42 protein-coding genes and 4 tRNA genes (1 of these 46 cut by a window edge) are annotated in these 47,913 nt (G+C 72.2%); 10 read left to right on the top strand and 36 right to left on the bottom strand.

Going from position 1 to position 47,913, the window contains the following annotated elements:
• Nucleotides 1–431 precede the first annotated feature (431 nt).
• Entirely contained in the window at nucleotides 432–794 is a 363-nt protein-coding gene (locus ACGFRB_RS12845; protein ID WP_393242496.1) for a cytidine deaminase, read from the bottom strand.
• Between the two features lie 99 nt (nucleotides 795–893).
• Between ACGFRB_RS12845 and ACGFRB_RS12840 the strand changes: the two genes are divergently transcribed.
• Nucleotides 894–967, top strand: a tRNA-Pro gene (locus ACGFRB_RS12840).
• Between the two features lie 65 nt (nucleotides 968–1,032).
• On the opposite strand, the gene ACGFRB_RS12835 is transcribed toward ACGFRB_RS12840, so the two are convergent.
• The gene (locus ACGFRB_RS12835; protein ID WP_393242493.1) at nucleotides 1,033–1,773 is read right to left on the bottom strand and encodes a hypothetical protein; all 741 of its coding nucleotides are present in this window, start codon (nucleotides 1,771–1,773) and stop codon (nucleotides 1,033–1,035) included.
• 142 nt (nucleotides 1,774–1,915) lie between these two features.
• Nucleotides 1,916–2,800: a helix-turn-helix transcriptional regulator gene (locus ACGFRB_RS12830; RefSeq protein WP_393242490.1), complete on the bottom strand. Its 885-nt coding sequence runs from the start codon at nucleotides 2,798–2,800 to the stop codon at nucleotides 1,916–1,918.
• Nucleotides 2,801–2,990: 190 nt separating this feature from the next.
• On the opposite strand from ACGFRB_RS12830, the gene ACGFRB_RS12825 reads away from it, so the two are divergent.
• On the top strand, nucleotides 2,991–4,532 hold the full coding sequence (locus ACGFRB_RS12825) for an MFS transporter (RefSeq protein WP_393242487.1): 1,542 nt from the start codon (nucleotides 2,991–2,993) through the stop codon (nucleotides 4,530–4,532).
• Nucleotides 4,533–4,586: 54 nt separating this feature from the next.
• On the opposite strand, the gene ACGFRB_RS12820 is transcribed toward ACGFRB_RS12825, so the two are convergent.
• From ACGFRB_RS12820 to ACGFRB_RS12800, 5 genes are all read right to left on the bottom strand, one after another.
• Entirely contained in the window at nucleotides 4,587–4,940 is a 354-nt protein-coding gene (locus ACGFRB_RS12820; RefSeq protein WP_363006393.1) for an MmcQ/YjbR family DNA-binding protein, read from the bottom strand.
• A complete protein-coding gene (locus tag ACGFRB_RS12815; RefSeq protein WP_393242485.1) occupies nucleotides 4,937–6,397 on the bottom strand; it encodes a hemolysin family protein in 1,461 nt (486 codons plus the stop codon). Before ACGFRB_RS12815 ends, ACGFRB_RS12820 begins: the two co-directional genes overlap by 4 nt.
• Before the next feature lie 25 nt (nucleotides 6,398–6,422).
• Complete coding sequence (ybeY, locus tag ACGFRB_RS12810; protein WP_361230362.1) at nucleotides 6,423–6,926, bottom strand: rRNA maturation RNase YbeY; 504 nt, start codon at nucleotides 6,924–6,926, stop codon at nucleotides 6,423–6,425.
• A gap of 12 nt (nucleotides 6,927–6,938) precedes the next feature.
• Nucleotides 6,939–8,012 carry a PhoH family protein gene (locus ACGFRB_RS12805; protein WP_363006397.1) on the bottom strand — a complete coding sequence of 358 codons (1,074 nt, stop codon included), beginning with the start codon at nucleotides 8,010–8,012 and terminating at the stop codon, nucleotides 6,939–6,941.
• 181 nt (nucleotides 8,013–8,193) lie between these two features.
• Nucleotides 8,194–9,387 carry a carbohydrate kinase family protein gene (locus tag ACGFRB_RS12800; protein WP_393242481.1) on the bottom strand — a complete coding sequence of 398 codons (1,194 nt, stop codon included), beginning with the start codon at nucleotides 9,385–9,387 and terminating at the stop codon, nucleotides 8,194–8,196.
• Between the two features lie 403 nt (nucleotides 9,388–9,790).
• On the opposite strand from ACGFRB_RS12800, the gene ACGFRB_RS12795 reads away from it, so the two are divergent.
• The gene (locus ACGFRB_RS12795) at nucleotides 9,791–11,176 is read left to right on the top strand and encodes an MFS transporter (protein ID WP_393242478.1); all 1,386 of its coding nucleotides are present in this window, start codon (nucleotides 9,791–9,793) and stop codon (nucleotides 11,174–11,176) included.
• A gap of 9 nt (nucleotides 11,177–11,185) precedes the next feature.
• On the opposite strand, the gene ACGFRB_RS12790 is transcribed toward ACGFRB_RS12795, so the two are convergent.
• Nucleotides 11,186–11,743: a hypothetical protein gene (locus ACGFRB_RS12790; protein WP_393242475.1), complete on the bottom strand. Its 558-nt coding sequence runs from the start codon at nucleotides 11,741–11,743 to the stop codon at nucleotides 11,186–11,188.
• Nucleotides 11,744–11,968: 225 nt separating this feature from the next.
• Between ACGFRB_RS12790 and ACGFRB_RS12785 the strand changes: the two genes are divergently transcribed.
• Nucleotides 11,969–12,160, top strand: coding sequence for a hypothetical protein (locus ACGFRB_RS12785; protein WP_393242472.1), 192 nt, complete (start codon nucleotides 11,969–11,971; stop codon nucleotides 12,158–12,160).
• Nucleotides 12,161–12,209: 49 nt separating this feature from the next.
• On the opposite strand, the gene ACGFRB_RS12780 is transcribed toward ACGFRB_RS12785, so the two are convergent.
• The 7 genes from ACGFRB_RS12780 to hrcA all read right to left on the bottom strand — a co-directional run bounded on the left by ACGFRB_RS12780 (nucleotide 12,210) and on the right by hrcA (nucleotide 19,094).
• The gene (locus tag ACGFRB_RS12780) at nucleotides 12,210–13,208 is read right to left on the bottom strand and encodes an adenosine deaminase (RefSeq protein WP_393242469.1); all 999 of its coding nucleotides are present in this window, start codon (nucleotides 13,206–13,208) and stop codon (nucleotides 12,210–12,212) included.
• Nucleotides 13,209–13,314: 106 nt separating this feature from the next.
• A complete protein-coding gene (locus tag ACGFRB_RS12775) occupies nucleotides 13,315–14,217 on the bottom strand; it encodes a ribonuclease Z (protein WP_393242466.1) in 903 nt (300 codons plus the stop codon).
• A 15-nt stretch (nucleotides 14,218–14,232) separates the two neighbouring features.
• On the bottom strand, nucleotides 14,233–14,592 hold the full coding sequence (locus ACGFRB_RS12770; RefSeq protein WP_363006610.1) for a histidine triad nucleotide-binding protein: 360 nt from the start codon (nucleotides 14,590–14,592) through the stop codon (nucleotides 14,233–14,235).
• 170 nt (nucleotides 14,593–14,762) lie between these two features.
• On the bottom strand, nucleotides 14,763–15,506 hold the full coding sequence (locus ACGFRB_RS12765) for a 16S rRNA (uracil(1498)-N(3))-methyltransferase (protein WP_393242463.1): 744 nt from the start codon (nucleotides 15,504–15,506) through the stop codon (nucleotides 14,763–14,765).
• Nucleotides 15,503–16,687: a nitronate monooxygenase gene (locus ACGFRB_RS12760; RefSeq protein WP_393242460.1), complete on the bottom strand. Its 1,185-nt coding sequence runs from the start codon at nucleotides 16,685–16,687 to the stop codon at nucleotides 15,503–15,505. The genes ACGFRB_RS12765 and ACGFRB_RS12760 overlap by 4 nt, the downstream gene beginning before the upstream one ends.
• Before the next feature lie 247 nt (nucleotides 16,688–16,934).
• A complete protein-coding gene (dnaJ, locus tag ACGFRB_RS12755) occupies nucleotides 16,935–18,074 on the bottom strand; it encodes a molecular chaperone DnaJ (RefSeq protein WP_363006413.1) in 1,140 nt (379 codons plus the stop codon).
• Nucleotides 18,075–19,094 carry a heat-inducible transcriptional repressor HrcA gene (gene hrcA, locus ACGFRB_RS12750; RefSeq protein ID WP_393242457.1) on the bottom strand — a complete coding sequence of 340 codons (1,020 nt, stop codon included), beginning with the start codon at nucleotides 19,092–19,094 and terminating at the stop codon, nucleotides 18,075–18,077. It abuts the gene before it with no gap.
• Nucleotides 19,095–19,250: 156 nt separating this feature from the next.
• Between hrcA and ACGFRB_RS12745 the strand changes: the two genes are divergently transcribed.
• Together ACGFRB_RS12745 and ACGFRB_RS12740 are read left to right on the top strand one after the other, a co-directional pair.
• Complete coding sequence (locus ACGFRB_RS12745; RefSeq protein WP_393242454.1) at nucleotides 19,251–19,973, top strand: MBL fold metallo-hydrolase; 723 nt, start codon at nucleotides 19,251–19,253, stop codon at nucleotides 19,971–19,973.
• A 10-nt stretch (nucleotides 19,974–19,983) separates the two neighbouring features.
• Nucleotides 19,984–20,787: a DUF3097 domain-containing protein gene (locus tag ACGFRB_RS12740; protein WP_363006419.1), complete on the top strand. Its 804-nt coding sequence runs from the start codon at nucleotides 19,984–19,986 to the stop codon at nucleotides 20,785–20,787.
• 422 nt (nucleotides 20,788–21,209) lie between these two features.
• Here ACGFRB_RS12740 and hemW read toward each other — a convergent pair whose 3' ends face one another.
• From hemW to lepA, 3 genes are all read right to left on the bottom strand, one after another.
• Complete coding sequence (hemW, locus tag ACGFRB_RS12735; RefSeq protein ID WP_361230400.1) at nucleotides 21,210–22,442, bottom strand: radical SAM family heme chaperone HemW; 1,233 nt, start codon at nucleotides 22,440–22,442, stop codon at nucleotides 21,210–21,212.
• A gap of 178 nt (nucleotides 22,443–22,620) precedes the next feature.
• Nucleotides 22,621–24,498 carry an AMP-dependent synthetase/ligase gene (locus ACGFRB_RS12730; RefSeq protein WP_393242449.1) on the bottom strand — a complete coding sequence of 626 codons (1,878 nt, stop codon included), beginning with the start codon at nucleotides 24,496–24,498 and terminating at the stop codon, nucleotides 22,621–22,623.
• Between the two features lie 244 nt (nucleotides 24,499–24,742).
• Entirely contained in the window at nucleotides 24,743–26,614 is a 1,872-nt protein-coding gene (gene lepA, locus ACGFRB_RS12725) for a translation elongation factor 4 (protein WP_363006425.1), read from the bottom strand.
• A 184-nt stretch (nucleotides 26,615–26,798) separates the two neighbouring features.
• Here lepA and rpsT point away from each other — a divergent pair, with 184 nt between their 5' ends.
• The gene (rpsT, locus tag ACGFRB_RS12720) at nucleotides 26,799–27,065 is read left to right on the top strand and encodes a 30S ribosomal protein S20 (protein ID WP_030760878.1); all 267 of its coding nucleotides are present in this window, start codon (nucleotides 26,799–26,801) and stop codon (nucleotides 27,063–27,065) included.
• A gap of 368 nt (nucleotides 27,066–27,433) precedes the next feature.
• On the opposite strand, the gene holA is transcribed toward rpsT, so the two are convergent.
• A complete protein-coding gene (gene holA, locus ACGFRB_RS12715; protein WP_393242444.1) occupies nucleotides 27,434–28,423 on the bottom strand; it encodes a DNA polymerase III subunit delta in 990 nt (329 codons plus the stop codon).
• 72 nt (nucleotides 28,424–28,495) lie between these two features.
• Here holA and ACGFRB_RS12710 point away from each other — a divergent pair, with 72 nt between their 5' ends.
• Entirely contained in the window at nucleotides 28,496–28,741 is a 246-nt protein-coding gene (locus tag ACGFRB_RS12710; RefSeq protein ID WP_361230411.1) for a hypothetical protein, read from the top strand.
• Between the two features lie 25 nt (nucleotides 28,742–28,766).
• On the opposite strand, the gene ACGFRB_RS12705 is transcribed toward ACGFRB_RS12710, so the two are convergent.
• The 9 genes from ACGFRB_RS12705 to ACGFRB_RS12665 form a co-directional block, all read right to left on the bottom strand.
• Nucleotides 28,767–30,086 (bottom strand): MFS transporter, encoded by a 1,320-nt coding sequence (locus tag ACGFRB_RS12705; RefSeq protein ID WP_393242441.1) that lies wholly within the window; start codon nucleotides 30,084–30,086, stop codon nucleotides 28,767–28,769.
• A gap of 3 nt (nucleotides 30,087–30,089) precedes the next feature.
• Nucleotides 30,090–30,710, bottom strand: a complete 621-nt coding sequence (locus tag ACGFRB_RS12700) for a winged helix-turn-helix domain-containing protein (protein WP_393242438.1) — start codon at nucleotides 30,708–30,710, stop codon at nucleotides 30,090–30,092.
• A gap of 41 nt (nucleotides 30,711–30,751) precedes the next feature.
• Nucleotides 30,752–33,229, bottom strand: coding sequence for a ComEC/Rec2 family competence protein (locus ACGFRB_RS12695; RefSeq protein ID WP_393242435.1), 2,478 nt, complete (start codon nucleotides 33,227–33,229; stop codon nucleotides 30,752–30,754).
• Nucleotides 33,226–34,005 carry a helix-hairpin-helix domain-containing protein gene (locus ACGFRB_RS12690; RefSeq protein WP_393242432.1) on the bottom strand — a complete coding sequence of 260 codons (780 nt, stop codon included), beginning with the start codon at nucleotides 34,003–34,005 and terminating at the stop codon, nucleotides 33,226–33,228. Before ACGFRB_RS12690 ends, ACGFRB_RS12695 begins: the two co-directional genes overlap by 4 nt.
• Nucleotides 34,006–34,573: 568 nt before the next feature.
• On the bottom strand, nucleotides 34,574–35,419 hold the full coding sequence (locus tag ACGFRB_RS12685) for a DegV family protein (RefSeq protein WP_393242430.1): 846 nt from the start codon (nucleotides 35,417–35,419) through the stop codon (nucleotides 34,574–34,576).
• A 107-nt stretch (nucleotides 35,420–35,526) separates the two neighbouring features.
• Nucleotides 35,527–36,282, bottom strand: a complete 756-nt coding sequence (locus ACGFRB_RS12680; protein ID WP_393242427.1) for a hypothetical protein — start codon at nucleotides 36,280–36,282, stop codon at nucleotides 35,527–35,529.
• Nucleotides 36,283–36,465: 183 nt separating this feature from the next.
• On the bottom strand, nucleotides 36,466–39,330 hold the full coding sequence (leuS, locus tag ACGFRB_RS12675) for a leucine--tRNA ligase (protein ID WP_393242424.1): 2,865 nt from the start codon (nucleotides 39,328–39,330) through the stop codon (nucleotides 36,466–36,468).
• 393 nt (nucleotides 39,331–39,723) lie between these two features.
• A tRNA-Ala gene (locus ACGFRB_RS12670) sits at nucleotides 39,724–39,796 on the bottom strand.
• 71 nt (nucleotides 39,797–39,867) lie between these two features.
• Nucleotides 39,868–39,940 (bottom strand) — tRNA-Ala (locus ACGFRB_RS12665).
• Between the two features lie 121 nt (nucleotides 39,941–40,061).
• On the opposite strand from ACGFRB_RS12665, the gene ACGFRB_RS12660 reads away from it, so the two are divergent.
• Entirely contained in the window at nucleotides 40,062–41,429 is a 1,368-nt protein-coding gene (locus ACGFRB_RS12660) for a glycosyltransferase 87 family protein (RefSeq protein WP_393242421.1), read from the top strand.
• On the opposite strand, the gene ACGFRB_RS12655 is transcribed toward ACGFRB_RS12660, so the two are convergent.
• Complete coding sequence (locus ACGFRB_RS12655) at nucleotides 41,408–41,641, bottom strand: hypothetical protein (protein ID WP_265862737.1); 234 nt, start codon at nucleotides 41,639–41,641, stop codon at nucleotides 41,408–41,410. The two genes, ACGFRB_RS12660 and ACGFRB_RS12655, sit on opposite strands and share 22 nt — an antisense overlap.
• A 165-nt stretch (nucleotides 41,642–41,806) precedes the next feature.
• Nucleotides 41,807–43,303 (bottom strand): MFS transporter, encoded by a 1,497-nt coding sequence (locus tag ACGFRB_RS12650; RefSeq protein WP_393242417.1) that lies wholly within the window; start codon nucleotides 43,301–43,303, stop codon nucleotides 41,807–41,809.
• 113 nt (nucleotides 43,304–43,416) lie between these two features.
• Here ACGFRB_RS12650 and ACGFRB_RS12645 point away from each other — a divergent pair, with 113 nt between their 5' ends.
• On the top strand, nucleotides 43,417–44,271 hold the full coding sequence (locus ACGFRB_RS12645; protein WP_393242414.1) for a helix-turn-helix transcriptional regulator: 855 nt from the start codon (nucleotides 43,417–43,419) through the stop codon (nucleotides 44,269–44,271).
• Nucleotides 44,272–44,362: 91 nt separating this feature from the next.
• Here the strand turns inward: ACGFRB_RS12645 and ACGFRB_RS12640 are convergent.
• The 5 genes from ACGFRB_RS12640 to nadD all read right to left on the bottom strand — a co-directional run.
• Nucleotides 44,363–44,435 (bottom strand) — tRNA-Ala (locus ACGFRB_RS12640).
• A gap of 119 nt (nucleotides 44,436–44,554) precedes the next feature.
• Entirely contained in the window at nucleotides 44,555–45,208 is a 654-nt protein-coding gene (locus tag ACGFRB_RS12635; RefSeq protein WP_393242556.1) for a histidine phosphatase family protein, read from the bottom strand.
• Nucleotides 45,205–45,672, bottom strand: coding sequence for a ribosome silencing factor (rsfS, locus tag ACGFRB_RS12630; RefSeq protein WP_363006447.1), 468 nt, complete (start codon nucleotides 45,670–45,672; stop codon nucleotides 45,205–45,207). The genes ACGFRB_RS12635 and rsfS overlap by 4 nt, the downstream gene beginning before the upstream one ends.
• Before the next feature lie 50 nt (nucleotides 45,673–45,722).
• The gene (locus ACGFRB_RS12625; protein WP_393242411.1) at nucleotides 45,723–47,594 is read right to left on the bottom strand and encodes an LCP family protein; all 1,872 of its coding nucleotides are present in this window, start codon (nucleotides 47,592–47,594) and stop codon (nucleotides 45,723–45,725) included.
• Between the two features lie 31 nt (nucleotides 47,595–47,625).
• Nucleotides 47,626–47,913 carry the end of a nicotinate-nucleotide adenylyltransferase gene (gene nadD / locus ACGFRB_RS12620; RefSeq protein ID WP_363006451.1) on the bottom strand. 333 nt of this gene lie beyond the right edge of the window, so only the last 288 of its 621 coding nucleotides appear in the window; the start codon falls outside the window, past its right edge — the gene reads right to left on this strand; the stop codon is at nucleotides 47,626–47,628.

The following is a 47,913-nucleotide window of genomic DNA, read 5'->3' as shown; positions in this document are numbered from 1 at the left end:
GGCCCGCGAGGAACGAGTGGGCCGAGCACGATCGGTGCTGTGAGTCCGACTCCAGCACCCCGGAGGCGAACCGAGGCACAAAAAAGGCCAACGCGGCGCAAACAACATGCGCCCACCCGTAGCCGCCTCGCGCACGTGCGGGCCAGGCCCCAGCCGCCGCGCGCCCGTGCGGGCCAGGCACCAGCGCCGCGCCCGCCCACAGCCTCAGCCGCAACCGCCTCGCTTACGTGCGGGCCGCACACCAGCCGCCGCGCGCCCGTGCGGGCCCGCCCCAGCCATCTCGCTTACGTACAAGCCCAGCCGCGCGGGTCTCGCGCTCGTGCGGGCCGGGTCCCCGCCGCCTCACTTACGTGCGGGCCCAGCCCCAGCCGCCTCACTTACGTACAGCCCCAGCCCCGCCCCCGCGAACCAGCGCGCCCCCGCCCCCTATCTCAGCCCGCCGTGACCGCCGCGCGCAGGCGGCCGTCGGGGCCCGCGAGGAGGACCGGGGTGTCCGCGCCGCCCAGGTCGCGTACCGCGGCGCGGTCTTCGTCGGAGGCGGCCTCGGCGGCGGAGACGACCGCCGCTGCCTCCAGCGACTGGGCGCCGCTGGCCACGGCCATGGCGACCGCAGTCTGGAGCGCGCTCAGCTTCAGCGACTCCAGCGTGACGGTGCCGGCGACGTACGTCCGCCCGGTCTCGTCGCGTACCGCCGCGCCCTCCGGCACCCCGTTGCGGGCGCGGGCGCTGCGCGCCAGCGTGATGATCTTGAGGTCTTCGGCGCCGAGGTCGTCGTGCTCGCGGTTGAGTTTCATGATCCGAGGATAGGCCGCCCGGTGGGCCGCGCCCGGGCGGCCCCGCCCCGGAAAACAGGAGGCGGAGCGATGCCCCGGAGCGTACGGTCCTCACGGGACGGGGCTCGTAGCGCAGTGGTCGTCGTGCCCCCACGGCATGTGGGAAGACGCCGGTTCGAATCCGGCCGGCCCCGTCCCTTCGACGCGAACGGCCCCGGACCGATGGTCCGGGGCCGTCTTCGTCACCGCTCGCCGGGGATCAGCCCTGCGCGGCCTTCACGAACTTGTCGGTGGCCGTCTTGGCCAGCGCGTCGAAGTCCTTCTTGCCGGCGGCGTCGTCCGCGAGGTGCATGAGACGGAAGATGTCCGCGCCCTGACGGACGACGAGCATGGTCGGCTCGAGCTTGAAGCCGGGCGCGAGCTCCATGGAGAAGGTGAAGGCGATGGCCTCCTCCGCGCCCTGCGGGGCGGTGACCTTCTTCGCTCCGGCCTTCACCTTCTGGCCCTCGGTCTCGACGGAGAAGTCCGCGCACGCGTCCACGGCGGCGGCGAGCTTCTTGGTGAAGTCGGCCGCGCCCGTACCGGAGAAGGTCATCAGCTGCTGGCTCAGCTCGGACGTGTTCTTGCCGATGAAGAACTCGGCGCCCGGGCCCTTGGTGGAACCGGTGAAGGAGGCGTTCATCGCCTCGGCGACCGGCTGGCACACGGCCTTGTCCGCCTCGTAGACGGACTTGCCCGCGTCCGCCTTCCTCGCCTTCCAGCCTCCGGACGGCAGGTCCTTCAGCTCCAGGACCGCGGCCTTCGTCTGGGCGTCCGTCATCGGCTTCGCCGGAGCGGCGGCCTCGGGGGCGGCGGAGGCGGAGGCCGAGACGGCGGGCTTGTCCGCGCCCTCCTTCTTGGCGTCGTCCTTCTTGTCGTCACCACCGCACGCGGCGGCGGACAGAGCGAGGGAAGAAACGACGAGAGCGGCGGAAAGGCCACGGGTGAATCGCGTGCGCATTACGGTGAATTACCTCGGGGAAGAGAAACGGAGATGAGAGAGAACTCCACCGCGGGCGGCGCGGCGAAGTACCCGAGGACCATATCCCCGGCCACGGACAGTCCCGCCACCGGATTACGCCGTGACCCCAACTCAGAAGCCTTCAGCTCGCGACCTCGTACATCGCACCGCGCCGCCCCTCCGGCGACACCAGCCATTCCAGCTTCGCCGCAGTGTCGGCTTCCGGCAGCGGTGTGTGGAGCGAGAGGACCAGGTCCGGGCGCGCGGGAACCCGGAGTTGCGTCGACTCCACGACGAGCGCGCCCACCACCGGATGCTCCAGTTCCTTGCGGTTCTGACCTCCCGGCAAAATGTCCTGACGGCCCCACAATTCGGCGAACACCGCACTCGCCGCCGCCACTTCCTCGACCAGCGCCATGAATCCGTCGTCCCCCGGATTGTCCGAGCAGGCCGCCCGGAACTGGGCCACGACCCTCGGCGCCGTCTCTTCCCAACTCGCTATCCGTGACTGGTAGATCGGGTCCGTGAAAAAGGAGACGAGGCAGTTGCCCGGCGCCTCCGGGCGCAGGCCGAAGACAATCGACGCCGCGTCGTTGTAAAGGACCGCGTTCCAGTACACGTCCATGACGACAGCCGGGAACGGCATCCAGGTGTCGATCAGCCGGCGCAGCCCGGCGTACATGTCCAGATCCGCCGGGGCGGTCTCGGGCGCGGGCGGGTTGAGCCCCGCGAGTACGTACAGGTGACGCCGCTCCACCGGGCTGAGCCGCAGCACGCGCGCCACCGAGTCGAGCACGTGCGGCGAGACGCTGATGTCCCGCCCTTGCTCCAACCACTGGTACCACGAGGCCCCCACCCCGGCGAGGACGGCGACCTCTTCGCGGCGCAGTCCGGGTGTACGGCGCCGGGCACCGCCCTCCGGGAGACCCGCCTCGGCCGGGCTGACCCGGGCCCGGCGGTTCATCAGGAACGCGCGGAGTTCCGCCCGTCGGGCCGCCCTGCTGTCCGTGCTCTCCAGCGTGACCATGTGCGCTCCTCCCCCGGGGCCCGAGGCCCGACGGCGCCCTGCTCGCTTCGGCCGCCACGGCCACCCCGACCGCCACGGCCGCTCAGCCGCCCAGGTGGCCCTAACTGCCCTGCCCTGTCTGCCTGGTGGTGCGACCAACAGGATAAGTTCCGGCTCCCCGGAGTTGTTCCCGTACGCCGAGGGTGGACGCATGCCCACCGAAGCCCCGGCCTTCCCCGCCACGGCGAAGACCTCGCCCCCGTCCCCCGCCCCGTCCGCATCCGCGTCCCGACCCTCGCCCTCTTCACCGGCCCCCGGCCCCGGCACCGCCCCCGCCCCCGGCCCCGGCACCGCCCCGCCGCCCTCCGGTGCGATCACCGGCCGCGCCCGGCTCGTCCTCCTCGTCCTGTGCGCCGCCCAGTTCATGGTGGCGCTGGACTTCTCCGTCCTGAACGTCGCCCTGCCCGTGCTCGGCACGGACCTCGGCCTCAGCCCCGCCGCCCTCCAGTGGACGGTCACCGCCTTCGCCCTGCCCTCCGGCGGCTTCCTGCTGCTCTCCGGCCGGCTCGGCGACCTGTACGGGCGCCGGAAACTGTTCCTCGCGGGCCTCGCGCTCTTCGGCACGGCCTCGCTGCTCGCCACCCTCGCCTGGAACCCGGCCGTCTTCCTCACCGGCCGTGCTCTCCAGGGCGTCGGCGCGGCGGCCATCGTGCCCACCGGCATGTCGCTGCTGACCACCATGTTCCCCGAGGGCCCGCGGCGCGCCCGGGCTCTCGGGATCTCCGGCACCCTGCTGTCCCTCGGCTACACCATCGGCATGGTGATCGGCGGCGTCCTGACCGACACCCTCGGCTGGCGCTCCACGATGGGTCTGCTCACCCTGTTCAGCGCGGTCGTGCTGCCGCTCGCCCCGCGTCTGCTGCCCGAGTCCCAGGCCCCCGAGCGGCCCCGGCTCGACATCCCGGGCGCGGTGACCGTCACCGGTGGACTGCTCGCGCTGATCTACGCCCTGTCGACGGCCGCCCAGCACGGCTTCGGCGGCGCGGACGTCCTGGTCACCCTGGTCGCGGGCGTCGCGCTGCTGGTGGTGTTCGGGATCGTCGAGTCCCGGCATCCCGCCCCGCTGGTGTCGCTGCCGATGCTGCGCCGCCGTACGGTCGCCTTCGGCAATCTGGCCGGGCTCGTCACCTTCTCGATGATGTCGTGCGTCGTCTTCTCGCTGACGCTCTACCTTCAGGAGACCCTCGGCCTGTCCAGCTTCCGCACCGGTCTGGTCTTCGGCGTCCAGGGCATCGTCTCGGTCCTCGCGGGGTCCCTCGCCTCCCGGGTCATCGACCGGATCGGCGCCCGCCGCACCGTGGTCCTCGCCCTCGTCGGCCAGGGTCTGTTCACCGCCGCGCTGCTCGGCATCGGCACCGGTTCGGGTGCGATCCTCGCGACCGCGGGCGTCTCGCTGGCCTCGATGTGCCATCTGGGGGTGATCATCGCGTACGGCGTGACCGCGACCTCCGGCGTCCCGCACAAGGAGCAGGGCCTGGCCACCGGCCTGGTCACCACCACCCAGCAGGTCGGCATCACCGTCGGCATCCCGCTGGTCGGGGTGCTCGCCACCACCGGCGACACGGTGTACGGGGGTGTGCGGACGGTGCTCGGCCTCACCGCGCTGATCGTTCTGACGGCCGCCGCCGTGGTCGCGACCGGCCTGCGACGTACCGCCACCGCCACCACCACGGACACCGCCACTACCCGCTGAGGACGGGCCCGGCGCGCCCCGGAGAGGCCCCGGGCGCCCCGGACGGCGTCGGCGCTACGCCCGGTCGAGCCGGAGCCGGACCGCCTTCGGCAGACCCGCGACGACCAGGTCGTACGAGTCCTCGATCAGCTCCCGGACCATGCGGTCCGGGAGCTGTCCCACGGTCACCGTGTTCCAGTGCCGCTTGTTCATGTGATAGCCGGGGACGATCGCCGGGTACTCCTCGCGGAGCCGTACGGCGTCCTCCGGATCGCACTTGAGGTTGATCCAAAGCGGCCGGGCGTCCAGCGACGTGAGGGCGAACATCTTCCCGGCGACCTTGAAGACCGAGGTCTCCGGGCCGAACGGGAACTCCTCGCTCGCGTCCTCGAACTCCAGGCAGAAGGCCTTCAGCCGCTCCGGCGTCATCGTCCCGCTTCCTCCTCGCCACCGCCGGCACCGGCCGCACCGGCCGCACCGGCTGCCCTGGCCGCACGGGCCGCGCCGCCCGCACCACCGGTGCCGTCCGCACCGTGCGCACCGTTCGTACCATCCGCACCGTTCGTACCGTCCATGCGGTCCGCACGGTCCACACCATCCGCCCAGCCCTCGCCGAGCGGTTCGACGAGCACGGTGACGATCTTGTTGCGGCGGCCGGCCGGGGCTTCGGCGGTCAGCCGCAGCTCCCGTCCGTCCGGCAGTTCCACGACGGCGTTCGCCCCGGCGATCGGCACCCGGCCCAGCGCCTTGGCCAGCAGACCGCCGACCGTCTCCACGTCCTCGTCGTCGAACTCGTCCTGGCCGAAACCGTACAGCTCGCCGAGATCGCCGATGTCGAGGCGCGCGGTGACCCGGTAGCGGTCCCCGCCAAGCTCCTCGACGGGCGGCAGCTCCCGGTCGTACTCGTCGGTGATCTCGCCGACGATCTCTTCCAGGATGTCCTCGATGGTGACGATGCCGGCCGTGCCGCCGTACTCGTCGATGACGACGGCGACATGCGTACGGTCCTGCTGCATCTCGCGCAGCAGATCGCCCGCGTTCTTGGTGTCGGGGACGAACGCCGCCGGGCGCATCGTCGTGGACACCAGGTCGGCCTCGGCCTCACGGCTGATGTGGGTCTTGCGGACCAGGTCCTTCAGATAGACGACACCGACGATGTCGTCCTCGTTCTCACCCGTCACCGGGATCCGGGAGAACCCGGAGCGCAGCGCGAGGGTGAGGGCCTGCCGGACGGTCTTGTGGCGCTCGATGCACACGAGGTCGGTGCGCGGCACCATCACCTCGCGGACGAGGGTGTCGCCGAGTTCGAAGACCGAGTGCACCATGCGGCGCTCCTCGTCCTCGATGAGCGACTCCCGCTCGGCGAGGTCGACCATGGCCCGCAGTTCGGCCTCGGAGGCGAACGGACCCTTGCGGAAGCCCTTGCCGGGGGTGACCGCGTTGCCGATGAGGATGAGCAGCTGCGGGATCGGGCCCATCACCCGGGCCAGCGGCAGCAGGACGTACGCGGCGGCGGTCGCCGTGTTCAGCGGGTGCTGGCGGCCGATGGTGCGCGGCGAGACGCCGACGGCCACGTACGACACGAGCACCATCACCGCGATCGCGACGAGCAGCGCTTCCCAGGTCTCCGGGAGGGCTTCCAGGCACGCGAAGGTGACGAGGGCGCCCGCCGCCGTCTCGCAGCCGACGCGGACGAGCAGCGCCACGTTGAGATAGCGGGTGGGGTCGGCGGCGACCTGCGTCAGCTTCGCGGCCCCTCGCCGCCCGGACCGTACGGCCTCGGCGGCGCGGAAACTGGAGACACGGGCTATGCCTGCCTCGGCGCAGGCCGCGAGCCAGGCGATCACCACCAGGGCGACCGCGCCGAGGATCAGTTGTGCGTTCATGACGGACGACCGGTCCGGTCCGGCGTCAGTTGACGGTCGGCGCCGGCGACGGGCCGGTCAGGCCCTTCTCCGCGCGCCAGCCGTCCACGATGGCGGCCTGGAGACCGAACATCTCGGCCTTCTCGTCCGGCTCCTCGTGGTCGTAGCCGAGCAGGTGCAGCACTCCGTGGACGGTGAGCAGCTGAAGCTCCTCGTCCATGGAGTGCCCGGTCGGCGCGTCCTCGCCCTGCTTCTTGGCGACCTCGGGGCAGAGCACGATGTCGCCGAGGAGGCCCTGCGGGGGCTCGGCGTTCTCGTCGTCCTTCGACGGCGGACGCAGTTCGTCCATCGGGAAGGACATGACATCCGTCGGGCCCGGCAGGTCCATCCACTGGATGTGGAGCTCTTCCATCGCCCCGGCGTCCACGACGATCACCGAAAGCTCGGAGAGCGGGTGGATGCGCATGCGCGCGAGTGCGTAGCGGGCGATGTCGAGGATCGCCTGCTCGTCGACCTCGGTGCCGGACTCGTTGTTGACGTCGATCGACATGTGCTGCTGTTTCTACTTCCCGTTGCGGCGTTCCCGACGACCGCCGTCGTGGTCGCGGTCGCGGCTGTCGCGCCCGCTGTCGCTGCGGCTGTCGTACTTCTCGTACGCGTCGACGATACGGCCGACGAGCTTGTGCCGTACGACATCCTGCGACGTGAGCGTGGAGAAGTGCACGTCCTGTACCCCGTCCAGGATGTCCCGGACCTGTCGCAGACCGCTCTTCGTGCCGCCGGGGAGGTCGACTTGGGTGATGTCGCCGGTGATGACGATCTTCGAGTCGAAGCCGAGGCGGGTGAGGAACATCTTCATCTGCTCGGGGTTCGTGTTCTGCGCCTCGTCCAGGATGATGAAAGCATCATTAAGGGTGCGGCCCCGCATATAAGCCAGGGGCGCGACCTCGATCGTTCCGCTCGCCATCAGCTTGGGGATGGAGTCGGGGTCGAGCATGTCGTGCAGCGCGTCGTACAGCGGGCGCAGATACGGGTCGATCTTCTCGTAGAGGGTGCCGGGCAGGAAGCCGAGGCGCTCGCCGGCCTCGACGGCCGGGCGGGTCAGGATGATGCGGGTGACCTGCTTGGACTGGAGCGCCTGCACGGCCTTGGCCATGGCCAGATAAGTCTTGCCGGTACCGGCGGGGCCGATGCCGAAGACGATGGTGTGCTTGTCGATGGCGTCGACATAGCGCTTCTGGTTGAGGGTCTTGGGGCGGATCGTGCGGCCTCGGCTGGAGAGGATGTTCTGGGTGAGGACCTCGGAGGGCGTCTCCTCGGCACCTTCCCTGTCCTCCTTCCGCAGCATGGCGATCGAGCGTTCCACCGCGTCCTCCGTCATCGGCTGACCGGTGCGGAGCACCAGCATCATCTCGTCGAACAAGTGCTGGACGACCGCGACCTCCGTCGCGTCGCCGACCGCGCTGATCTCGTTTCCCCGTACATGTATGTCCGTGGACGGGAACGCCTTCTCGATCACGCGCAGCAAGGCGTCACCGGATCCGAGCACCATCACCATGGGGTGCTTCGCGGGGACGGTGAACTGGGCGCGCGCCTGTCCCGGCGCGGGGGTCTGGGCTGTGGGTGTCCGATTCATGGGCCGGCACTGTGGCCTGCGTAAACCTCCCGAACCAGGGCCCTCGCCGTTCGAGTTCCCTCGGCTTCCCAGCGTACGACTGCTCACTCGCCTCCCAGAAGTCTTTTTGCGGGGAGCGGGGAGGGGCCGGGGAGGGTGGTCGCGGCTCGGGGCGCGGGCGCCGTAGGCCCGCGCCACGGGTCTACGGCGCCGGAGCCGGGCGGAAGCCGATCGTCGGAACGGCCCGGCGCAGCGCCCAGGGGCGGGCCGGGACCGGGAGCAGCCCCTCCAGGAAGGCGTACCGGGCGCGCAGGGCGGCCGGGTCCTGGCCGTCGTACCGCTGCGCCCGCTGCCACCAGGCGGCGATCTCGCCCCAGGTCGGCGCGGACAGGGAACCCCCGAACTCCTGTACGGACAGGGCGGCGGTGAGTCCGGCGAACGCGAGCCGGTCGGCGAGCGGCCAGCCCGCCAGGGTGCCGGTGACGAAGCCGGCCACGAAGACGTCGCCGGCGCCGGTCGGGTCGAGGGCGGCGACCTGGATGGCGGGCACCTCGGCGACCTCGCCGGTGCCGCCGTCGACGGCGTAGGCGCCCTCGGAGCCGAGGGTGACGACGGCGTAGCGGACCTTGTCGGCCAGCGCGCGGGCGGCGGCCCGGGGGCACTCGGTGCGGGTGTAGCGCATGGCCTCGGCGGCGTTCGGGAGGAAGGCCTCGCAGTGCTCCAGGTCGGTGAGGGCGGCCAGGTCCCAGCGGCCGGTGTCGTCCCAGCCGACATCGGCGAAGATCCGGGAGCCGGAACGGGCCGCGCGGGCCACCCACTCCTCCTCCTGGCCGGGCACCAGGGAGGCCACGGCGGCGCGGGCCCGCGGCGGGCAGGCGCGCGCGGAGCCCGCGGCGGTCAGGTCGATGCCGGGGTCGGAGTCGGTGCCGATGCCAGGGGCGGTGCCGATGCCAGGGGCGGTGCCGGGGTCGAGGTCCGCGTCGGCGGGCGGGGCGGCGTGCCCATGGGAGATCATCGTCCGCTCGCCCTCGTAGGCCATGGAGACGGTGACCGGGGAGTGCCAGCCGGCGATGGTGCGGGACAGCGAGAGGTCGATGCCCTCGCCCTGTTCGAGGGCGTCCCAGCAGTACTCGCCGTAGTGGTCGTCGCCGAACGCGGCGGCGAGCGAGGTGCGCAGGCCGAGCCGGGCGAGCGCGGTGGCCATGTTGGCGACGCCGCCGGGGCTGGAGCCCATGCCACGGGCCCAGGACTCGGTGCCGCGGACGGGCGCGCTGTCGAGGCCGGTGAAGATGATGTCGAGGAAGACCGTGCCGGTGAGGAACACGTCGCAGGCCGGATCGCTGGGCGCGCGCAGCAGGCTCAGCGGGTCTACGACGTCGTTGTCGCGTTCGGTCACGGCAGGCTCCCCGGTCGTGGTGCGGCGGCGGACCGGCACCGGTGGCACGCCGGGGGCGTCCGGGGCATCGGATGCGTCGGACGCTTTCGCACGCGTCCGATGCGCCTGATGCGCCTGATGCGTCGGATACCTCGGGCGCACTCGGGCACGGAGGGTGCCACTGGTGTCGATGGTGCCGGTCCGCACAGTGTGCCGGAAGCGGACCCGCAAGGCAGGCCGAACGTGACGAATTCGCCCTGGAATACCCAGCCATTGGAGTTCCAAACCGACCGTGACGCGTATCACAGACTGAATCGGGGGATACCACCTTCTCCGCCACCTCGGTTGCTTGGTACACATGGTCGTGCGACCCGTGAAGCACCGGGCGTCCCTCTCCCCTCCCTGTTCAGTTCCTGGAACGCCCATGTCCTCGCGCCGCCCGCGTGCCCTGGGGGCGCTCGTCGCTCTCGTCTCCCTGTTCACGGCCGGTTACCTCGCCTCGTACCTGCTGCCGACCGTCGTCGGCCGGCTGTCCGAGAGCCTCGGCCTGCGCCCCGCCCACGCCGGCATGGTCGGCTCGGTCCTGCTGCTCTGCTCGGCGTCGGCCGGGTTCACGCTCGCCGGGCGGGTGGAGCGGCTCGGCCCGCGCCGGACGGCGCGGTTCGGGCTCGCGGCGATGGTCGTGGGGTACGGAACGGCGGCGGCCACGGAGCTGTTGCCGCTGGTCGTGGCGGGCGCGATGGTCGGCGGCTTCGGCTCGGGTACGTCGACGGCGGTCGCGGCCTCGGGCATCGCGGGCCGGCCCGATCCGCAGCGGGGGTCCACCCTCGGTCTGCTGTCGGTGTCCGCGACGGCGGGCGCGCTGTATCTGACGCTGCCCCGGTTGGGCGGCGGCCACGCGCTGCCGTTCCTGGCGATCGCGGGTGTCGCGGTGCTCGTGTCCCCGGCGACCCGGTGGCTGCCGGGGCCGGGCCGGGGCGTGCTGGACGCGGCGCCGCAGGGCGCGGGGATGGCCCTGGGATCGGGTGCGGGCGGGGGCGCGGGAATGGGTGCGAAGCCGCTGCCCGCGCGGTCGGCCGGGCTGGCGCTGGCGGGCGCGATCGTCTTCTGGTCGATGGCGCAGAACGCGCTGTGGGGTGTGAGCGGCCGGATCGGTATCACCCGGGCGGGTCTGTCCGAGGTGACCCTCGGACTGGTGTTCGCGGTGGCACTCGGGGCGGGGCTCGCCGGAGTCCTCACGGCGGGCGCGCTCGGCTCGCGGCTCGGCCGGGCGGTGCCCATCGGCGGCGGTACGGTGCTGATCTCGGCGTGCGTGCTGCTCAGCGCGACCGCGGCGGACCCAGTGTCCTTCGCGACCGGCGAGATCCTCTGGAACGCGGTCTACCCGGTCGTCCTGTCGTACCTCCTCGGCCTCGCCGCCACGCTGGACGCGCGCGGCCGGTGGGCGGTCCTGGTCGGCTCGGCCTCGTCGCTCGGCGTGGCCTGCGGGCCGGTCACCGGCAGCCTGCTGTCGGAGGCGGCGGGCTACCCGGGCATGGGCCTCACCCTGAGCGTGCTGCTGCTCATGGCCGGACTGCCGATGACGGCGGTCGCCCGGCACGCCTCCGGCCGCCCGCTGGTCCCCGGCTCCATCCGCCGCCGCGGCGGCGCTCCGGCGGCGTTCCTGGCGGGCACCTCCCCCGCGCCGCCGTCCCTGCTCCCCCAGATCGGCACCCCGGAGGCGCAGGTCACCCCGATCCGCGTCGCCTCCCGGGGCCGCCGCCTGGCCCAGTCGGCCTTCCGCCTGGCGCGGCCGAGCTCGCGGGGGTGAGGGCGGGGACTACCAGCGGTGCCAAACTCCGGTGGGAGCGGCATCACTGGCGACGCTGTGATCATCTCCCGCGTCGAAGAACAGGGCCCAGGACACCAGGCCGTCCCCGACGCGCTGCGCGCCCAGTTCGAGCTGGAAACCGTGGCAGCACGGATCCCCGCCCGCACCGAACCGGAGGCCGGTGCCGTGGGCGATCGCGTGGGCTTCCATCTCTCCGGCCAGTTCCGACGGCACCCGGCCGATGAGCCGGATCCCCTCGCAGGTCACCTGCGGGCCTCGGCGTCCGTCCACGACGACGTAGGCCAGTTCTCCGTCCGTGAGGAAGTAGCACTCGACGGCGGACAGGCCGGAAAGGCCGTCTTCCTTGACGAATCCCACCGGGTCCCACCGCGCGCCGTGCCCGGCGCGCTTGGGGGTGAAGCCGTGCGCGGCCAGGGCCGCGACGGCCTCCGCCTCGCTCATGTCCATGCGGAGAGGGCCCAGGGTCCGCCCGGGAACGTAGACCCACTGGTCCCGCTCCGCGTCCGGAAGTACCGGCCACATGCCCAGATACGCGTCCATGCCCATCAGATGATGATCACACCCCGAGAACGGAACAGGAGGCGGAGGACCCCACGGCTGCACCCCGGGACCGTACCTGTCGGTGGTGCCGATGCCCGGTTGCCGGTGCCGGTGCCGGGCCGTGCCGGGTGTGGTGTCACCGGGTTGTAGGCTCCCGGCGGCCGGAAGAGCGGCCCCGGCGCCTGCGCCGTGTCCCGCGCCCGGCCTTCTCCGACACCGACGGGAGTTCTCATGAACAGATGGACGGCCTGCGCGGCCGTCGTCGCGGGCACGGCGCTTCTCGTCCTCTACCTGACCGATGTCGTCGCCACCGTGCCCTACTCGGTCTTCGCCGTCCTCGCAGGCACGGCCCTCGTTATCGACGGACTCCGGAAGCTGTACCGCCTCCGGCGCCCGCCGAAGCCCCGGGACCCGGCCGGGTAGGACAGGACCGGACCGGACGGGCCTGCATCGGGCCTGGATCGGGCCTGAATCAGGCCAGGTAGAAGTCGTACGCCTCGACCTCCGCCAGGTACCTCTCCCGGCGGTCCTCGTCGTCGTCCAGGAAGGACGCCAGGAAGGAGTTGCGGGCCAGGGTCCGCAGCTGGTCCGGGGTGAGGGACAGGGCGTCGCGCACCGCGTCGAAGTTGTCCCCGACGTAGCCGCCGAAGTACGACGGGTCGTCCGAGTTGACCGTCGCCATCAGCCCCGCCGCCAGCATCTCCCGCAGCGGGTGGTCGCCGATCTTGTCGATGGCGCGCAGCCGCACGTTCGACAGCGGGCACAGCGTCAGCGGCGTCCGCTCCCGCACCAGCCGCTCGACCAGCTCCGGGTCCTCCATGCAGCGCAGACCGTGGTCGACCCGCTCCACGCCGAGGACGTCGAGGGCCTCGCGGATGTACTCCGCCGGGCCCTCCTCGCCCGCGTGCGCGACGCGTCGCAGACCGAGCCGCGCGGCCTCCTCGTACACCTCGCGGAACTTCGCCGGCGGGTGCCCGACCTCGGCCGAGTCGAGCCCGACCCCGGTGATCCGGTCCAGGTACGGGCCGGCGGCCCGCAGCGTCTCCATCGCCGACTCGGCCGACTCGTCGCGCAGGAAGCACATGATCAGCCGGGTCGAGATGCCGAACCGCTCCTCGGCGCGGTCCAGGGACGCGCCCAGGCCCTCGATGACGGTGCCGATCGGCACCCCGCGGGCCGTGTGCGCCTGCGGGTCGAAGAAGATCTCGGCGTGCCGCACGCCCTGCGCCGCGGCCCGCGCCAGATAGGCGTCGGCCAGCTCGGTGAAGTCGTCGGCGGTGCGCAGCACGGCCATCAGGGCGTAGTACAGGTCCAGGAAGGACTGGAGGTCGTCGAAGCGGTACGCCTCGCGCAGGGCCTCGGTGTCGGCGTACGGCAGGGTGACGCCGTTGCGCGCGGCGAGGGCGAAGGCCAGCTCGGGTTCGAGGGTGCCTTCGATGTGCAGGTGCAGTTCAGCCTTGGGGAAAGCCATGGGGGGTGCCGTTCTGTCTCTTCGGTCTGGCTCGGCGTCGGTCTGTCTTGACGTCGGTCTTGAGGTCGGTCGGTCTCGACGCCGGTGGGTCTCGACACCGGTCGGTCTATCGCTTCGGTACGGGGACCGTCACCAGGTCCTGGGCGATGGTCAGTTCGCCCGTGAACCCGGCCGCCCTCGCCTGCCGTTCGAACTCCGCCGGATCGGTGTACCGCTGCGAGAAGTGGGTGAGGACCAGGTGCCGTACGCCCGCGTCCCGCGCGACCGCCGCGGCCTGGCCGGCCGTCAGATGGCCGTGGTCGGTGGCGAGCCGGACGTCCTCGTCGAGGAAGGTCGACTCGATGACGAGCAGATCGGCGCCGTCGGCGAGCGTGTGCACACCGTCGCACAGCCGGGTGTCCATGATGAACGCGACCCGCTGCCCGCGCCGGACCTCACTGACCTCCTCCAGCGTGACGCCGCGCAGGACGCCCTCGCGCTGGAGCCGGCCCACGTCGGGGCCCTCGATACCGTGCGCGGCGAGCCGCTCGGGCAGTATGCGGCGCCCGTCCGGCTCGACGAGGCGGTAGCCGTACGACTCCACGGGGTGGGAGAGCAGGGCGGCTTCGAGCGTGTACGCGTCGGTGACCGCGAGCGGCCCGTCGGCGGCGACGGGTGCCTCGGTCAGCCGGACGGTCTCGCGGTACGCCGTGGCGTACCGCAGCCGCTCGAAGTACCGCTGTCCGCTCGCCGGGTAGTGCGCGACGACCGGGTGCGGGACCTGGTCGAGGTTGATCCGCTGGATCACCCCGGCCAGACCGAGCGAGTGGTCGCCGTGGAAGTGCGTGACGCAGATCCGGTTCAGGTCGTGCGCCGCGACCCCGGCACGCAGCATCTGGCGCTGCGTGCCCTCGCCGGGGTCGAAGAGGATGCCCTGCCCGTCCCAGCGCAGCAGATAACCGTTGTGGTTGCGGTGCCGGGTCGGGACCTGGCTGGCCGTGCCGAGGACGACCAGTTCACGTGCGGACAAGGGGGTGCTCCGGACCTATCCGGGCGGCCAGTTGAGGCCGCGGCCGCCCAGCACGTGGGCGTGCGCGTGGAAGACGGTCTGGCCCGCGCCGGCCCCGGTGTTGAGGACGATGCGGTAGCCGCTGCCGTCCACCTTCTCCGCCTCGGCGACCTCTCCGGCCACGCGCAGCACGTCGGCGGCGACGGCCGGCGCACCGGCCGCGAGGGAGGCGGCGTCGGGGTAGTGGGCGCGCGGGATCACGAGCACGTGGGTGGGCGCCTGCGGGTTGATGTCCCGGAACGCGACGGTCGTCTCCGTCTCGCGCACGATCGTCGCCGGGACCTCCCCCGCCACGATCTTGCAGAACAGGCAGTCGCTCTGCGGCTCTCCGGCCATGGCCTCGTCCTCCTCGCCTCGGTCGAACTCGAACTCGATCTCGAACTTGATCGCGATCACACGTACACGCGCATGCTATCGGGGGCCTCCGACAGCGCCGCCGGACCGTCCCCCGGTCCTCACGCCCCCGGCCGGGGCCCGTACTCGCCCGCCTACACCTACGCCTACGCCTACGACCAGCGACCTGTGCGGCCGAGGACGAGCGCGGTGGCCGCCGTGCCTGCCGTGGAGGTGCGCAGGACGCTGGGCCCGAGCCGGTACGGCCGGGCGCCCGCCTCCTCGAACAGCGCCAGCTCCTCCGGGGAGACGCCCCCCTCCGGCCCGACGACGAGCACGATCGTCCCCTCGCGCGGGAGTTCGGCGGTGGCGAGGGCCTCGCTCGGGTGGTCGCGGTCCTCGTGCAGCACGGCGGCGAAGTCGGCGCCCGCGAGCAGCGCGGCGACCTGCTTGGACGTCATCAGCTCGGCGACCTCGGGGAACCGGGTGCGGCGCGACTGCTTGCCGGCCTCACGGGCGGTGCTGCGCCACTTGGTGAGGGCCTTCTGCCCGCGCTCGCCCTTCCACTGGGTGATGCAGCGGGACGCGGCCCACGGCACGATCGCGTCGACGCCGGTCTCCGTCATGGTCTCGACGGCCAGTTCCCCGCGGTCGCCCTTGGGCAGGGCCTGGACGACGGTGATCGAGGGCGCCGGCTCGGGCTCCTCGTTCAGCGCGGACGTCTCCACGGTCAGCCGGTCCTTGCCCTCCACGGCGGACACCACGCCCTCGACCCAGCGGCCCCGGCCGTCGGTCAGGACGACGTCCTCGCCCGGCTGGAGCCGCTTCACGGAGACGGCGTGCCGGCCCTCGGGCCCGTCCAGGACGAACAGACGGGTACCGGGAAGAGTGTCGACGACGAAGACGGGTGCGGTCACGAAGTGCTCCTGGGACTGATGCTGCCGGTGATGCCAGTGGTGCCGGGGGTACCGGGTGTACCGGAGAGGCCGGAGGTATCGGTAGTACCACCGGGGGTGTCGGTGCCGCCGTAGAGCGCGGTGTGGAGTTCCTCGGCCAGCACCTCCACCAGCCGGCCGGCCGGCAGCTCCCGGGCCAGCCGGTGCCCCTGCCCGGCCCACAGCGCCATGGCCTGCGGGTCCCCGACCGCCGCGGCGGCCCGCCGCAGCGGGGAGGTGAGGTGGTGGACCTCGGGGTACGCGGCCGGGGCGTACGGCCCGTGCTCGCGCATGAACCGGTTCACCAGACCGCGCGCCGGACGCCCGGAGAACGCCCGGGTCAGCTCGGTACGGGTGAACAGGGCGGTGAGGGCCGGATCGGTCAGGGCCCGCTTGTGCAGCGGGTGCGCCCCGGACTCCGGGCAGACGAGGAAGGCGGTGCCGAGCTGGGCCGCGTCGGCGCCCGCCGCGAGGACGGCGGCGATCTGCCGGCCGCGCATGATCCCGCCGGCGGCGATGATCGGCAGCCGGACCCGCTCCCGTACCTCCGTGATCAGCGGCAGCAGCGCGCTGCCGCTGCCCGCCGACGGCCCGTCGGCGGGATCGTCGCGATGGGTGCCCTGGTGGCCGCCGGCCTCGGTGCCCTGCACGCCGATCGCGGCGGCGCCGGCCCGCTCGGCCGTCCGGGCCTCCTCAACGGAGGTGGCGGTGACGATCGTGTACGTGCCGGCCCGGGCGAACGCGTCGAGCACGTCGCGGTCGGGGCAGCCGAAGGTGAAGGAGACGACCGGCACGGGGTCGTCGAGAAGGATCGCCAGCTTGGCGTCGTACGCGTCGTCGCGGCCCTGGTCGGGATCGCCCAGCGCGGTCTCGTACCAGCCCGCCTCGCCGGCCAGCTGGTGCCGGTAGACCTCGACGGCGGCCGGATCGGCCGGCTGGTCGCGCGGCGGGACGAACAGATTGACCCCGAAGGGCCGCGCGGTAAGCCCGCGGACCTGCTTGATCTCCTGGTACAGCCCGCCGGCGGTCTTGTACCCGCCCGCCAGGAAACCGAGCGCGCCCGCCTCGCAGACGGCGCCGACGAGATCCGGGCAGGATCCGCCGCCGGCCATGGGGGCCTGCACGATCGGATACCGGGAGAGATCGTTCAGCGCGGTGGACATGCGGGCATCGTTTCATGCCACCGCGAGCGCGCCGAATCCGTGGGCGGGGACGAGCCGGGGCGAACGGGGTACGCGCGAGGGGCGGCCCGCACGATGTGCGGACCGCCCCTCGGAAGACCTTGCCGGAGACGGGCCCTCACAGGATCCACCGTCCGTTGAAGGCGTCCTTCAGCCGCGAGAACAGCCCCTGCTGCCCGGGCTGACTGTGCCGACCCGGGGGGCGACCCCCGGACCCCCGGCAGAGCGCCTACCGTCCGTTGAAGGCGTCCTTCAGCCGCGAGAACAGCCCCTGCTGCCCAGGCTGGAACTGCCCCGTGGGCCGTTCCTCTCCCCGCAGCTTGGCCAGTTCGCGCAGCAGCCGCTCCTGCTCGGCGTCGAGCTTCGTCGGGGTCTGGACCTCGACGTGCACGATCAGGTCGCCGCGGCCGTTGCCGCGCAGGTGGGTGACGCCTCGGCCGTGCAGCGGGACCGACTGGCCGGACTGGGTGCCGGGCCGGATGTCGATCTCCTCGACACCGTCAAGCGTCGTCAGCGGCACCTTGGTGCCGAGCGCGCCCGCCGTCATCGGGATGGTCACCGTGCAGTGCAGGTCGTCGCCGCGCCGCTGGAAGACCTCGTGCGGAAGCTCGTGGATCTCGACGTACAGGTCGCCGGCGGGGCCGCCGCCGGGGCCGACCTCGCCCTCGCCCGCGAGCTGGATACGGGTGCCGTTGTCGACACCGGCGGGGATCTTGACCGTGAGGGTACGGCGCGAGCGCACCCGGCCGTCGCCCGCGCACTCGGGGCACGGGGTCGGGACGACGGTGCCGAAGCCCTGACACTGCGGACACGGGCGCGAGGTCATGACCTGGCCCAGGAAGGACCGGGTGACCTGGGAGACCTCACCGCGGCCGCGGCACATGTCACAGGTCTGCGCCGAGGTCCCGGGGGCGGCACCCTCGCCGGAGCACGTGGTGCAGACCACGGCCGTGTCGACCTGGATGTCCTTGGTGGTGCCGAAGGCCGCCTCGTCGAGGGTGATCTCCAGGCGGATCATCGCGTCCTGGCCGCGCCGGGTACGCGAACGCGGGCCGCGCTGGGACGCCGTACCGAAGAAGGCGTCCATGATGTCCGAGAAGTTCCCGAAGCCGCCCGCGCCGAAGCCGCCGGCACCACCGGCGCCGCCGGAGGCGGACAGGGGGTCGCCGCCGAGGTCGTAGACCTGCTTCTTCTGCGGGTCGGAGAGCACCTCGTAAGCGGCGTTGATCTCCTTGAACCGCTCCTGGGTCTTCGGGTCCGGGTTCACGTCCGGGTGGAGCTCACGGGCGAGGCGGCGGAAGGCCTTCTTGATCTCGTCCTGTGAAGCGTCGCGGCGCACGCCGAGTACGGCGTAGTAGTCCGTGGCCACTTACGACTCCGCCAGGATCTGTCCGACGTAACGTGCCACTGCGCGTACCGCTCCCATCGTTCCGGGGTAGTCCATGCGGGTCGGTCCGACCACGCCGAGTTTGGCGACTGCCTCGCCGCCCGAACCGTAGCCGACCGAGACGACGGATGTGGACGTGAGTCCCTCATGGGCGTTCTCGTGCCCGATCCGTACGGTCATGCCCGATTCCTGGGCCTCGCCGAGCAGCTTGAGGAGCACGACTTGCTCCTCCAGAGCTTCAAGGACGGGCCTGATCGTCAGGGGGAAATCGTGCCCGAAGCGGGTCAGATTGGCGGTGCCGCCGATCATGAGCCGTTCCTCGCGCTGTTCGACGAGGGTTTCGAGCAGGGTGGCGAGGACCGTCGAGACGGTACCTCGGTCCTCCATGTCCTCGAAGGATTCCGGCAGATCCTGCACCAGCTGCGGCACGTCGGCGAAACGGCGGCCGACGACCCGGCTGTTGAGCCGGGCCCGCAGATCGGCGAGGGAGTTCTCGCCGAACGGCGCGGGACAGTCGACGACCCGCTGCTCGACCCGGCCGGTGTCCGTGATGAGCACGAGCATGAGCCGGGCGGGCGCCAGCGAGAGCAGTTCCACATGCCGCACCGTCGAACGGGTCAGCGAAGGGTACTGCACGACGGCGACCTGCCGGGTCAGCTGCGCGAGCAGCCGGACCGTGCGGGCGACGACGTCGTCGAGGTCGACGGCGCCGTCGAGGAAGTTGTGGATCGCCCGCCGCTCGGGGGTCGACAGCGGCTTGACGCCGGCCAGACGGTCGACGAAGAGGCGATAGCCCTTGTCGGTGGGGATGCGGCCGGCGCTGGTGTGCGGCTGGGCGATGAAGCCCTCGTCCTCCAGGACCGCCATGTCGTTGCGGACGGTGGCGGGGGACACGCCGAGCTTGTGACGCTCGGTGAGCGCCTTGGAGCCGACCGGCTCCTCCGTCCCGACGTAGTCCTGGACGATCGCGCGCAGCACTTCGAGTCTGCGTTCACTGAGCATCGCGCGCACCTCCAGCTGTCGTTCCGGTTCCGCTTGCCCCGCTTTTGGCACTCAACCTGTTCGAGTGCCAGGAATCCACCCGCAAGTGTAAGGCGGCGGACGTCGCTCCTGGCAAGGAGGCGGGCTGGGCACCCTTCGAACAGTTAGCGTCCCACCATGGATATCGACTGGGACGGGCACGGCTGGGAAGGGCTCGGCGAGGGGGTCGGGCGGCGCCGGCTGCCTGGCTGGGACGCCACGGTGGGCCTGGTGACGGGGCGGGACGGGGTCCTGCTGTACGACACCGGCTCGACGCTCGCCGAGGGAGCCGAGCTGCGGGAGCAGGTGAGCTCTCTCACGGGTGGGCGGAGCGTGACACATGTCGCACTCGGTCATCCACACTTCGACCACGTGTTCGGCACGGCGGCCTTTCCGGGGGCCGAGGTCTACGGGGCGGCGGGCCTGGCCGCGCTGCTGCGCCGGGAGGCGGCCGAGCTGCGGACGGACGCGGTACGGCACGGGGTGGACGCGGGGGCCGCCGCCGAGGCCGCGGCGGCGCTGGTCGCACCGGGGCACGAGGTCGCGGGGGAACTGGTACTCGACCTGGGCGGCCGGCGGGTGGTCCTCGCGAACGCGGGGCCCGGCCACTCGGGCCACGACCTGGCCATGCTGGTGCCCGGCACCCCGGCGGTGGTCTTCTGCGGCGACCTGGTCGAGGAGTCCGGCGAACCGCAGGCCGGACCGGACGCGCTGCCCGCCCGCTGGCCGGCCGCCGTCGACCGGCTGCTGGAGCTGGGCGGCGAGGACGCGCGGTACGTGCCGGGGCACGGGGCAGTGGTGGACGCCGCGTTCGTACGACGCCAGCGCGCGGAACTGGCACGGCGCGCCGCGGTGTCGTAGCGTCCCCGGAATGCGCAGCTACCAGCCCGATCTGACGCCCCCTTGGAAGCGCTCGGCGCCCGTGCCGGAGGTTTCGGCGGAGCGCGATCTGGTCGTCGAGGAGGCCGGAACGGGATTCTGCGGGGCGGTGATCCGCTGCGAGGCGGGCACGGTGACCCTGGAGGACCGGTTCGGCAAGCACCGGGTCTTCCCGATGGAGCCGCGCGGCTTCCTCATCGACGGCCGGCCCGTCACCCTGGTCCGCCCGACCGGCCCCGCACCGACCCGGCCCACCCGCACCGCGTCGGGCTCGGTCGCGGTCCGGGGCACCCGGGCGCGGATCGCCCGGGCGGGCCGCATCTACGTCGAGGGCCGCCACGACGCCGAGCTGGTGGAACGGGTCTGGGGCGACGACCTGCGCATCGAGGGCGTCGTCGTGGAGTACCTGGAGGGCGTCGACGACCTCCCGTCCCTCGTCGCCGACTTCGCCCCGGCCCCGGACGCGCGCCTCGGCGTCCTGGTCGACCACCTGGTCCCGGGCTCCAAGGAGTCCCGCATCGCGGCCCAGGTCACCTCCCCGGACGTCCTGGTCGTCGGCCACCCGTACATCGACGTCTGGGAGGCCGTGAAGCCGTCCTCGGTGGGCATCCCCGCCTGGCCGGCGGTCCCGCGAGGCCAGGACTGGAAGACGGGCGTCTGCCACGCCCTGAACTGGCCGGCCAACACGGGCGCGGCCTGGCAGCACATCCTCTCCCGCGTGCACTCCTACAAGGACCTGGAGCCGGCGCTGCTGGGCAGGGTGGAGGAACTGATCGACTTCGTGACGGCCCCGTAGTCCTCAGCCGAAGACCGCCCCCACTTTCCCTTCCCCGCCCCCTCCCCACCCCCTCCACCACCCCCCACCCACCGGCGCGGCCCCACCCACCCCACTCAAGCGGGAGGGGTGCGGGGCGGTGCGCCACGACGCGGACGGGAGCGGGGGCCGGGGAGGGGGTGGTGTTCGGAACGTAAAGCGTGATTTGTGGCGCGGAAAAAGAACGCTTCACGCACTACAAAGGGCTCCGCGCCGTAAATCATGCAGTGCAGAACACGAGCCCCCGGACCGGCCCCCGCGCACCCACCACAACCCCAGCGCACCGCACCAGCACCCCGAACGCGCCCCGCACCACCACGCCACGCCACGCCCCGCCCACCCGCACAGCGCAGCGCCCCGCACCACCGCCCCGCACAGCAGCGCGCAGCGCTACGCGCCCAACCTCAGTCCACCAGGTCCCGCACCACCGCGTCCGCCAGCAACCGCCCCCGCAACGTCAGCACCGCCCGCCCCGCCTCGTAAGCGCCCGCGTCCAGCAGCCCGTCCCCCAGAGCCCGCCCCGCGGCCTCCCGTCCCGCCGCCTTGAGCAGCCCGAGTTCGACGCCTTCCCGCAGCCGGAGTTCCAGGAGGACCCGTTCGACCCGCCGGTCCTCGTCGGTGAGGATTTCCCGTCCGGCGCCGGGCGAGCGTCCTTCGCCGAGGGCGGCCGCGTACGCGCCGGGGTGTTTCACGTTCCACCAGCGGACGCCGCCGACGTGGCTGTGGGCGCCGGGTCCGGCGCCCCACCAGTCGGCGCCGCGCCAGTACAGCTCGTTGTGGTGGCAGCGGCCGGCTTCGGAGGTGGCCCAGTTGGAGACTTCGTACCAGTCGAAGCCGGCCTGGGTGAGGACGTCTTCGGCGATGAGGTACCGGTCGGCGTGGACGTCGTCGTCGGTCATGGGTATCTCGCCGCGCCGGATGCGCCGGGCGAGCTGGGTGCCTTCTTCGACGATGAGCGCGTAGGCGCTGATGTGGTCGGGTCCGGCGCCGATGGCGGCGTCGAGGGAGGCACGCCAGTCGTCGTCGGTCTCGCCGGGGGTGCCGTAGATGAGGTCGAGGTTGACGTGGTCGAAGCCGGCGGCGTGTGCTTCGGCGACGCAGGCTTCGGGCCGGCCGGGGGTGTGGCTGCGGTCGAGGATCTTCAGGACGTGCTGCCGGGCGCTCTGCATGCCGAAGGAGACGCGGTTGTAGCCGCCGGCGCGCAGTTCGGCGAGGTAGGCCGGGTCGACGGAGTCGGGGTTGGCCTCGGTGGTGATCTCGGCGTCGTCGGCGAGTCCGAATTCATCGCGGATGGCGGCGAGCATGCGGACGAGGTCGGCGGCGGGCAGCAGGGTGGGGGTGCCGCCGCCGACGAAGACGGTCTGGACGGGGCGCGGGTCGTCGCCGAGGGTCTTGCGGGCGAGCCGTATCTCCTCGGTGATCTGGCCGGCGTAGTTCTCGCGGGAGGCGAGGACACCGCCGGCACCGCGCAGCTCGCTCGCGGTGTAGGTGTTGAAGTCGCAGTAGCCGCAGCGGGTGGCGCAGTACGGCACGTGCAGGTAGAAGCCGAGCGGTCGCTCCCCCGCACCGTCCAGGGCGTGCGCGGGCAGCGCTCCGTCCTCGGGCATGGGCTCACCATCGGGCAGTACGGAAGGCATGCCGCCATTGTCCCGTACCGCCCGGGGTGCGCCCCAGCCCTGTGGATAACTTCACGCGCACCCCGGCCCCCGGCCCGCGGCGGCCTCGCGCGGGTGCTCCGGGGGAACCTCGGAAGAAGAACCCCGAAGCCCCCGCAGACCTACCCGGAACTCCACCCGGCCCCGCGAAACCCGCAGGTCAGGCCTCCCGCGCGCCCGCGTACATCTCCTCGATCAGGTGCTGGTAGGTCCGCTCGACCACCGGCCGCTTCATCTTCAGGCTCGGGGTCAGCTCGCCGTGCTCGACGTCGAGGTCGCGCGGCAGCAGCCGGAACTTCTTGATCGTCTGCCAGCGCTGGAGGCCCTCGTTGAGGCGGGCGACGTACCCCTCGATGAGCTTCTGGGTCTGCGGGGCGGCGACGACCTCCGCGTACGTCTTGCCGCCGAGGCCGTTCTCGGCGGCCCAGCCGAGCACGGAGGGCTCGTCGAGGGCGATGAGCGCGGTGCAGTAGTTCCGGTCGGCGCCGAGGACGATCATGTTGGAGACGAACGGGCAGACGGCCTTGAACTGGCCCTCGACCTCGGTCGGCGCGATGTACTTGCCGCCGGAGGTCTTGAACAGGTCCTTCTTGCGGTCGGTGATCCGCAGATAGCCGTCGTTGGACAGTTCGCCGATGTCGCCGGTGTGGAACCAGCCGTCCGGTTCCAGGACCTCGGCGGTCTTCTCGGGCAGGCCGTGGTAGCCCTCCATGATGCCGGGGCTGCGCAGCAGGATCTCGCCGTCCTCGGCGATGCGGACCTCGGTGCCGGGCAGCGGCTTGCCGACGGTGCCGGTGCGGTAGGCCTCGCCGGGGTTGACGAAGGACGCGGCGGAGGACTCGGTGAGGCCGTAGCCCTCCATGATGTGGATGCCGGCGCCGGAGAAGAAGTAGCCGATCTCGGGGGCGAGGGCGACGGAGCCGGAGACGGCGGCGCGCAGCCGGCCGCCGAACGCCTCGCGCAGCTTCGAGTAGACGAGCGCGTCGGCGACCTTGTGCTTGGCGGTGAGGCCGAAGGGCGCGGTGGCGGCGCCGGTGCGGCGGAAGTTGTCCTGGCTGACCTTGGCGTACTCGCGGGCGACGCCGGCCGCCCACTGGAAGATCTTGTACTTGGCCGCACCGCCCTCGCGGGCCTTGGCGGCGACGCCGTTGTAGACCTTCTCGAAGATGCGCGGGACGGCGGCCATGTAGGTGGGCTGGACGATCGGCAGATTGACGATGATCTTGTCGATCCGGCCGTCGACGGCGGTGACGTGCCCGATCTCGATCTGCCCGGAAGTGAGCACCTTGCCGAAGACATGGGCCAGCGGCAGCCACAGGTACTGGATGTCCTCGCTGGTGAGCAGGCCGGTGGCGGCGATCGCCTTGGCCATGTACGACCAGCTGTCGTGGCGCAGCCGGACGCCCTTGGGGCGGCCGGTGGTGCCCGAGGTGTAGATGAGGGTGGCGAGCTGGTCGGAGGTGAGGGCGGCGACCCGCTCCTTGACGATCTCCGGGTGACGGTCCAGATAGGCCGCGCCGCGCGCCTCCAGGTCGGCGAGGGTCAGCACCCAGTCGTCGGAGGTGTCGGCGCCTTCGGGGTCGATGACGACGACGTGGTGGAGCTGGGGCAGCTCGGCGCGGCGCTCGACGGCCTTGGCCAGCTGCTCGGCGTTCTCGGCGATGAGGACGCGGGAGCCGGAGTCGGAGAGGATGAACGCCGACTCCTCGGCGTTGGTCTGCGGGTAGACGGTGGTGACGGCGGCACCGGCGCACATGACGCCGAGGTCGGCGAGGATCCACTCGACACGGGTGGCGGAGGCGAGGGCGACCCGCTCCTCGGGCGCGACACCGAGGTCGATGAGTCCGGCTGCGATGGCGTGGACGCGCTGGGCGGCCTCGGCCCAGGTGAGCGACTTCCAGTCGTCGGGGCCCTGGCCGGACGCGGCGGGCACCGGGTAGCGGTAGGCCTCCGCGTCGGGGGTCCGCTCGACGCGCTCCAGGAAGAGGGCGGCCACGGACGGCGGCCGGTTCTCGATCAGGGTCTGTGTGTCGCTCACGACGTCCTCCGGGCGGCGGCGGTGCGGTCAGGCGGGGGCGCCGCGGGCGGGGGGACGCGTGCGGCGCGGGTGGCAGCGCGGGGACGCGCCGCGTATCTAACTCACGAGTAACCTTCGAGCGGCTTCAGGGTAGAGGCCCGGGGACGGGTGCGTAAGGGCTTGCTTATAACGAACGGGTCTGCGCACCAGTGGTGCGCAGACCCGTTCACGGCCCGCTCGCGGGGTATCCGCGGCGTTTCGGGGACTACTTCTTCGGCTTGGCGGCCGCGGAGTCGTCGCTCGACAGGACGGCGATGAAGGCCTCCTGCGGGACCTCCACGGAGCCGACCATCTTCATCCGCTTCTTGCCTTCCTTCTGCTTCTCCAGCAGCTTCCGCTTACGGGAGATGTCACCGCCGTAGCACTTGGCGAGGACGTCCTTGCGGATGGCGCGGATGGTCTCACGGGCGATGACCCGGGCGCCGATCGCGGCCTGGACCGGCACCTCGAAGCTCTGCCTCGGGATGAGCTCCTTGAGCTTGGCGACGAGCCGGACACCGTAGGCGTACGCCTGGTCCTTGTGCGTGATCGCCGAGAAGGCGTCGACCTTGTCGCCGTGCAGCAGGATGTCGACCTTGACCAGGGAGCTGCTCTGCTCGCCGGTGGGCTCGTAGTCGAGCGAGGCGTAGCCGCGGGTCTTGGACTTCAGCTGGTCGAAGAAGTCGAAGACGATCTCGGCCAGCGGCAGGGTGTAGCGGATCTCGACCCGGTCCTCGGACAGGTAGTCCATGCCGAGCATGGTGCCGCGCCGGGTCTGGCACAGCTCCATGATCGCGCCGATGAACTCGGAGGGGGCGAGGATCGTGGCGCGCACGACCGGCTCGTACACCTCGTCGATCTTGCCCTCGGGGAACTCGCTCGGGTTGGTGACCGTGTGCTCGGCGCCGTCCTCCATGACCACGCGGTAGACCACGTTCGGGGCGGTCGCGATGAGGTCCAGGCCGAACTCGCGCTCCAGGCGCTCGCGGATCACGTCGAGGTGGAGCAGGCCGAGGAAACCGACGCGGAAGCCGAAGCCGAGCGCGGCGGAGGTCTCCGGCTCGTAGACCAGCGCGGCGTCGTTGAGCTGGAGCTTGTCCAGGGCCTCGCGCAGCTCCGGGTAGTCGGAGCCGTCCAGCGGATACAGACCGGAGAAGACCATCGGCTTCGGGTCCTTGTAGCCGCCCAGGGCCTCTTCGGCGCCCTTGGACTGGGAGGTGATCGTGTCACCCACCTTGGACTGGCGGACGTCCTTCACACCGGTGATCAGGTAGCCCACCTCGCCGACGCCGAGGCCGTCGGCCGGCAGCATCTCGGGCGAGTTGGTGCCGATCTCCAGCAGCTCGTGGGTCGCGCCGGTCGACATCATCCGGATGCGCTCGCGCTTGTTGAGCTGGCCGTCGACGACACGGACGTACGTGACGACACCGCGGTACGAGTCGTACACCGAGTCGAAGATCATCGCGCGGGCCGGGGCGTCGGCGACGCCGACGGGGGCCGGGACGTCCCGGACGACGCGGTCGAGCAGCGCCTCGACGCCCATGCCGGTCTTCGCGGAGACCTTGAGGACGTCCTCCGGCTGGCAGCCGATGAGGTTGGCCAGCTCCTCGGCGAACTTCTCCGGCTGGGCGGCCGGCAGGTCGATCTTGTTGAGGACCGGAACGATGGTGAGCTCGTTCTCCATGGCCAGGTAGAGGTTGGCCAGGGTCTGCGCCTCGATGCCCTGGGCGGCGTCCACCAGCAGGACCGTGCCCTCGCACGCGGCGAGCGAGCGCGACACCTCGTAGGTGAAGTCGACGTGCCCGGGGGTGTCGATCATGTTCAGGATGTGCGTACGGCCCTGCTCCGGCCCCTCGGTGGGGGCCCAGGGCAGCCGGACCGCCTGGGACTTGATCGTGATGCCGCGCTCACGCTCGATGTCCATCCGGTCGAGATACTGGGCACGCATCTGCCGCTGGTCGACCACACCGGTCAGCTGGAGCATCCGGTCGGCGAGCGTGGACTTGCCGTGGTCGATGTGCGCGATGATGCAGAAGTTGCGGATCAGAGCCGGGTCGGTACGGCTCGGCTCGGGCACGTTGGTAGGAGTCGCGGGCACGCAGGGTTCTCGTCTCGGGCGGTGTTCGGAACGGGTACGTAGCCACCATCGTCCCATGGCCGCGGGCCAACGGTCGGTTTGGGCGGTGTGGGGGGCGGCTGATAACGTGGACAGCTGTGTCTCGTATGCCCTCTCAGCTGCGGGGCGCATCCTCAAGAAACATCGAACCTGTAAAGGCTCTTTCGTGGCGAACATCAAGTCCCAGATCAAGCGGAACAAGACCAACGAGAAGGCGCGCCTGCGCAACAAGGCCGTCAAGTCGTCGCTCAAGACCGCGATCCGCAAGGCCCGTGAGGCTGTCGCCGCCGGCGACCTCGAGAAGGCCACCGTTGCCGCTCGTGCCGCCTCGCGTCAGCTCGACAAGGCTGTCTCGAAGGGTGTCATCCACAAGAACGCCGCCGCCAACAAGAAGTCGGCGCTGGCGATCAAGGTTTCCTCCCTCCAGGGCTGAGCTCTGATGTGACCGGCCGCACGGGATCCAGCGGGCCCTCTACCCCGCTCCCGGACGGCCACCCCGGCCACGTACGCGAGACGCGTTCGCCACGCGTGTACGGGCCACCACAAGCGTGAACCGAGGGCCCCGTCCCTCTCCTTCCCCAGGAGAGCGGCGGGGCCCTCGGCGTTGTCCGCTTAGCCCTGTGCCCGCGCGCCCTCGGATCGAGGGCGCGCGGGCACAGGGGTCTACGGGTGTGTTCCGTACGTGCGCTCCGTACGGAAGACCGGGCAGCAGGCGTCCTGGCCGGGGCCGGCTCAGCCGGTCCTGAAGGCCCCGAGGCCGAAGCTCCGGTCCCGCGGCCTTTCGCCCTTGCGGTCTTTCGGTCAGGCGCGGCGCATCCGGGCGGCGCGGGCGATGGCCACGACGGCCTTCTCCAGGGCGTACTCGGGATCGTCGCCGCCTCCCTTCACCCCCGCGTCGGCCTCCGCGACCGCGCGCAGGGCGACGGAGACGCCGTCCGGGGTCCAGCCGCGCATCTGCTGGCGGACCCGGTCGATCTTCCACGGGGGCATACCCAGCTCGCGCGCGAGATCGGCGGGCCGGCCGCCTCGGGCGGAGGAGAGCTTGCCGATGGCGCGGACGCCTTGGGCGAGCGCGCTGGTGATCAGCACGGGAGCGACGCCGGTCGACAGCGACCAGCGCAGGGCCTCCAGGGCCTCGGCGGCGCGGCCCTCGACGGCCCGGTCGGCCACCGTGAACGACGAGGCCTCGGCGCGCCCGGTGTAGTAGCGCGCGACGACCGCCTCGTCGATGGTGCCGTCGACGTCCGCCGTCAGCTGTGCCACGGCGGAGGCCAGCTCCCGCAGATCGCTGCCGATCGCGTCGACGAGCGCCTGGCACGCCTCGGGCGTCGCCGAACGGCCCAGGGACCGGAACTCCTGCCGGACGAACGTCAGCCGCTCCGCCGGCTTCGTCGTCTTCGGGCAGGCCACCTCGCGGGCGCCCGCCTTGCGGGCCGCCTCCAGGAGCCCCTTGCCCTTGGCGCCGCCGGCGTGCAGCACCACCAGGGTGATCTCGTCGGCCGGATCGTCCAGGTAGGCCTTGATCTCCTTGATCGTGTCGGCCGGCAGGTCCTGCGCGTTCCGCATGACCAGGACCTTGCGCTCGGAGAACAGCGAGGGGCTGGTCAGCTCCGCGAGCGCGCCGGGCTGGAGCTGCTCGGGGGCGAGGTCGCGCACATCGGTGTCGGCGTCGGCGGCCCGGGCGGCCGCCACCACCTCACGGACCGCGCGGTCGAGCAGCAGGTCCTCCTGGCCCACGGCGAGCGTGACGGGGGCGAGGAGATCGTCGGAGGAAGACTTCTTGGTGGCCATCGCGTTCCAGCATCCCACGCGCCACCGACAGCCCCTTCCCGCGCCGGCGGGCCGATCGCCGAGAATGTGCGGGTGAGCGATGTGAGACACGTACTGGTCCTGCCCGACCGCGACGCGGCCGAGGAGGTCGCCGCCGAACTGCCCGACCGGTTCGGCGTCGCGGAGGAGCCGCAGCTCGTCCGCGACGCCCTGGCGGGCGAGGACGACGCCGAGGACGCCCAGTGGCTGGTGGTGGTCGAGGACCCGGACGGCCGCCTCGACCCCGCGGACCTCGACTCCCTGGCATCCGAGTACGAGGGCTGGCTGGAGGTCCCGTAGGACCTGCCTGCCGGCGCGCGCACCCCTACCCCTCCGCTCCGTCCGCTCCCTTCACGGCGACCGGATCCGGGCCCGCGCCGGGCCGGGGCCCGGGCCGGGGATCCATGGGGGGCTCCGGCAGCTCGCGCATACGTGCCAGGGGCGAGGGCAGCACCCACAGGACGGCGAGCACGGTGCCGGCCGTCGCGATCCACAGAGTGGGCCGCAGGCCGAGGGCGCTGCCCAGCAGGCCTCCGGCGAGCGCGCCGAGCGGGCGGAAGCCGTGGTTGAGGGTCCGGTACGCGCCCATCACCCGGCCTCGTATCGCGTCGGGGACCAGTGCCATCTGGAGGGATCCGATCGCGATGTCGAGCAGCATCACGCCGACGCAGGACAGGAACTCGGCGACGATCAGCAGCCCGACGACCAGCGGCTTCGGCCCGGCGGCGAGGGGTATCAGGAGCAGTGGCAGCCCGAAGCCCAGGAAGCCGAACACCGTCGAGCGGCCGACCCCGATCCGCCGGACCACCCGGGACGCCACCGACGCGCCGATCAGCCCGCCGATCGCCCCGGTGCTGAGCACCGCGCCGAGGACCCCCGCGCTCAGCCCGAGCGTCGTCGTCACGTAGAGGACGAAGAGGGTGGAGAACATGAAGTTGAAGAACTGCACGGTGCCGGCGGCCGCGAACAGCGCCCGCATCAGCCGGTTCCCGACCAGCCACCGCATTCCCTCGGTGAAGTGCCCCTTCTCCACGGGCGCGGGGGCGGGTTCGGCCGGAGCGATCCGGGCCAGACAGGCCGCCGAGACCAGATAGGTGAAGGCGTTGGCGACCAGGGCGAACGGTGCCGTCAGTATCTGCACCAGCACACCGGCGGCGCCGGGTCCCGCCAGCCAGGCCATCGAACGACTGCCGTTGACCAGCGAGTTCGCCTGCACATAGCGCTCGACGGGGACCAGCGCCACGAACAGCGTCGCGTTGCACACGTCGAACAGCACGCCGGACACGCCCACCGCGAAGGCCACCGCGTACAGCTGGCCGAGTGTCAGCACGTCCAGGAAGTACGCGACGGGCAGGCTCAGCACGAGTGCCGCGCGGACCACATCGGCGGCGATCATGACGTGCCGCCGCCGGGCCCGCCGGTCGGCCCAGGCCCCGAACGGCAGATTGAACAGCAGCGCGGGCAGCAGTTCGGCGGTCTTCAGCCAGCCCATCTCGGCGGCGTCCGCCCCGAGGACGAGCACGGCGGCGAGCGGCAGCGCCATGAGCGCGACCTGGTCACCGGCGAGCGAGACGGTCTGCCCGGTCCAGTACCGGCGAAACTCCCGCTCCCTTAACAGCGCGGGTACACGTTCGGCGAGCGTCATCGGTCATTCCCCTCGGCTGTCGGGATTCACGATGCCGGGCAGTTCGCGGTCGACGAAGGCGATCCGCAGGACGGACACGGGCCGCGCTCCCTCGGGCCGCCGGGCCGGGTCCTTCTCCCGTTCCTCGTACGGGCGCAGCAACTCGTCGATTCCCCGGCCCAGTCCGGCCAGTTCCTCGGGGGTGAGGTGGAACAGCGTGTCGCCGAACTGCTCCGCCTCCTGCCATTGCCTGGGCAGCGTGTGCCGCTGCTCCAGGGCGCGGAGCGTTCGGGTGAGGTAGTGCTCCGCGGTGGCCATGCTGAGCGCGGTGGCCGCCTCGGCGACCGCCGGGTCCTCGCTGGTGTCCGACCACTGCGTGTACCGGGCCGTCGCCTGCCAGGGCTTCTCCCGCCCCTTGCCGCCCGGGGCCTGCTCGACCAGGCCGTACTTGGCGAGTATCCGCAGGTGGTACGAGCAACTGGCCACCGATTCCCCGGTCAGCTCGGCGGCCCGGGTGGCGGTGAACGGCCCCTCGCCGCGCAGCAGTCCCACGAGGGCCATCCGGACCGGATGGGCGTAGGCGCGCAGGGCGCGGGGATCGGTGAGATGGACGCTGCGAGGCAGCTCGTCACGGTGCTCCGACATGATGTAAAGCTATCTTTAGAAAGACTCCTTTACAAGAGATCTCAGGGGCCCGGCCCCGGGCCCGCGAGCGTGTGGGCCGCAAGGCCGGTGCCCGCGCCGGTGACCACGACCGCACCGTCCCGGTCCGTGCTCAGCACCCGCGCCCCGCCATCCCGCAGGGCCCGGACCGTCCGGGGCGACGGATGGCCGTACGGGTTGTCACGGCCGGCGGAGATCAGGGCCAGCCGGGGCCGCACCGCCCGGATGAGCCCCGGGTCCTGGTGGGCCGAGCCGTGGTGGGCCACCTTCAGCACGTCGACCGGCGGCAGTCGCGGATACGCCCGGACCAGCCCCCGCTGCGCCGCGGGTTCGAGGTCGCCGAGCAGCAACAGGGTCACGCCGCCCGCGGTCCTGACGAACAGCACGACACTCGCGTCGTTCGCCGCCGACTCCGTCGACTCCGCTGCCCCGGCGCTCCCGTCCGGCCCACCGGTCCCCGGCCACAGCACCCGCCACTCCAGCGGACCGATCACCCGCCGCTCCCCCGGTGCCGCCCGCACCACCGGCACCCCGGCGGCCCGCGCGGTACGCCGTACGAATTCCGCCTGCCCCGGCGGGTCGTCCAGCCCCGTCGTCTGGATCGCGCCCACCGTCCGGCCGCGCAGCACTCCCGGCAGACCGGCCACATGGTCCGCGTGGAAGTGACTGAGCACCAGCAGAGGGATCGTGCGCACCCCGAGCGCCGTCAGACAGCGGTCGACCGGCGCCGGGTCGGGCCCCGCGTCCACCACGACCGCGGTGTCCCCGCCGGCCGCGAGCACCGTCGCGTCACCCTGACCGACCTGGCACAGGGCGAACACCCAGCCCGGCGGCGGCCAGCCGGTGACCAGCCGGACCAGCGGCGGCGGCCGGACCACCGCCAGGACCAGCAGTACCGCGCACCCGGCCCCGATCCACCGCCGGTACGGCAGCCGCCACACGGCGAGCACCAGGAGCCCGGTCAGCGCCGCGAGCAGCAGCCCGCCCCACCAGCCGTCCGGCCAGGCCACCCGGGCGCCGGGCAGCCCCGCCCCGGTACGGGCCACCCGGGCGATCCACCCGGCGGGCAGGGCCGCGACCCACGCCACCCACCCGGCGGCCCACGGCCACACCGGCGCGAGGCCCAGCACGGCGAAACCGAGGACCGTGGCCGGGGCCACCGCCGCTTCCGCGAGCAGATTGGCGGGCACCGCCACCAGGCTCACCCGGGCCGCGAAGACCACCACGACGGGCGCGCACAGCGCCTGGGCCGCGAGCGTCGCCGCCAGCGCCTCCGCGATCCGGCCGGGCACCCGCCGCCGGCGCAGGGCGTCGCTCCAGCGCGGAGCGATCGTGAGCAGCGCGCCGGTGGCCAGGACGGAGAGCAGGAACCCGTAACTCCGCGCCAGCCAAGGGTCGTAGAGCACCAGGGCGAGCACCGCCGCGGCGAGTGCCGGGAGCAGTGAACGGCGCCGGCCGGTCGCGAGGGCGAGCAGGGTGACAAGCCCGCACGCCGCCGCCCGCAGCACACTCGGATCGGGCCGGCACACCACGACGAACGCGAGTGTCAGCCCTCCCCCGACGCATGCGGTCATCCGCAGCGGGATGCCCAGCCGGGGCGCGAGACCGCCCCGTTCGGCCCGCTGCGCGGTGCCGGGCCGCCCGATGAGGAGCAGCAGCACGACCGTGAGGTTCGAACCCGAGACGGCGAGGAGATGGGTGAGATCGGTGGCTTCGAACGCCTCCTTCAGTTCGGGCTCGACACGGGAGGTGTCCCCGACCACCAGGCCCGGCAGCAGGGCCCGGGCGTCCGGCGGCAGGTGCTCGGTCGCTCGCCGCAGTCCGGCGCGCAGCGTCCCGGCGGTGCGCTGGAGGCCGCTGGGCTGCCCGGTGATCCTGGGCGGCCCGCCGTCGGCCCGCAGCACGGCGGCGAGGGCGTCCCCGGGCCGGGGCGGGGCGAGCCGTCCCGTCACCGTGACGCGGGTCGAGGGCAGCAGCGCCGACCACCCCCGTCCGCTCTCCCCCGGCCCATCCCGCGCCGGTACGAGCACCAGGACCGGCGCCCTCGTACGGAAGACCGCCCGCTCGCCGTCCTCGACCCGGGTCACCTCGCCCGCCACGGCCACCAGGGGCGGCGCGGCCCGGCTGCCACGCACCCGGGGGCGGACGAGCCGGGGGTCGGCGGTGAGGACCACCTCGGCCGTCACCCGGGCCCCGGCGCGGGTGAGCGCGGGCACCGGCCCCCGGTGCGGATCGGCCGCGTGCAGCGCCCCGGACGCGGCCCCGGCGGCGGCGCACAGCAGGACCCCGGCCCCGGCGATCGCCCGTGGACCGTACCGGGTACCAGGCCGCAGCAGCGCCGCCGCGGCGCACACACAGAGCAGCACTCCGGCGACCGTCCACCGGCCGGCGACGCCCACCGCGAGCGCCGCCCCGCCCCACACGGCGAGCGCCGGCGGGACGAGCCGCAGATCGGCCGGCCCCTCGTCCGCCGCGACCGGCGGGCGCGGCTTCATGCTCATGGCCGGACCAGCGGGGCGAGGTCCGCGAACCGGCGTTCGCCGATACCGCTGACATCCCGCAGTTCGGCCACCGAACGAAATCCCCCGTGCTCCGCCCGGTGCTCGACGATGTGCCGGGCGAGGACCGGGCCGACCCCGGGCAGCGCGTCGAGCTGCTCGGCGGTGGCCACACTGAGGCTCAGCGGCCCGGCCTGCCCCGGCGGAACCGGGACCGCTCCGCCCACCGCCCCGGCCGCTCCCGCACCGCCGGCCGGGATGGCCGGGAGACCGACGACAACCTGCTCGCCGTCCTGGAGCACCCGAGCCCGGTTGAGTCCCGTCAGATCCGTGCCCGAGCGGATGCCACCCGCCGCACGCACGGCATCGGCGACCCGCGAACCGGCGGGCAGCGTGAACACCCCCGGCCTGCGCACCTTGCCGCCGACATCGACCACGACCACGGCACCCGCGCCCGCGCCCGCGCCCGCCGGAGGGACGGGTCCGGCGGCCGCCGGTGAAAGACCGGAAGGAGGAGGGGCGGGAGGAGCGGGAGGCGAAGAGGACGGCGAGAACTCCGGTTCGGGCAGCGCCCGGGCCGCCGCCGGCACGGCGGGCGCCGTGACCTGCTGCGGCCTGCCGCTCCAGAAATAGGCCCCGGCGCCTCCGGCGGCCACGACCAGCACCACGGCGAGCGCGGCCAGCGAGCGCCGTTCGAGTCCACAGCGGGACTGCACCCACCACGGCAACCGCTCCCACAGAGCGATCCGCCACCGCTCCCGCACCGGCACGGCCCCCACCGGCCCTACCTGCTCCGCCGGTCCCGCCCGAGCGACCGGTTCCGCCGGCACGGCCTGCGTCAGCCCTGCCGGCCCTACCGGCACCGCCGCCTGCCCCACCGGCCAAATCGCCGGATCAAGGGGCTCCGGCGGCCCCAGGGGACCGGCCGGTTCGCGCCGCCGCGGCGGCGGGAGCGGTGGGGGTGAGGGGAAGGGTGGGGGCGAGGGGAGCGGTACGGGTGATGGGGACGGTGAGGCCGTCGCCGGGAACAGGGCCTCGCCCCGCCGCCGTACCGCCTCCGGGACGGCGCCCGCCGCGTGCCGGCCCGAGCCCGCCGGCCGGATCCTCGTCCTCCGGCGGGTGCGGCCGTCCGATCCCGGGCGCCGGCCGGGTCCACTGCCCGCCCCGCCACGGTGTGCTCTGATGCGCGTACGAAGAGTCATGGGGTCGACGGTAGACATCCCCGGCGGCCTCTGCCGAGACCCCTCATATTCCGTGGACAACCGGCCAGTTGTGGATAACTCGCTCACTCACACGAGGGAACGCGTCCTCGTCGCTCCCCTCTGCGGCCCGGGGGCGCCGGCGCCCTCAGCGCGGAGAGACGACGACCGCGAGCAGCCCCGGCCCGGTGTGCGCGCCGATGACCGCGCCGACCTCGGTGACCTGGAGGTCGCGCACGGCCGGCAGCCGTTCCCGCAGCCGCTCGGCCAGGGCGTCGGCCCGCTCGGGAGCGGCCAGATGATGGACGGCCACGTCGACGGGGCCGGTCCCGGCGCGTTCGACGGCGATCTCTTCCAGCCGGGCGATGGCCCTGGATGCCGTACGCACCTTCTCGCGCAACTCGATCCGCCCGCCTTCGAGTTCGAGCAGCGGCTTCACCGCCAGCGCCGAGCCGAGCAGGGCCTGGGCGGCACCGATCCGCCCGCCGCGACGCAGATAGTCGAGGGTGTCGACATAGAAGTAGGCGGAGGTGCCCACGGCCCGTTTCTCGGCCGCCGCCACGGCCTCGTCGAGCGAACCGCCCGCCTCGACGGTCTCGGCCGCCGCCAGAGCGCAGAAGCCGAGCGCCATCCCGACCATCCGCGTGTCGACGACCCGCACGGGCACCGGCGCGCTTTCCGCCGCGAGCACGGCCGCGTCGTACGTACCGGAGAACTCGCCGGACAGATGGAGGGAGACGATGCCCTGGGCCCCCGCCTCGGCGGCGGCGCGATAGGCGGCGGCGAAGACTTCGGGGGCGGGCCGGGAGGTGGTCACCGCGCGCCGCTTCTGCAGCGCCTCCGCGAGCGAGCGGGCCGAGATCTCGGTGCCCTCCTCCAACGCGCGGTTCCCGATGACGACGGTGAGCGGGACGACCGTGACGTCGTGCCGCTCCAGCGCCTGGGGAGGCAGATAGGCCGTGGAATCGGTGACGATCGCGACATGCCGGGACATGAGCGGGAGGTTACCCGCCGTCTTCGGCGCACGTCAGCCCGGCCCCACTCGCGCACCGGCGGCTCCCCGGGGCGACGGCCCCGTGCCCGGTTCTCAGGCAGTCGCTCTCAGGCCGTCGTCTCCGGCCGCGCCGACTTCTCCCACGGGTGGACCGTGGTGCGCCGGTCCGCCCCCGTGAGCGCCTGCGGCTGCTGCTGCCCCGCCGTCCCTGCCTGGTCCCCGGGCCGGGGCTGCTCGGCTCCGGCCCGGCCCGCACCGCTCCCCATGCCGTTGCCCGTACCCGCGCCCGTACCCGCGCCCGCATCCACACCCGCGTCCGCGTCCGTCCAGTGCCGCAGCGCGCCCGCCTCCATGTCGATCTGGGCGCTGAGCGAGGTCAGGTCGTCGTCGGCGAACTTGCGGGCCCGGTCCCGGGCGGCGAAGCGGAGCGCGTCGGCGGAGTGGGTGACCTGCTGGGTGCGCCGGCGCAGCTCCGGCAGGCAGCCCGTGACGTGCCCCCGGTCCGGTTCGCGCTCCAGCCGCCGAAGGTCGTCGTCCAGCTCCCGGGCGTGACCGCTGAGCCGGTGGAAGAGGTCGAGGGATTCCTTGAGCGAGGCGTCCTCGGCCACGCCCGCGTGCAGGGCCTCCTGGGTGGCGCGCATCGAGGTGCGCAGCGAGAGGCGCAGCTGGGCCAGCTCGGCCGAAGGGCCGGTCTGGCCGAAGCTCTTGGCTCTCAGGGTGGTGTCCTCGACCGTGCGCCGGGCCTGGTCGATGGTGCGGTCCACCCCGCGTTTGGCCGCCTTGGCGACCTTCACCGTGGCGTACACCCCGAGCACCACGAAGGCGACGAAGAGCAATGCCATGATCGTGATCGCGGCTCCCATATGCCTCGCCTCGCCCCTCCGGCCTCGTTATTGGTTCTTCCACCGTAAACGGTAGGGGCAGGCCGGTGGTTCCGTCGGAACCCCCAACCTGCCCCCATGCACCCCCTAGGGGATGCGGCCGTCGTCACCGTCGGCCCGGTATCGCGATGTCAGCCCTCGCGATGCCGGGCACCGCTCGCGATGTCAGGCGACGATGTTGACCAGCTTCGGCGCGCGGACGATCACCTTGCGGATCTCCGCACCGCCCAGCGCGGCGACGACGTGCGCGTCGCCCAGCGCCAGCGCCTCCAGCTCCGCGTCGGTGATCGACGGGGAGACCTCCAGGCGGGCCTTGACCTTGCCCTTGATCTGCACGACGCAGGTCACGGTCTCGTCCACGACATAGGCCGGGTCGGCGACCGGGAAGTCCTGGTGGACGACCGAGTCGGTGTGGCCCAGACGGCGCCACAGCTCCTCGGCGATGTGCGGGGCCAGCGGGGCGACCAGCAGCACCAGCTGCTCGGCGACCGAGCGGGACACCGCGCCACCGGACTTGGTCAGGTGGTTGTTCAGCTCGGTGATCTTCGCGATGGCGGTGTTGAAGCGCATCGCCGCCATGTCCTGGGAGACACCGTCGATGGCCTTGTGCAGGGCACGCAGGGTGGCCTCGTCGGCCGGCTCGTCCGTGACGGTGACCTCGCCGGTGGACTCGTCGACGATGTTGCGCCACAGCCGCTGCAGCAGCCGGTACTGGCCGACGACCGCGCGGGTGTCCCACGGGCGGGAGACGTCCAGCGGGCCCATCGCCATCTCGTACAGACGCAGGGTGTCCGCACCGTACTCGGCGCACATCTCGTCCGGGGTGACGGCGTTCTTCAGGGACTTGCCCATCTTGCCCAGCAGACGGCTGACCTTCTCGCCCTGGTAGTAGTACGCGCCGTCGCGCTCCTCCACCTCGGCGGCCGGGACGGCGATGCCACGGCTGTCGCGGTAGACGAAGGCCTGGATCATGCCCTGGTTGTAGAGCTTGTGGAACGGCTCGGCCGAGGAGATGTAGCCCAGGTCGAACAGCATCTTGGACCAGAAGCGGGCGTACAGCAGGTGCAGCACGGCGTGCTCGGCGCCGCCGACGTACAGGTCGACACCGCCGGTGGGCATGCCCTCGCGCGGCCCCATCCAGTACTGCTCGATGGCCGGGTCGACCAGCTTCTCGGCGTTGTGCGGGTCCAGGTAGCGCAGCTCGTACCAGCAGGAACCGGCCCAGTTGGGCATGGTGTTGGTCTCGCGGCGGTACTTCTTCGGACCGTCGCCCAGGTCCAGCGTGACGGCGACCCAGTCCTCGTTGCGGGACAGCGGCGGCTCGGGCTGGGTGTCGGCGTCGTCCGGGTCGAAGGTGCGCGGCGAGTAGTCCTCGACCTCCGGCAGCTCCAGCGGCAGCATCGACTCGGGCAGCGAGTGCGCGACGCCGTCCTCGTCGTAGACGATCGGGAAGGGCTCGCCCCAGTAGCGCTGGCGGCTGAACAGCCAGTCGCGCAGGCGGAAGTTGACGGTGCCCTCGCCGATGCCCCGGTCGGTCAGCCAGGCGGTGATCTTCTCCTTGGCCTCGACGACGCCCAGGCCGTCCAGCGCCACGTCGTCGTTCGTGGAGTTGACCAGCTTCGCCTCGTACGAGCTGAAGGCGTCGTCCCAGGTCGACGGGTCGGTGCCGCGCTCGTCGTCCGGCTCGACGACGCAGCGCATCGGCAGCTCGAAGGCGCGCGCGAAGGCGAAGTCACGGGTGTCGTGCGCCGGGACGGCCATGATCGCGCCGGTGCCGTAGCCCATCAGGACGTAGTCGGCGATGAAGACGGGGATCTGCTCGCCGCTGACCGGGTTGGTGGCGTACGCGCCGGTGAAGACGCCGGTCTTCTCCTTGGCGTCGGCCTGCCGCTCGACGTCGGACTTGGCGGCGGCCTGCTTGCGGTAGGCGGCGACGGCGTCGGCGGGGGTGGCGTGGCCACCGGTCCACACGTCGTGGGTGCCCTCGGGCCAGGCGGCCGGGACCAGCGCGTCGACCAGGTCGTGCTCCGGGGCCAGCACCATGTAGGTGGCGCCGAACAGGGTGTCCTGGCGGGTGGTGAAGACGGTGACGGCACCGGCGTCGCCGGCCGGGAAGTCGACCCGGGCGCCCTCGGAGCGGCCGATCCAGTTGCGCTGCTGCAGCTTGATGGCCTCGGGCCAGTCCAGCGCGTCCAGGTCGTCCAGCAGGCGGTCCGCGTAGGCGGTGATGCGCATGTTCCACTGGCGCAGCTTGGACTTGAAGACGGGGAAGTTGCCGCGCTCGGAACGGCCCTCGGCGGTGACCTCCTCGTTGGCCAGGACGGTGCCCAGGCCGGGGCACCAGTTGACCGGCGACTCGGAGGCGTAGGCCAGCCGGTACTCGCTCAGCACGTCGGCGCGCTCGACGGCGCTCAGGGCGTTCCAGTCCCGGCCGCCGGGGACCTCACGGGTGCCGTTCGCGAACTGCTCGATCAGCTCGTCGATCGGACGGGCCGTGCGGGCCTCGGTGTCGTACCAGGAGTTGTAGATCTGGACGAAGATCCACTGCGTCCACTTGTAGTACTCCGGGTCGATCGTGGCGAACGACCGGCGCTTGTCGTGGCCCAGGCCCAGCCGGCGCAGCTGGACCTTCATGTTCTCCATGTTGGCCTCGGTGGAGACCCGCGGGTGCGTGCCGGTCTGCACGGCGTACTGCTCGGCCGGCAGGCCGAAGGCGTCGAAGCCCAGGGTGTGCAGGACGTTGTGCCCGGTCATCCGCGCGTGACGGGCGTAGACGTCGGTGGCGATGTAGCCCAGGGGGTGACCGACGTGCAGGCCCGCGCCCGAGGGGTACGGGAACATGTCCATGATGAACTTCTTGGGACGCTCCACCACGGCCTGGTCCCCGGCCAGATCACCGGTGGGGTTCGGAGCCGCGTAGGTGCCCTCGGCGTCCCAGACGTCCTGCCAGCGTGCCTCGATGTCGGCGGCCATGGCCGCCGTGTAGCGATGCGGGGCCGCCGTCTCGGCGGCCGTGTTGGTCTCGGTCATGATCCTTGAAGCTCCATCGATCGTCTCTGCCCACTGCCAGCACTGCCACGAAATGAAAAATCCCCTCGCACAGGAGGGGACGCCGCGCCGATGCCGACCGGAATGTTCATCCGTCGGGACTGATCAGCGCGGCCGGCTAAGCAGAAGGCGTACGGCACGCATGAGCGTCAGGGTACCGCAGGGCCCGAGCGGGCCGCATCGGCGTTCCGAGGGGCGGGCGGCGCCACGGCCACGCGCGCGTGGAGGCGGCCGGGGGTGGGTGTACGTACGACACGCGCCACGCGCGCGTACGACCGGCACCCGCCGGACATGCGGACGTGACGTGTGGGCATGTGGACATGTGGGCATACGAAAAAGCGGGCCATCCTGTCCGGATGACCCGCTTCTCATCTGTGGAGCTAAGGAGAATTGAACTCCTGACCTCTTGCATGCCATGCAAGCGCTCTACCAACTGAGCTATAGCCCCGCGTATGCGGGAGTAAGACTACCGCAGAAGAGTCACGAGTCATCCGGTCGGAATGACTCGCCACCGTTCTGTGGAGCTAAGGAGAATTGAACTCCTGACCTCTTGCATGCCATGCAAGCGCTCTACCAACTGAGCTATAGCCCCTTGTTTCACCGCCGCGCCCGGTCTCCCGTGCGGCGACGAAAAGAACAGTAACCGGCCGCCCGGCCGTTCGCCAAATCCGTTCCCCGGGCCCCTCCCAGGGGCCGGGGTAGGGTCGCAGGCTGTGTCCGTCTCCGCACCCCCCTCAGCCCCCCGCGCGCGGCCCTGGCCCCTGGTCACCGCCGCCGCCGTCTGCCTGCTGTCGTTCACCGCTTTCTGGGTGGCGCAGCGTCTCGCCCACGTGAACATGCTCGACGTGATGGTCTACCGGGCCGAGGCCGAGACCCTGCGGGCCGGCGGCGATCTGTACGAGATGCGCGCCACGTCGGCGCGGCTGGCCATGACCTATCCGCCGATCGCGGCCGTGCTCTTCCTGCCGCTGACCCTGGTGGGCGTGCCGCTGATGCGGACGCTGAACACGGCCGGGAACCTGCTCCTGGTCGTGGCGCTCGTCCAGTTGTCGCTCCAGCTCATACGCCCCCGCCTGGCGCGCCCCTCGGCGCGCGCCGAACTGTGGCGCGCGACCTTCCTGCTCGCCGCGCTCCTCGTGTGGTGCGAGCCGGTGTGGACGACGCTGCGGTACGGGCAGATCAACCTGCTCGTCGCGGCGGCGGTGCTGTGGGACCTGACCCGCCGCCCCGGCGGCCCGGGCGCGCGCTGGGCCGGGGTGGGCATCGGGCTCGCGACAGCCGTGAAGCTGACCCCGGGCCTGTTCGTGGTGCTGCTGTTCGCGGCGGGCCTGCTGCTGTGGCGCCGGGAGCGCCGCGGCGCGGCTCCGGGGCGCGGCGTGAACCCGTGGCTGCGGACCGGGCTGACGGCGACCGGCACTTTCCTGGTCACGACGCTGGCGATGGTGGTGGCCATGCCGGACGCCTCGAAGACCTTCTGGACCCGGACCCTGTTCGAGACGGGCCGGGTCGGGCACGCCGAGGAGACCGGCAACCAGTCCGTCAGCGGCGTGCTGGCCCGGCTGCTGCACACCGACGCGCCGGGCCTGTGGTGGGTCGCGGCGGCGGGGCTGCTCGGCTGCGCCGCCATGGCGCTCGCCGTACGGGCCGCGCTGCGCGGCGACCGCGCGGCGGCCGTGGTGATCACCGCGTTCACGGCGCTGATGATCAGCCCGATCTCCTGGTCGCACCACTGGGTGTGGTGCGTGCCCCTGCTGATCCTGCTCCACGACCGCACTACGCGCGTGTGGCCGGTGACCGGAGCGGTGGCGCTGGCCTTCGCCTCGTTCGCGCTGTGGTGGGTGCCGCACGACCCGGGCCGTCCCGAACTGGACCAGAACGCCGGGCAGATGCTGCTCTCGGCGGTCTATCCGCTGACGGCGCTCGCGGTGTTCGCCGGGTACGCGCTGTCGGTGTGGCGGGGCCGGGCCGCGGCGCCCGCCGAGCGGGTCCCCCGCCCCCGGGAGGACGAGGGCCACGAGGAGGCGCGGGGCGAGGAGGCGCGGGACGCGGTCCGGGTGCCTCAGGCCGTCGCGAAGGAGTAGAAGCGCTTCAGGGTGCAGTGCTCGTCCAGGAGCCGGCCGTAGATCGGCTCCCCTTCGAGTTCGCGGTACGTCTCGATGGGGTCGCCTTTTATGATCAGCGCCCGGGCGCATTCCTCGCACCAGTACTGGAACGAGGGGTTGACCGGGTCCATGTCCCGGACGATGGGCGTGCCGCTGCCGCACCAGTCGCACTTCCGCCTGTGCGCCCCCATCACTCGGCTCCGGTCATGGCCGCGCGAGCCGCGCACCGTGCCCGCGCTCGCGGGCCGGGAGCCACGGCGTACGCCATGGACACCACAACGGAGTCGGCATGGGCTTCGGCGTCGGTATGGGTTTCGACCCCCTCGGCACCGGCCACGGCCATATGTGCTCCCTCCCTACCGGACCCGCTGTCCCCTCCGGCTGTCCGATTCTGCCATGGCCCCGCAAGGGGGTCGGTGCCGTCGGCGGAGCACCCCGGCGGCGGCGCCCAGGAGCGCGGTCAGCGCCAGTGCGAAGGCGCATACCCCCACCGCGCGGGCCGACACCTCCGCCCCCGGGCCGGTGATCCGCCCCAGGAAGAGGGTCCCGATGGCCGCGATGCCGATCAGCTGACCGAGCTGGTTCATCATGGCGAGCAGTCCGCTCGCGTCGGCCGCGTCGGCCGGCCGTACGTTTTCGAGCGCGCTGGTCAGAGCCGGGCTGAAGGCCATGGCGAGACCGGCGCCCATGGCGCAGAAGACCGGATAGAGCAGCCATCCGCCGCTCCCGCCGCCCGCGAAGAGGGCGCCCACGGCGAGCGCGGAGACCGCCGCGACGAGGAAGCCGCCGGGCACCAGGAACGGGCGCAGCCGGGCGGGCCAGCGCCGCCAGGTGAGGCCGACGCCCCCGAAGACGGCGGCCATGGGCGCGAAGCCGAGACCGGTCCGCAGGGCGCTCTGCCCGAGTCCGCCCTGCAGATGGATAGTGAGGGTGAACAGGAATCCTCCGTTGACGGCCATCACCGCCGCGATCCGCACGGCGGCCCGGCCCATGCCGGGAGCGCGCAGCACCCGGGGCGTCAGGAGCGGGGCGCCGCCGCGGCGCGCGAGGCGTGCCTCGTACGTCCCGAAGGCGGCGAACAGGAACAGCGATCCGCCGAGCGACAGCCAGGTCCACAGCGGCCAGCCGATCTCCTGGCCGAGCACGAGCGGGACGGTGAACAGCGAGACGGAGCCGGCGAGCAGCAGCAGCCCGGGGACGTCGAGGGGACGGGCCCGTTCGGCGCTGCGGGCCGGGTCGCGCGGCAGCACCCGGGCGCCGAGGAGCAGCAGGACGAGCCCGATGGGCACATTGACCAGGAACACCGGGCGCCAGCCGGTGCCGAACAGGTCGGCGCTGACGAGGACGCCGCCGAGGACCTGCCCGGCCGCCGAACCGGTGGCGAGCACGGCGGAGTAGGCGCTCAGTGCCCGGACCCTGGACTCGCCGATGAAATTGCGCTGGATGAGGCTGAGCACCTGGGGGATCATCAGGGCCGAGCCGGCGCCTTGCAGCACCCGGAAGACGATCAGCTGACCGGTTCCCCCGGCCACTCCGCAGGCGAGCGAGGCGGCGGTGAAGAGCGCGAGTCCGGCGAGGTAGACCCGCCGGTGGCCGAGCAGTTCACCGAGCCGGGCACCGGTGATCAGCAGGACCGCGTAGGCGATGGTGTACCCGGCGACGACGAGCTGGATCCCGGCACCGGTGGCACCCAGGCTCGAACGGATGGCGGGCGCCGCGACGTTGACGATGAAGACGTCGAGCAGGGCCATGAACTGGGCGGCGAGCACGACGCCGAGCAGGGCACGGGGACGGGGACGGTCACCGGTTCGGGAGGCCGTACCGAGTACGGGACGGGGGGCGGTCGTTGTCATACGAGGAGCGTGGGCCCGCTCCGATACGGGTAACGAGAGCCCGCCGATGCTGGTACTGGCAGCACCTGGCAACGGCCGCGCGAAGGCCCGACGATGGGAGGGTGACGATCACCATGGCAGCACCGACGCGAACCCGCCGCAGGCCGGAACTGGCGGCGTTCCTGCGCAACCGCCGGGCGCGGGTGACCCCGCAGGACGTAGGGATGCCGCCGGGGCTGCGGCGGCGTACGCCGGGACTTCGCCGGGAGGAGGTGGCCCAGCTCTCCGGGGTCGGCGTGACCTGGTACACGTGGTTGGAGCAGGGCCGGCCGATCAACGCCTCGGGGCAGGTGCTCGACGCGGTGGCCCGTACGCTGCGGCTCGACCGGTCCGAGCGCGAGCATCTCTACCACCTGGCGGAGGTGCCGTACGGGCCGGACGCGGCGCCCGAGCAGCCGATGGCGGTCAGCCCGGAGATCCAGGGCATCCTGGACGCCCTCGTGCCGCTGCCCGCCGTGGTCTACAACGCGCGCTACGACCTGCTGGCCGCCAACGCCTCGTACTCCCTGCTGTTCCATCGGGCCGGGACCGGCGCCCTGGGTCCGCTGGGCGTACGCAATGTGCTGTGGTCCCTCTTCACGGTGCCCGACGAGGAATGTCCCGTGGTCGACCGGCATCTGGAACTGCCGCTGATGGTGGCCCAGCTGCGGGGCGCGTACGGGCGCCATGTGGGCGAGCCCGCCTGGGAGTCGTTCGTCCGGCTGCTGTCGGAGGCGAGCCCGTACTTCGCGGAACTGTGGCGCAGCGGGGACGTGGTGGTGCCGGGCACGCGCGTGAAGACGTTCCGGCACGAGCGGGTCGGGGTGATACGGACGACCTCGGTCTCGCTGTCGATCAACGGGATGCCGGAGTGCCGGATCGTCACTTACACGCCGAGCGACGAGGAGAGCCGCCGGGCCATCGACACCTTGCTTGCCGAGGCGGGGTGACGGGCCGAGCCGGGGCGGGCCGGTCAGGGCGAAGGGAAGACTCCCGGAAACGCGGAATCCCGCCCCCTGACGGGGACGGGATCCTTGACTGTGGAGCTAAGGAGAATTGAACTCCTGACCTCTTGCATGCCATGCAAGCGCTCTACCAACTGAGCTATAGCCCCTCGTGTTCCTCGCGCTCCGCGCTGCGAACAAGAAGAACTTTAGCCGGTGACCTGCCGGAAAGCGAAATCGGCTCCGACAGGCCACCCGCGCGGGCCGGGGTGCCGGCCCAGGCGTCGGCTCAGGCGTCGTCGCCGAGCACGGGCTCGGGCAGCGACCCCGCGTTGTGCTCCAGGAGACGCCAGCCGTGCACGCCCTCGCCGAGGACGGACCAGCAGCAGTTCGACAGACCGCCCAGGGACTCCCAGTGCGTGGCCTCAAGCCCGAGCAGCCTGCCGATGGTGGTGCGGATGGTGCCGCCGTGGCTGACCACGACGAGCGTGCCCTGCTCGGGCAGCCGGTCGGCGTGCGCCAGCACCACCGGGGCGGCCCGGTCGGCCACCTCGGTCTCCAGCTCGCCACCACCGCGCCGCACCGGCTCGCCCCGCTTCCACGCGGCGTACTGCTCCCCGAACCGGGCGGTGATCTCGTCGTGGGTCAGCCCCTGCCACTCCCCCGCGTACGTCTCGCGCAGCGCGGGGTCGGAGGCGACGGTATGCCCGGTCAGCGCGGCCAGCTCGGCGGCCGTGGCCGCCGCCCGTCGCAGATCCGACGAGACGATCGCGCTCGGCTTCAGACCGGCGAGCAAACGGGCCGCCCGGCGCGCCTGGGCGACGCCGGTGTCGGTCAGCTCGATGTCCGTGGAGCCCTGAAAGCGGCGCTCCAGGTTCCAGGAGGTCTGCCCGTGGCGCCACAGCACGATGCGGCGGCCGGTGCCGCCCCTGGCGGTGGTCAGCTCAGCTCACCGTCCGTCCCGTCGTGGCCCATCAGCTGGGCGTGCTCTTCGCCCTTGCCGCGGGTCTTGACGGCGTCCTCCGGCAGCGTCAGCTCGGGGCAGTCCTTCCACAGGCGCTCCAGCGCGTAGTAGACGCGCTCCTCGCTGTGCTGGACGTGGATGACGATGTCGACGTAGTCGAGGAGGATCCAGCGCGCGTCGCGGTCGCCCTCGCGGCGTACCGGCTTGGCGCCGAGATCCTTGAGCAGCCGCTCCTCGATCTCGTCGACGATCGACTTGACCTGGCGGTCGTTGGGCGCGGAGGCGAGCAGGAAGGCGTCGGTGATCGACAGCACATCGCTGACGTCGTACGCGATGATGTCGTGAGCGAGTCGGTCGGCCGCCGCCTGGGCGGCGGCGTTGACGAGCTCGATGGAGCGGTCCGTAGCGGTCACAAGCAGGCTTTCGTCGGCGGTCTGAGACACCTCAAGGGTCTCATGTACCGCCGACGTGCCCGAAAAGGATTACCGGACGGTCACTGTTTGCTCCCGGGGATCTTGTAGTCCTGGCCGAGCACCACCGTGACCTCGGCGTTTCCGGTGGCCTTGCCCTTGGTGACGGATCCGGCCGGCAGACCGAGGGTCTTGGCGACCTCGGCCGCGCCCGCCTTCTGCGCGTCGTCCGCGTAGACGACCTCGGAGGTCGCCCGCGCGCCGGCCTTGTTGCCGCCGACGACCGCGTACCCGCCGTTGATCAGGACCACGCGGGCCGCCTCGGTGGCGTCCTTGCCGCTGGCGTCGAGGATCGCGACCCGGGTGGCCGCGCCCTGCTCGGGGGCGCTGACCTTGCCGCCGAGGACCTCCTTGACCATGCTCTGGCCGGTGTTCTCGCCGAGCGAGCCGTCGTTCTCGACGGGCAGCAGCTCGGTCTTGTACGCACCCGTCTTGGCGTGCTCGGCAAGCTTCGCGAGCGAGGCGCCGAGGTCCTTCTCCGGGAGCGACGGGTCGAGGATCTGGGCCAGGGTCTCGACGGTGATCGTGGCGGCCTTGGGATCGTCGGAGATCTTCCGCAGCACCCCGTACAGGACCTGTCCGAAGCGCTGGAGCTGCTTGGCCTCGGGCTCGCCGGACGCCCGGTAGGTGGCGTAGGCGACGGCGGCGCGGCCGTTCAGGGTCTGGTTCTCGCCCTTGTGGACCAGCGGCTCGGCGCCCTTGGCGCCGGGCACGTCGGTGTCGGTGGTGAGGTCGATGTTGCTGACCAGCTCGACCAGGTTCTCCAGGTACGGGGTGTCCAGCCGCCAGGTGCCGGCGATCTTCGCGCCGAGGAGGTTGCCGAGGGCGTCGCGGGTGCCGCTGGAGCCGTCGTCCTCGACGGACTTGGCGAGCGTGGTGGTGGAGCCCTCGTCGTTGGAGACCGCGAGCGTGTTCGGGATCAGGACGGTGGTGCCCCGGCCGGTGGTGCTGTTGTCCACGAGGAGGGCGGTGGAGGTGCCGCCGCGCTTGGTGTCGTGCAGGTGGACCACGATGGTGTCGCGCTTCTGCGGGCCGGTGGCGGTGCTCTGCCCCTGTTCGCCGCCGTCCGACGTGCCGGGGAGCATCCCGGCCGACCAGAGCCAGCCGACGCCGCCGGCGACGGCGAGCACGAGGACGACGACCAGGGCGACGACGCGGTGCCGGCCGCGACGGCGGGCCTCCTCGCGCCGCTCGGACCGGCTCTCGGTGAACTTGAGCCAGTCGATGACGTCCTCGGAGTCCTCGTCGGGCTCCTCGATGAACGAGAACTGTTCGGTGCGGTAGTCGCGCGGCTCGTCGTCCTCGGGGGACGGGCGCTGTCCGGGCACGGAGGCGGACCGCTGCGGCTGCGGGTCGGGGGTGTGCTCCGGGGGCGGAGCGGGCGCGGGGGCCTGAGGCGGAGCCGGCGCGGGAGCGGCCTCGGTCCGGACGGCCCACTGGCCGCCGGTGTCGTACGTCTGCCGCTGGTAGTCGTACGCGCCGCCGGGCTGCTGCTGACCGTACGGGTCGTACTGCGGGGAGTCGTACTGGGGCGGGTCGTACGGCGTCGGGGTCCCGGGGGCCGCGGGGGCCTGCTGCTGACCGTAGGCGTCGTAGCCGTAGTCCTGGGAGTAACCCTGGCCGTAGTCCTGCGCGTACCCCTGGGAGTGCTGGTCCTGGGTGCCGTAGTCCTGGCCGTGGGACTGCGGCGGGGTCTGCTGCGGTGACTGCTGGTGCGTCTGCTGGTGCGTCTGCTGCTGGTGTTGCTGCTGGGCCGTCGGGGGCTGCTGTGCGGTGTACGGGTCGTCGTATTGCTGCGCGACCTGCTGATACACCGGCTGTCCGTACGCGTCGTACCCGATGATCTGCGGCTGCGGTTGGTAGTACGGGTCGTACGGGTTCTGCTGATCGTTCAACGGTGCCCCTCCCCGAGGCTCGCTCGGAGGCTTACTCGCCGCGGTACAACTGGCGCTTGTCGATGTAGCGCACCACGCCGTCCGGCACCAGGTACCAGACGGGATCGCCCTGCGCCACCCTCGCCCGGCAGTCGGTGGAGGAGATGGCGAGTGCGGGGACCTCCACCAGCGACACCCCGCCCTTGGGCAGTCCGTCGTCGGTGAGGTCGTGGCCCGGCCGGGTGACGCCGATGAAGTGGGCCAGGGCGAACAGTTCCTCGGCGTTGCGCCAAGTGAGGATCTGCGACAGCGCGTCGGCGCCGGTGATGAAGAACAGGTC

It is taken from the genome of Streptomyces sp. NPDC048718, assembly GCF_043198875.1.
Lineage (GTDB): Bacteria > Actinomycetota > Actinomycetes > Streptomycetales > Streptomycetaceae > Streptomyces.
The sequence above is the reverse complement of the archived record's forward strand: the minus strand, read 5'-3'. Positions and strand labels throughout refer to the sequence as shown.

Coding starts and splice junctions, on each gene's coding strand:
- ACGFRB_RS12820 (WP_363006393.1), bottom strand. CDS start 4,940: ATGACGCCGGAGCGGCTGAAGGCCTTCTGCCTGGAGTTCGAGGACGCG.
- ACGFRB_RS12835 (WP_393242493.1), bottom strand. CDS start 1,773: ATGCGCACGCGATTCACCCGTGGCCTTTCCGCCGCTCTCGTCGTTTCT.
- ACGFRB_RS12745 (WP_393242454.1), top strand. CDS start 19,251: ATGGATATCGACTGGGACGGGCACGGCTGGGAAGGGCTCGGCGAGGGG.
- hrcA (WP_393242457.1), bottom strand. CDS start 19,094: ATGCTCAGTGAACGCAGACTCGAAGTGCTGCGCGCGATCGTCCAGGAC.
- ACGFRB_RS12825 (WP_393242487.1), top strand. CDS start 2,991: ATGCCCACCGAAGCCCCGGCCTTCCCCGCCACGGCGAAGACCTCGCCC.
- ACGFRB_RS12830 (WP_393242490.1), bottom strand. CDS start 2,800: ATGGTCACGCTGGAGAGCACGGACAGCAGGGCGGCCCGACGGGCGGAA.
- ybeY (WP_361230362.1), bottom strand. CDS start 6,926: ATGTCGATCGACGTCAACAACGAGTCCGGCACCGAGGTCGACGAGCAG.
- ACGFRB_RS12695 (WP_393242435.1), bottom strand. CDS start 33,229: ATGAGCATGAAGCCGCGCCCGCCGGTCGCGGCGGACGAGGGGCCGGCC.
- ACGFRB_RS12795 (WP_393242478.1), top strand. CDS start 9,791: ATGTCCTCGCGCCGCCCGCGTGCCCTGGGGGCGCTCGTCGCTCTCGTC.
- ACGFRB_RS12790 (WP_393242475.1), bottom strand. CDS start 11,743: ATGGGCATGGACGCGTATCTGGGCATGTGGCCGGTACTTCCGGACGCG.
- ACGFRB_RS12760 (WP_393242460.1), bottom strand. CDS start 16,687: ATGTCCACCGCGCTGAACGATCTCTCCCGGTATCCGATCGTGCAGGCC.
- ACGFRB_RS12805 (WP_363006397.1), bottom strand. CDS start 8,012: ATGAATCGGACACCCACAGCCCAGACCCCCGCGCCGGGACAGGCGCGC.
- holA (WP_393242444.1), bottom strand. CDS start 28,423: ATGGCCACCAAGAAGTCTTCCTCCGACGATCTCCTCGCCCCCGTCACG.
- ACGFRB_RS12705 (WP_393242441.1), bottom strand. CDS start 30,086: ATGACGCTCGCCGAACGTGTACCCGCGCTGTTAAGGGAGCGGGAGTTT.
- ACGFRB_RS12785 (WP_393242472.1), top strand. CDS start 11,969: ATGAACAGATGGACGGCCTGCGCGGCCGTCGTCGCGGGCACGGCGCTT.
- ACGFRB_RS12845 (WP_393242496.1), bottom strand. CDS start 794: ATGAAACTCAACCGCGAGCACGACGACCTCGGCGCCGAAGACCTCAAG.
- ACGFRB_RS12685 (WP_393242430.1), bottom strand. CDS start 35,419: ATGTCCCGGCATGTCGCGATCGTCACCGATTCCACGGCCTATCTGCCT.
- leuS (WP_393242424.1), bottom strand. CDS start 39,330: ATGACCGAGACCAACACGGCCGCCGAGACGGCGGCCCCGCATCGCTAC.
- ACGFRB_RS12700 (WP_393242438.1), bottom strand. CDS start 30,710: ATGTCGGAGCACCGTGACGAGCTGCCTCGCAGCGTCCATCTCACCGAT.
- hemW (WP_361230400.1), bottom strand. CDS start 22,442: ATGCCTTCCGTACTGCCCGATGGTGAGCCCATGCCCGAGGACGGAGCG.
- ACGFRB_RS12650 (WP_393242417.1), bottom strand. CDS start 43,303: ATGACAACGACCGCCCCCCGTCCCGTACTCGGTACGGCCTCCCGAACC.
- ACGFRB_RS12815 (WP_393242485.1), bottom strand. CDS start 6,397: ATGAACGCACAACTGATCCTCGGCGCGGTCGCCCTGGTGGTGATCGCC.
- ACGFRB_RS12740 (WP_363006419.1), top strand. CDS start 19,984: ATGCGCAGCTACCAGCCCGATCTGACGCCCCCTTGGAAGCGCTCGGCG.
- ACGFRB_RS12770 (WP_363006610.1), bottom strand. CDS start 14,592: ATGGCCGGAGAGCCGCAGAGCGACTGCCTGTTCTGCAAGATCGTGGCG.
- ACGFRB_RS12680 (WP_393242427.1), bottom strand. CDS start 36,282: ATGGGAGCCGCGATCACGATCATGGCATTGCTCTTCGTCGCCTTCGTG.
- ACGFRB_RS12780 (WP_393242469.1), bottom strand. CDS start 13,208: ATGGCTTTCCCCAAGGCTGAACTGCACCTGCACATCGAAGGCACCCTC.
- ACGFRB_RS12655 (WP_265862737.1), bottom strand. CDS start 41,641: ATGGGGGCGCACAGGCGGAAGTGCGACTGGTGCGGCAGCGGCACGCCC.
- ACGFRB_RS12645 (WP_393242414.1), top strand. CDS start 43,417: ATGGCAGCACCGACGCGAACCCGCCGCAGGCCGGAACTGGCGGCGTTC.